Raw genomic sequence first — 56003 nt, forward strand, 5'->3', positions numbered from 1 at the left:
CGGCAACCGCGGCGACGGCGACGCATCCGTGACGCGCGGCGGACGGCTGGTGGCCACGCAGGTCGCTGCCAAGCCCGCCGACCGCAGCATTCTCGAAGTCTCGACAGTCGTGCGCGACGGCGACAAGGATGTGGTGCGCCGCCAGCCCTTTGCCCATGTGAAGATGCAGCTGGCCGCCACCCATGCCACCTCGGAGAGCTACCCGGCCTTCGATCCGCTGGCAATCTTTGCCACCGACGACAAGTTGCCGGCTGCCGTCAACCATACCGGCGCTCTTTATGGATCGGACGTCGAATCCGAAGTCAGCCTGAAGACGGTGCCCTTTCCGGTCAAGGGCACACCCTTTAACCTTGCGCCGGCGATGTCGCTGGACGAGGTCGAGGAAAACGTCCGCTCGAACGGCTCGATCCTGACAGACGCCAACACCCAGCTTTCGGCACTCTATTATGTCGACCCGCGCCGCTTTGCGACCGACGAAGGCGATGTCGACCTGACGGCGGGGCTTGCCGCCCGCATCGTCGAGGAGAACATGTCCGTTTCGGTGCCCGAACAGGTGACGCCGAATACGCCTGAATATGCCGACGACATCATCCCCGTGCGCCAGACGACCGCCATCGAGGCCGCCCTCACCGCTGCCGGCTATCCGCCGACCGATGCGAGCACGGTCGCCGGCAGCATCGAGCCGCTCTACGGCGCACCGGTCGTCAATGCCGGGGACGTCTTGCGGATCGGCATCCTGCAGACCGGCGAGCGCGCCAAGATTATCCGCGCCAGCCTTTATCATGGCACCAAGCACGCGCTGACCGTCGCCCTCGACGACAGCGGCCGTTTCGTCGCCGGCAGCGAACCGCCGCTGCTCGACGCAATCGCCTCCGCTTTCGACAACGACACGGCACCTGTGGCCGCCGGGCGCGACCTGCCGCGCGTCTATGACGGGATCTATCGGGCAGGTCTTGCCTATGGAATGACCCGCGAGATGCTGTCGCAGATCATCAAGCTGCTTGCTAGCAATGTCGACTTCCAGGCTCAGCTGAAACCGACGGACATGCTGGAGGCGTTCTTCTCTGTCGTCAACGGCAAGGGCCAGGCGACTTCGGATTCGGAACTTCTCTACGTCAACGCCCGGTTCGGCGACACCGTGACCCGTTTCTACCGCTTCGAGGACCCGGACGACCATTCGATCGACTATTTCAACGAGGACGGCAAAAGCATCCGCCAGTTCCTGCTGCGCAACCCGGTGCCGACAGGCGTCTTCACCTCGGGCTTCGGCATGCGCCGCCATCCGATCCTCGGCTTTGCCCGCATGCACACCGGCGTCGACTGGGCAGGCCCGCGCGGCACGCCGATCATCGCCGCCGGCAACGGTATTGTTGAGAAGGCCGGCTGGGATTCCGGCGGATTTGGCAACCAGACGCTGATCCGCCACGCCAACGGCTATGTCTCCTCCTACAATCACCAGAGCGCCATCGCCAAGAACGTCGTGCCCGGCGCAAAGGTGGTGCAGGGCCAGGTGATCGGTTTCATCGGCTCGACCGGCATGGCGACCGGCGCCCATCTGCACTACGAACTGATCGTCAACGGCACCAAGGTCGATCCGCTGCGCATCCGCCTGCCCGGCGGCAAATCGCTGGACGGCACCGCACTTGCAAAATTCGAGGACGAGCGCAAGCGCATCGACACCCTGCTGTCGGACGAAAAGGCCAAGCAGGTGGCAAGCCGCGGCTAGGTTGCCGATGTGTCAGGCCCGCTCCTCGGCCCGATAGGCGTGCGGAACGACGAAGACCTCGTCGGCACGACCATAGCCGCCATCCGGCACTGTCTCGATCAGCACCATGGTGTGCGGTCGCGCGGCTTCGCTGAAATAGGACACCAGCAGATCCGTTGTCCGATGAATGAGGTCTTCCTTCTGGGCTTTTGAGAGTGCGCCCTCGGGCAGCTTGAAATTGGCAAATGGCATGGGAATTTCCTTTTGGATGAAGACGCTTGGCGGCTGGCAGGGCCCTCGGCATGGCAAGCTCGCCGTTTCAATATTCAGATCGCTCCCCCATTGGCGCGGATGACCTGGCCGTTGACCCAGCCGCTATCGGGACCGGACAGGAACGAGACGAGGCTGGCGATATCGTCTGGCTGGCCGAGCCGGCCGAGAGGGATCGTGCCGGTGATGGCCTTCACCAGCGCGTCGCTTTTGCCCGTCATGAAGAGATCGGTTTCGACAGGTCCGGGCGCCACGGCGTTGACGGTAATGCCCTTCGGTCCGAGTTCCTTGGCAAGAATGTGCGTCATTGCCTCGACCGCGGCCTTGGTGGCGGCGTAGATTGCGTAGTTCGGCTGGTAGAGACCGACGACGCTAGACGAGAAGCTGATGATCCGGCCGCCTTCGCGCAGACGCCGAGCCGCCTCGCGCATACCGCGGAAAACACCTCCTATATTGACCGAGATCATGCGCTCGAACGCGGGATCGTCGACGTCGGCAAGCGGAGACAGCGTCATGATGCCGGCATTGTTGACGAGGATGTCGACCTTGCCGAATTCTTTTTCGGCGGCACCGAACAAGGTGCTCATGCCATCTGCTGCGCCAATATCGGCGCCGACCGCGATTGCCCGCCCGCCCGCGGCAGCGATGGTGGCGACGACCTCGTCCGCAGCCTGGCGGCCGCTGGCATAATTGACGACGACGGCGACACCATCGCGGGCAAGCCGTCGGGCAATGGCGGCGCCGATACCCTTGGAAGCACCGGTGATGATGGCGGTGCGGGAATGTTGATCTGTCATTGTTGGTCTCCTTCTGATGAGGAGACAATACGCCGGCGAGAAAATAGAACAATCACCGCTGATTTGACATCTCTATTCGGCTGTGATGAACAAGTTGGATGGATCGTCTGGATCGCCTGCAATTGTTCGTCCGCATTGTCGAGCGCCGCAGCTTCACCGCTGCTGCGGCCGATAGCGGTCTCGCACGCTCGACCGCGACCGAGGCGATCAAGCAGCTGGAAGCCGATATCGGCGCCAGACTGCTGGAACGCACCACACGCCATGTGATGCCGACGCTGGACGGCGAGGCCTTTTACCATCGCTGCCTGTCGATCCTGTCGGATGTCGAGGCGGCGGAAAACGCCTTCCGTGAAGACCGTCCGCGCGGCCTGTTGCGTATCGACGCCAATGCGCAGGTCACCCGCACCTTTCTTTTGCCGCACCTGCCGGAATTCCTGGAGCGCTACCCGCTGATCGACCTGCATCTGGGACAGGGAGACCGGATGGTCGATCTACTGCGCGACGGGGTCGATTGCGTCATTCGTGCCGGCGAACCTTCCGACAGCGGCATGATCATGCGCCGGCTTGCCCTCGTCGAGGAAGTGACTTGCGCCAGCCCCGCCTATCTCAAGGCGCACGGGGTGCCAACCTCGCCGGACGGGCTAGACGGCCACGTGATGATCGGTTTCCTTTCGTCCCGATCCGGGGAGGTCATGCCGCTGGAATTTACCGACGGCGGCAAGAAGCGCGAGATCCACCTGCCGACCCGCGTAACCACCAACAGTTCCGACACCATGCATGAACTTGCCCGCATGGGACTGGGACTGGTGCAGGCGCCGCGCTATCGCTTCCGGCAGGATTTCGAAGAGGGTGCGCTGGTTGAGGTGCTGAAGGACTTTTCTCCGAGTCCGACGCCCTATTTCGCGCTCTACCCGCAAAACCGCCAGCTGGCGCCAAGGCTGCGCGTCTTTCTCGCCTGGGCGACAGCAATTTTTGCGGAAGCAAAACTGTGACCGGAAAGCTGACTGGCGCATCCGCCCGCTCCTGTCGATGAACGGAGGGCAGGTCGTTGCCTTCAGCCGTAGAGTTTGCAAGATTGGTGCCATCATCACCCGGGGAAAACAAATGAGCCGATTCTGGAGCCCCATCGTCTCGACATTGACCCCTTATGTTGCCGGCGAACAATCGACGATCCCCGGTCTGGTAAAGCTGAACGCCAACGAAAGCGCCTATGGGCCTTCGCCTGACGTGGCGGTGGCAATTGCCGCGCAGCTGGACGGTTCGTTGCGGCTCTATCCCGACCCGACATCCCGCCGCCTGCGCACCGCGATTGCCGATAGCTACGGTTTCGAGCCCGACCGCGTGTTTGTCGGCAATGGCTCCGATGAGGTGCTGGCGCATATCTTCAAGGCGCTGCTGAAACACGATGCGCCGCTGCTCTTTCCGGATATCACCTATAGCTTCTACACCACCTATTGCCGGCTGTTCGACGTCACCTACCGCGAAATTCCGCTCGACGAGGCCATGTCGGTGCGGATCGACGACTTCCGGCAAGCCTGCGGCGCGATCATCCTGCCCAACCCGAACGCACCCACCGGTACTGCCCTGCCGCTGGGCGAAATCGAGAGGTTGCTGCTCGAACACCCCGATCAGGTCGTGGTAATCGACGAAGCCTACGTGGATTTTGGCGGAGACAGCGCGGTTCCGCTGGTCGATCGCTATCAAAACCTGCTGGTCGTGCAGACGTTTTCGAAATCCCGCAGCCTTGCCGGCCTTCGCGTCGGCTTTGCAATCGGCCAGAGGCCGCTGATCGACGCGCTGGAACGGGTGCGCGACAGCTTCAACTCCTACCCGCTCGACAGGCTGGCGGAGGCAGGCGCCATCGCAGCCTGGGAAGACCAGGCCTGGTTCGAAACGCACAGCAACATGATCGTCGCCAGCCGCGAACGTCTGGCAGCGGCGTTGCGCGCGCTTGACTTCGCGGTGCTCCCCTCCTCGGCAAACTTCCTGTTCGTCACGCATCCGGCGCGCACGGCCAGCGATCTTCTCGCCGAACTCAGGCAAAGATCCCTGCTCGTCCGGCACTTTGCAAAGCCCCGCATCGAAAACTATCTGCGCATCACGATCGGCACCGATGCCGAATGCGACCTTCTGGTGGATGTGCTCGACGAGATCCTGTCAGAACCGCCCATCGATCAATAGCGGCCGCCGTTGACGATCTCAGGATTTATGCCTAGCTTGGGCATCATGAAAGCTGCGACGTTTTTTCAGGTGGTGAGTGCGCGCATGGGCAGGATGGCATAGCCATTCGGCGGAAGCACCCATGCGCGACGAACAGGCTCCCGACGGGGCCTTTTTTTATGCCCGAAATCTGGCTGCGCCCCGTCGATCCCTTTCATCCCACCGACAGGACCGAACGATGACAGCCGCATCACCGGACAATACGCTCAGACACCCGTCTGCATCTGATACTGCCAGCCAGACGCCCGCCACGCCCCCGCTGCTCTCGCTGATCTTGCTGACGGCGCTCTCGGTCGTGCCCGTGAACATGATCCTGCCATCGCTGCCGCACATCGCCGCAGAGTTTCACGCCAGTTCCGCTGTCGTCAGCCTTTCCGTTGCCGGCTATGCTGTTGTCACGGCTTTGATCGAGATCGTTTCCGGTGCAATCTCGGATCGATACGGGCGGAGGCCCGTCGCCCTGACGGCAAATTTGGTCTTCATCGCGGCATCGATCGGTTGCGCTGTCGCCACGGATATCGTCGCCTTCATGATTTTCAGAGCTCTGCAGGCATCGATAGCCGCCTGCTTTTCGATAGCCCTCGTCATCATCAAGGAGACCTCGGGCGGACATGCGACGGCCAGCCGGTTTGGTTACCTCGCGATGGGATGGGCGCTTGCTCCGATGCTCGCACCCGTCGTCGGCGGATCGCTGGATGCGGCATTCGGGTGGCGGGCGATCTTCCTCACGCTGGCAACGGCCGGTTTCGCCGTCCTCGTCCTCAGCCTGATGACGCTGCCGGAAACGGCAGACCGAGCCCGCAGGTCGCACAGTAGCGCGGCCGGCTATCTCCGGCTCATCCGTTCGTCCGCATTCTGGTGCTATGCACTTTGCATGGCGGCATCCATGGGGACGCTCTATGTCTTTCTCGCAGGCGCCCCTGTTGCCCTCGGTCCCTTGCTTGGCGGCTCGACCGCGAAACTGGGCCTCTCCATGGGTATTGTCCCGGCCGGCTTTATGCTCGGCAGCTTGCTTGCCGGTCGTTACGCTTCGAGGATGTCGCTCGGCACCGTCCTCGTCACGGCGCGGACGCTAACCTGTGCCGGCCTGCTGCTCGGTCTCGGCCTTGCGCTCATCGACGCCGGCAACGCTCTTGCGCTTTTCGGACCCTGCATGTTCATCGGCATCGGCAACGGGCTGACCATGCCCGCCGCCAACAGCGGCGTGCTTTCCGCCCATCCCGACCATGCCGGTACCGCAGCAGGACTGGCGGCAGCCCTCAGCATCGGCGGTGGCGCCCTGATCGTCTCGCTCGGAGGACCGTTTATCGCAGGCTGCAATGCCATCCCTCTGTCCTTTGCCATCATGCTCGTGCCCGCAGGCATGGCGCTGCTGGCCGCAATCTGCGCCAAATTTCTCGGAGAACGGGGATAGAGTAATAGAAAATGAAGAACCGAAGGGAGAACCACCGAATGCAAATCTTGCGCCTCAGAGACAATCCAGCCTTCGCAGATGCGGTTGCCGATCGCAGCTGGAACGCCTGGTGGACGGAGACGGGGGTCACGCTGGCGCAATATCGCGCCCACCTGGACCCGATGATCGAGAACGACGGCATTCCCTTTTGCCTCATCGCCGAAGAGGGCGGCGTGTATATCGGCTCGGTGCTGGTGATTGAAAACGATCTGGATGCCCGCCCGGACTATACCCCGTGGATCGCAGCCTTATGGGTCGAGCCGCAGGCAAGAAAACGAGGAGCCGCCACTCGGCTGATCGCCGCCGCGCGTGCCAAAGCAGCAAAATGGGGAAAAGACAGCTGCTATCTCTGCGCAACGCCGGAGATGGACGGCTTTTACCTCGGGCTGGGCTTCGAGCCGATCGAGACGGATATCTCCGGACTGAATATCTTCCGGATCTAGCTTACAGACCGGCAGGCGAGACCGCCTCGCGGCCGCATCTCACCTCGGTGATCACAGCCGGTCGGCCCTTCGCGGGCTTTCCGGCTGTCGTCGTCTATCAGAACTCCTCCCAGCTTTCCTTGACGGCGGCATTGCTGGAGAAAGCCTTGGCTACCTGGCCTGCAAGACGCCGGGCGGGGGATGGTACCGGCCGATGTGCCGGGGCCGCCGCCATGGCACGGGGCCCATGACCGGACGTGCCACCGAGCTGGAACTGTGAAATAAGCTCCCGCAACTTGCCGCTTTCGCTGGCAAGCGTCGCGCCTGCAGCACTTGTTTCCTCGACCATTGCCGCGTTTTGCTGGGTCACCTGGTCCATCTGGTTGACGGCGGTGTTCACCTCGCCCAGGCCGACCGACTGTTCGCGCGCCGATGTGGCGATAGAATCCATGTGCTGGTTGACGGTGACGATATAGCCTTCGATTGTCCGCAGGGCGCTGCCGGTATCGCTCACAAGCTTGACGCCGCTCTGCACGTCTGTGCTCGAGTTACGGATCAGGTCCTTGATTTCCTTGGCAGCCTTGGCCGACCGCTGGGCGAGTTCGCGGACTTCCTGTGCGACGACGGCAAATCCCTTGCCTGCCTCGCCGGCACGGGCGGCTTCGACGCCAGCGTTCAGGGCAAGCAAGTTCGTCTGGAATGCGATTTCATCGATAACGCCGATGATGTTCGAGATCTCGTTCGACGATTGCTCGATCTTCTGCATCGCCTCCACGGCATTGGCGACGACCTTGCCGGACTGTGCAGCGCTTTCGTTCGCCAGCATGGCGATCTGGCGGGCTTCTTCGGCACGCTTGGAAGAATTGCTGACATTGACGGTAATCTGGTCGAGGGCAGCGGCCGTTTCTTCCAGGGAAGCTGCCTGTTGCTCGGTGCGCTTCGACAGGTCGTCGGCGCTGACGCTGACTTCGCGACTGCCGGTATCGATCCCGCTCGTTGCCTGGGCGACAGCCCGCAAGGTTTCGGCAAGCTGCTGTACGGCGGCGTTGAAGTCTTCCCGCAGGCTTTCGAACTCGGGTGCGAACTTGCTGGCAAGCTGGAAGGTCAAGTCGCCGCTGGCGAGGTGCTTAAGGCCTTCGCCAAGCCCGGATGTCGCCTCGGCCATGGATTCGGCCTTGATACGCTCGGCTTCACTGCTCTTGCGGCGTTCCTGTTCGGTCAGGCTGCGATTGGTATCGACATCCTGCGCAAGCCGGATGCGCTCTACGGCATTCTCCTGGAAGACACCGACGGCATCCGCCATCTGGCCGATTTCGTCCTTGCGACCAATACCGGGAACGACCACGCCAGTTTCGCCGGCGGCAATCCTCTTCATCGTCGCATTGATGCCGGAAACCGGCCGAACCAGGCCGATATTCAGAAGATACATGCCGAGTACAGCGACGAACAGCATTGAGCCGCCGCCCACATAGATAGCCATTTGCGCCGTGGCGGCAGCATTCTCCGAAAGCGACGCGCGCTTGACGAGGAGAGCCTGCTCGTCTGCCGCCATCTCTTTTACTTTTGCCCGGATACCATCCATGGTCTGCTTGCCTGCACCGGAAATCTCGATCTGGCGGGCCTGCTCATAGGTCGCAGGATCTTTCACGAGCAAGGTTTCGGGCTCGACCACCTTTTGCGTCCAGGTCTTCACCAATATGTCGAGATCGTCGAGACGACGTTGCTGGACAGGATTATCGGAAGTGAGAGCCCGGAGCTGTGCCAGGTTGTCTGCGTACGCTGTAGCACCGGCCTTCTGGGGTTCCAGGAAGTTGGGGTTAGAGGAGATGACATAGCCGCGCATGCCGGTTTCCTGATCCACCATGGCTGCGACGACACCCTCGAGCCGCGCCAGGACCTTGTAGGTATGCTCGGTCCAGCTCGACGCCTGCTGCTGTGTCGCTATCGAATTTCCGCTGATCGCACTCACGGCGACATTGATGGCCATCAGCACCACAAGGGTGACTGAGATTTTGTAGAGTATTTTGAGGTTGTTAAAGTACGTCAGCATCGGGTCGCTATCCTCTGGCGGCTTTGGTTGGCGTTTTCACGCATTCTATTGTTGGTGAACAATGGATCCATCCCCACAGAGATCGTCCAGCACGGTTTTGAAAGGATTTTCAGTCTGTTTTCATTCAGAAAATCCACCGGATTGCCGCCGAAACACAAATAATCTGCATCCTGGTCCCCGAGCGCACGACGGCGACGCTTGTCAAGGCGCGCAAGTAAAAATCAGGATGAAGAAGAAGAGATCGAGCTTTGCGGAGACGATATAGCGATGAAGAGGAGATTTATCCGATTACAGGGGATCATGCTGCAGATCAGCTTCATGACTCCCGGCAAGAGGCGACATCATGTCATCTCGACTGGCCTGTCCGGTAATTGTAGAAAATAGGAGGCATTGGTTAATTTACGCTAAACTGCAAGTTTAAAACAAATAGCCGATGATTTTGTATTTCGGGGCTCACCATGCCTCTAGCGGCGGGTGAAGCAAAAGGCCTTTGTGGTGAGTTCAGTCGTCCCTGCCACCACCACCCGGAGAACAAAAGGGGGAGCCTCGCGGCCCTCAGAGCCCGTCTTTAATCAACTCCACCTCGATCCTACGCTCGGAAAACCGCGTGCTCAACAACTTCAGCTGGCTGTCGACAGCGGTGGAAACGGCACGTCACGTGGTTGCTACGAAGTTGCAATCGAGTATCTTCCTGCCTCAGACCACTGAAGTGTCAGAATGGAGTCCGATGACAAACTCTCGTAAGGATCTGTTTTTTGCTCTGGCCATGATCGTTGCCGGCACAGCAGCATTTTTCCTTTTCCTCTACCTCGCCGGCATCGATCCCGATGAGCAATCACTGGGCGTGATGGAATGGGTCATCGCCGGAATTCTCATCGGACCCGGCTTTGGTTATCTCCTGAAGTGGAGTAGCAAGCGGGGTAAGAAGAATGACGGTTAGACCCAGGCTTCAACTAGCGGTGGGAGAGCGCCCGCTTGCCGCGAACTGGATCGCCAACAACTGATTTTCACGCCGAAAGATTGTCGCGCCGCAAAGTAAGGGGCCAGCCTTGCGGCCAGCCCCCAATATTCTTCTGCAATCCGCAAACCCTTACGCCGCCTGCGGGACCGCCTCACGGGGACGGAACTGGAGACGGTCGGTGCCGCTCGTGACCTTCACCAGCGAGTTGTCCGGCACCTGTCCCGACAGGATCTGCTCGGCGAGCGGATCCTGGACGTATTTCTGGATCGCCCGTTTCAGCGGACGCGCGCCGTAGACCGGGTCGTAGCCCTTGTCGGCCAGCCAGCTGCGTGCATCGTCGTCGAGCTCCAGCGTGATCTTGCGCTCGGAGAGCAGCGTGATCAGCCGCTTCAGCTGGATGTCGACGATCGCTCCCATTTCGTTCCGCTTCAGGCGGTGGAACAGGATGATCTCGTCGATCCGGTTGAGGAACTCCGGCCGGAAATGGCTGCGGACCTCGCCCATGACCAGTTCGCGCACCGCCTCGCTGTCATCGTTCTCGCCGAGCTTGGTCAGGTAATCCGACCCGAGGTTCGACGTCATGATGATCATCGTGTTACGGAAATCGACCGTCCGGCCCTGCCCGTCCGTCAGGCGCCCGTCATCCAGAACCTGGAGCAGGACGTTAAAGACGTCCGGATGGGCCTTCTCGATCTCGTCGAACAGCACGACCTGATAGGGCCGGCGACGAACGGCTTCGGTCAGCGACCCGCCTTCCTCGTAGCCCACATAGCCGGGAGGTGCGCCGATCAGCCTGGATACGGAGTGTTTCTCCATATATTCCGACATATCCATCCGCACCATGGCGCTGTCGTCGTCGAACAGGAAGCGGGCCAGCGCCTTGGTCAGCTCCGTCTTGCCGACGCCGGTCGGCCCGAGGAAGATGAACGAGCCGAGCGGCCGGTTCGGGTCCTGAAGACCGGCGCGGGCGCGACGGACGGCGCGCGATACGGCTTGCACCGCATCGCCCTGCCCGACTACCGATTTCGCCAGCTCGTCCTCCATGCGCAGAAGCTTGTCCTTGTCGCCTTCGAGCATCTTTTCGGTCGGGATGCCGGTCCAGCGCGAGACGATATGGGCGATGTTGTCGGCGGTCACCACCTCCTGCACCATCGCATTCTGCGTGTGATCCTGGGCTTCGGCCTCCGTCAGATCCTTTTCGAGACCCGGGATGACGCCATAGGCAAGCTCGCCAGCGCGCTGGAATTCACCCTTGCGCTGGGCAATCGCCAGTTCGTTGCGGGCTTCATCGAGCTGCTTCTTGAGGTCGGCCGCAAGGCCGAGCTTGGACTTTTCCGCCTGCCAGCGGGCAGTCAGCGCATCGGCCTGCTCCTCGAGGTTGGTGAGCTCCGTTTCAAGCCGCACCAGCCGGTCGGCCGAGGCCACGTCGGTTTCCTTCTTCAGCGCCTCGCGCTCGATCTTCAACTGGATGACGCGACGATCGAGTTCGTCGAGTTCCTCCGGCTTGGAATCCACCTGCATGCGCAGCCGCGCTGCCGCCTCGTCCATCAGGTCGATGGCCTTGTCGGGCAGGAAGCGGTCGGTGATGTAGCGGTTCGACAGGGTCGCTGCCGCCACCAGGGCCGCGTCGGCTATGCGCACCTTGTGATGCTGCTCGTATTTCTCCTTGAGCCCGCGCAGGATCGAGATGGTGTCCTCGACCGTCGGCTCGCTGACCATGACCGGCTGGAAACGACGGGCCAGCGCCGGGTCCTTCTCGACATGCTTGCGGTATTCGTCGAGCGTCGTGGCACCGACGCAATGCAGCTCTCCACGCGCCAGCGCCGGTTTCAGAAGGTTGGAAGCGTCCATCGCCCCGTCGCCCTTGCCAGCGCCGACCAGCGTGTGCATCTCGTCTATGAACAGGATGATCTCGCCGTTTTCCGACTGCACTTCGTTGAGCACGGCCTTCAGCCGCTCCTCGAATTCGCCCCTGAATTTCGCACCGGCAATCAGCGCGCCCATGTCGAGCGCCATCAGCTTCTTTTCCTTCAGCGATTCCGGCACATCGCCGTTGACGATGCGCAGCGCCAGGCCTTCGACGATCGCCGTCTTGCCGACGCCGGGCTCGCCGATCAGCACCGGATTGTTCTTGGTGCGACGCGAGAGAACCTGGATCGTGCGACGGATTTCGTCGTCACGGCCGATGACGGGATCGAGACGGCCTTCGCGGGCCTCGGCAGTCAGATCGCGGGCATATTTCTTCAGTGCCTCGTAGCTGTTTTCGGCATTCGAAGAATCGGCGGTGCGCCCCTTGCGGATCTCGTCAATAGCTTTGTTGAGGCCTATGGGCGTGACCCCGGCATTCTTCAGCGTCGTCGATGTGGAGGCGCTCGATTCCATCGCCAGCGCCTGCAGCAGACGCTCGACGGTGACGAAACTGTCGCCTGCCTTCTTGGCAAGATCTTCGGCTGTCGTGAAAACCTTGGCCAGCGGCTGCGCCAGGTAGACCTGGCCATTGCCGCCCGAAACCTTCGGAATTTTCGCGAGGGCCGCGTCATTAGCAAGTTTGGCCGCCTTCGGGTCGCCGCCGGCACGCTGGATCAGCGAGGCAGCCATGCCCTGGTCGTCGTCGAGCAGGACCTTGAGCACGTGCTCGGCAGTGAATTGCTGATGATCCTGGCCAAGTGCGTTGGTCTGGGCAGACTGCAGAAAACCGCGCAGCCGTTCTGAGTATTTTTCGATATCCATCTTAGAACCTCCATGGATCGCCCTGCCCGCTTTTCGGCACAGAACGAGAGTGAGAGAAGACCCCCTGAAAAGGCAGATCCCGGTGCCGCATCCGTCAGGGACGGTGCCGCAGCCGAAGAACATATGGGTGGGAAATTACGCTGTTTAAAGGGTGCTGAAAACGAAAATACCCCGGATGAACCGGGGTATCTTGATGTGTATCAATTCCATGCGCGAAGAGGCGAAAATGCCTATTCGGAGCCGACGTCCGCAAGGTTAGGGGCGTCGTTTCCGCCTTCGCCGGGAGCATCGCCATCGGTGAGGCGCGGGCGGCGCGGACGGCCGGCAGCGCGACGACGCGGCTGGCGCGGCTCCTCGGTGCCCTGGGCTTCCTCGATGGCCACTTCGGCTGGCGTGCCGACGATTTCTGGCTGAGGGCCGGTACCGTCGTTGGCGGCAGCGGGAGCTGCGGCCGGCGTGCGTGGCGTGTAGACGCGCGGCGTGCGTGGCTGGCGCGGCGCCCGCTGGACTTCGGCCTGCGGCTGCGGTTGATCGCCCTCGCCAGCCGTTGCATCCTGCTGAACCGGAGCCGGCTGCGGCGCAGGGCTCTGCTGCTGGCTGGCGACAGGACCGTGGGCCGGTTGCTGCGGCATCGACTGCTGCGGCGCATTGCGGCTCTGCATCGAAGGCGCGATCATTGGCTGATCGTCCATCTCGTTGCCGTCCATATCGTCCATGTCGCGCTCGTTGCCGTCGCGATCATTGAAATCCTGCCTGTCTTCGCGCTGGAAGCGTTCCTGCATCTGCGCCTGTGCGGCTGCGATGATGCGGTAGTAGTGCTCAGCGTGCTGAAGATAGTTTTCCGCCATGACGCGGTCGCCGGAAGAGTGGGAATCGCGAGCCAGTGTCGAATATTTCTCGGCGATGTGCTGGGCGGTACCACGGATCTTCACATCGGGACCGGAACTGTCGTAAGTCCGGGTCAGGGGGTTCGATCCCTTCCGATTGAAGTTGCTGTTCTGGCTGTTATTGCTGCTGCCGCTGCTGCTGGGGTTTCCGCCGCCGCTGCCGCCGCCGTTGTTGCCACGCCCTCGACCGCGCTTGTTCTGCTGTCCTGGCCTCATAGATCCTTCACCTGAATTCTCTTGTTGTGATAATTGCGCGCGGCACCCTGCCGCCATGGCCGGACAAACCGAGCCAGGGCCTGCGTGCCGCAAGCAGATCGGGTCTAACCCCCGTCTGCCGCTCGACTACGTCAGATTAACTGAATCACGCATCGGGTACGTTCAACCTTCAACACTCTTTCAAGAGAGCGGACCCCTGAGGCTGACCGGAACCCGAACGAATCTCCCATTCGTTTCCGGCTGCCCAACGCGTGAGCGCAACCTATATTGCTTCCCGGCTAAATCCAAGTCCTTTTCTTTAGCAGCATGATAAAGTAGGAAAGACTTGGTTTTTCAGCGTGTTATATACCTTTTGCGAAGATAAGGGCGCGGTCGTTGTGACCATAATCGCGCGCCGCTTCTATCAATCTGAACCCCGAGCCCTCGAACAAGCCGGTAACTGTCGGGCGCTGGTCATAACCGATTTCGAGACCGAGCACGCCGTCGTCGTGAAGAAATTGCGCAGCGTCCGCAGCGATTGCCCGGTAGGCATCGAGGCCATCCCGGCCGCCATCGAGCGCCGCCGTCGGATCGAAATCCCTGACCTCCGGAGCTAGCGTCTGCATAACGTCCGATACGATATAAGGGGGATTTGAGACGATTGCGTGAAACTGCCCCGAAATCGGCGTGAACCAGCTGCCCTCTGCAGTGCGGAACCGGTCGGCAAGGCCATTCCGTTCGGCATTCCCCCTGGCCGTCGCCAGTGCCTCGGCGGAGATATCACTGCCCAAACCCGTTGCATCGCGACATTCATGCAGCAGGGCGAGGCAGATGGCGCCGGTGCCCGTGCCCATGTCGAGAATATCGATGGTCCCGTGCACGTCGACCAGCCTGCGCAGATGCGGCAGGACGCTGTCCACCAGGATCTCGGTGTCCGCCCGGGGCTCCAGCGTCGCCGCCGACAGGCGCAGCGGCAGGCCGTAGAATTCCCGCTCGCCAAGAATGCGATACACCGGCTCATGGCGCAGGCGACGCGCGATGGCGTCCTCCAGACGCACGACCCCTTCGGCATCCACCGTTTGGTCGGAGCGAGTGACGATCTCGGTGAACGTCAGCCCGAACAGCCCGGATACCAGCACCTTGGCATCAGCAGCAGGATCGTCGAGACCCGCCTCGGCAAACCGGTTGCGGGTGGATACCTGCAATGCGCCGATTGTCTGGCCGGCGTCGCTCACATGCGATCCCCGAGCTGGGCAAGCTGGCTTGCCTGGTGATCGGCACGCAGTGCATCGACGACATCGTCGATCTCGCCTTCCATCATCCGGTCCAGCTTGTAGAGCGTCAGGTTGATGCGATGGTCAGTGATGCGCCCTTGCGGAAAATTATAGGTGCGGATGCGCTCCGAGCGGTCGCCGGAGCCGACCTGGCTCTTGCGGTCGGCCGAGCGCTCGTTGTCAACCCGCTGGCGCTCCATGTCGTAGAGCCTCGAGCGAAGCACCTGCATCGCCTTGGCGCGGTTCTGGTGCTGCGATTTTTCTGAACTGGTGACGACAATGCCAGACGGCATGTGGGTGATGCGAACCGCCGAGTCCGTCGTATTGACGTGCTGGCCACCGGCGCCCGACGAGCGCATCGTATCGATACGGATATCCTGCTCGCGCACTTCGATATCCACCTCTTCGGCCTCGGGCAGCACCGCGACGGTGGCTGCCGAGGTATGGATACGGCCGCCAGCCTCGGTGGCCGGCACACGCTGCACCCTGTGCACCCCGGATTCGAACTTGAGCTTGGAAAAAACGCCTTTGCCGGTGATCGTCGCGATCACTTCCTTGTAGCCGCCCGCTTCGCCATCGCTCGAGGAGAGAATTTCGACCTTCCAGCCGTTCACCGAGGCGAAACGCTCGTACATTCGGAACAGGTCGCCGGCAAACAGCGCCGCTTCGGAACCGCCGGTTCCTGCACGGATTTCGAGGATGGCGCTCTTCTCGTCGGCGGCATCCTTCGGCAGCAGCAGGATCTGGATCTCGGTCTCCAGCGTCTCGATACGCTCGCGCACGCCGGGCAGTTCCATGTCGGCCAGATCGCGCATCTCGCGGTCGACCGTCCTGTCGCCCAGCATCGCTTCGAGATCGGCCCGCTCGGCCGTCGCTTTTTCGTAGTCGCGGATCTTCATGACGACCGGCTGCAGCTCGGAATATTCGGACGCCAGCTTGACGTAGACATCCGCCGCCGGGCCTTCCGACATGCGCGCCTCGATCTCGCCGAACCGGCGCTCCAGCTCACGCATTTTTTCAACAGGAAGTGTAGCCACAGTCGAACTCCGAATTTTCCAGGACGCCCTGATGTCAGGCGCCGTTATCCATGGCGATTATCTGGCGGCCAGCCGTTGAACCGCACGTCTCGCCCCGATCCCCCCTCATTCCAGTGCTTGTCACAGGAATCCAGTGCGCCCAGTGCTAGGCGCGCAAGACCTCCCGATTACCGAGATAAGTCTTTTCACCACGCAAACGCGCCGTGGCTGGATTCCTGTGACAAGCACAGGAATGAGGGGAGAGCGTAGCGCCTTCCAAACACGCGCGAGAGCCAGACCGCGGGAACCAGGACCCTAGCTCCCCATGCCTGGCCCAGCCCTGAAAGGACGGGCAGAGCGCCTCTTACCTCTTTCCACCGCAGTCAGCAACAGAAGGCGCAAGAGCGGCTACAAGGGAATATTGTGGGTCAGGGCGAACTGCGCAAGGATGTCGCGCACCGAGAGCGTCGGGTTGCGGTCGTCCAATGCCTCTTCCATGACCGCCGCCAGCGCGCCGACATCGAGACCCAGCAGCATCGCCTTGACCGGCCCGATCGAGGCTGGCGACATCGACACCGAGCGGAAGCCGATGCCCATCAGCGCCATCGCCGAGATCGGCTTGCCGGCAAGCTCACCACACAGCGTCACCGGGGTCTTGTTGCGCTCGCCGGCGCGCACGATGTCCCGCAGGATGCGCAGGAAAGGCCGCCCCAGCGTGTCGAACCGGTCGGACACGCGGGCATTGCCGCGATCGACCGCCATGGAAAACTGGAAAAGGTCGTTGGAGCCGACCGAGACGAAATCGACGGCAGCCATGAGCTCGTCGAGTTGCCAGAGCAGCGCCGGCACTTCGAGCATGGCGCCGAACTGCAGCTTGCGAGGCAGCGCATGGCCGAAGCGCGACAGATGGTGGACTTCCTTCTGCAGCAGTTCGCGCACCGCCTTGATCTCGGAAACCTCCGTGACCATCGGCACCATCATCTTCAGTTCGCCGTCGGCGGCGGCCTTCAGCATGGCGCGCAGCTGGGTGCGCAACAGACCTGGCCTATCCAGCGAAAGCCGGATGGCGCGCCAGCCGAGTGCGGGGTTTTCTTCCTGATGCGCCCGGAAATAGGGCACGACCTTGTCGCCGCCGATATCCAGCGTGCGGAAGGTAACGACGTGGTCGCCCGCCTGCTTCAGGACATTGCGGTAGAACATTTCCTGCTCATCGGCCTTCGGCATCGTCGACGCGATCATGAACTGCAGCTCGGTGCGGAAAAGGCCGATGCCTTCGGCGCCGGATTCGGCCAATTGCGGAAGATCGACCAGCAGGCCGGCATTCATCAGCAGTGTGATGCGCTGGCCGTCCCGCGTGACCGGCTCGACGGCACGCAGCGCACGGAACTGCTCCTGGCGGCGGGCGCGGAACTTGACCTTCTCTTCATAGGACTTCAGGTGATCGGCCATCGGCCGCAGATGAACATGGCCCTCGTCGCCATCGATGATGACGGAATCGCCGTTTTCAGCCAGCGCCACGACGCCGGCCGCCTGTCCGACGACCGGAATGCCCATCGCCCGCGCGACGATGACGACATGGCTGGTGACGGCGCTGTCTTCCAGCACCAGGCCGCGAATGTTGTCGCGCGGATAGTCGAGCAGCTCGGCAGCCCCCATGGCGCGGGCGAAGATGACCGCGTCGTTGGGGAAACCATCCGTCGTGTTGCGGCCGGTATGGCCGGTCAGTTGCCGCAGCAGCCGGTTGGCCAGATCCTCGAAATCGTGCATGCGGTCGCGCAGGTACGGGTCGGTGAGCCGCATCATCCGCGCCTTCGTGTCGCTCTGCACTTTCTCGACCGCAGCCTCGGCCGTTAGGCCGTTGCGGATCGCCTCCTCGAGCTTGCGAACCCAGCCCTGGTCGTGGGCGAACATGCGGTAGGTTTCCAGCACCTCGCGGTGCTCCCCTTCCATCGACACGTCGCGACGCGACAGCATGTCGTCGATGGAAATGCGCAAGGAACCGAGGGCATCGGCCATGCGCGAAATTTCGTGGTCGGTGTCTTCGTTGAGCAGGTTTGTGACGACGACCCGCGGCTCGTGCAGCACGACATAGCCGAGGCCGATGCCTTCATTGTAGCTGTCGCCATCGATCGTGACCGAGCGTGTCAGGTCGAGTTCGAGGCCGGGCTTCGAGATCTTCTTGAGGTCGCCGGTGGCGATCATCTCGGCCAGCACCATGGCCGTCGTCTCGAGCGCTTCCAGCTCCTCGTCGCGGTAGGTGCGGCTGGCCTTGTTCTGCACGACGAGAACGCCGAGCGACCGGCCGGCCCGCAGGATCGGCACACCGAGGAAGGAGTGATAGATCTCTTCTCCGGTTTCCGGCAGATACCGGAAGGCCGGGTGGGACTGGGCGTCGGAGAGATTGAGAGATTGCGCCGAGGCAGCGATGGTGCCGACCAGGCCCTGGCCCATCTTCAACTGCGCAAGATGGACGGAATCCTTGTTGAGACCTTCGGTGGCATATAGCTCGAGCACGCCGTCTGCGCGCAGAACGTAGACCGAGCATACCTCCGCCACCATGTTGCTGGCGATCTGGCGAACGATCCGGTCTAGGCGATCCTGCGGTTCAAGCGGCTCCGCCATCAGCTCGCGCAGCCGCTTGAGCAGGACGCGCGGACCGCCGGAAAGGTCTCTCATTGCGTCACGCTCCCGAAAATCATGTCCACGCTGCAAAGGGTGTCACGAAGCATCTAGCGCTTCGCCCCGCCCCCTCTGCAGTTTCAAATCAACTCTTATCCAGACCGTAGCAGGAATGCAAAGTCCTGACTGCAAGTTCTGCATAGGGGCCGTCGATCAGGATCGAAATCTTGATTTCCGAGGTGGTGATTGCCTTGATGTTGATGCCTTTTTCAGCAAGTGCTCGGAAAGCGCTCGCTGCAACGCCTGCGTGCGAACGCATGCCGATGCCAATCACCGAAACCTTGACCAGACCCGATTCGTTCTGGATGACATCGTAGCCGATCTGGCTCTTGTGTTCGCCGAGAACGGCCAGGGCCTTGTCGACGTCGCCGGACGGCACGGTGAAGGTCATGTCCGTGGTCGAGCCGTCCTCGGAGATGTTCTGGACGATCATGTCGACATTGATATGGTTTTCAGCGAGCGGCCCGAAAATCGCAGCAGACACGCCGGGGCGGTCGGAAAGCCGCCGGAGCGAAATCTGCGCTTCATCCTTGGCATAGGCGATGCCGGTTACGACTTCCTGTTCCACGATCTCTTCCTCATCACAAATCAGCGTTCCGGGCGGGTTCAGAAGGTCGCCCATGCCCGGCGCATCGGGGTCTTCGAAAGACGAGCGCACGAAGGTGCGGACCTTGAATACCATGGCAAGTTCGACGGAGCGCACCTGCAGCACCTTGGCGCCGAGCGACGCCATCTCGAGCATTTCCTCGAAGGCGATCTTCTTCAGGCGGCGCGCCTTCGGCACGATGCGCGGGTCGGTCGTATAGACGCCGTCGACGTCTGTGTAGATGTCGCAGCGGTCGGCCTTGACGGCCGCAGCAATCGCCACAGCCGAGGTATCGGAGCCGCCACGCCCGAGCGTCGAGATGCGGTTGTCGGGACCAAGACCCTGGAAGCCGGCAACGACGGCCACCTGGCCCTCGCCCATGCGGCGGATGATCTCGTCGCCGTTGATCTCGAGGATGCGCGCCGCGCCATGGGCGTTGTCGGTCTTGATGGGGATCTGCCAGCCCTGCCAAGAGCGCGCATTGATGCCGAGGTGCTGCAGCGCGATGGCCACCAGCCCGGAGGTCACCTGCTCGCCGGAGGCCACGACGGCATCGTATTCACGCGCATCGTGCATCGGCGATGCGTCGCGGGTCCATGAGACCAGTTCGTTGGTCTTGCCAGACATCGCCGAGACGACGACGGCGACTTCGTGGCCGGCATCGACCTCGCGTTTCACATGCCGGGCGACGACGCGAATACGATCCATGTCCGCGACGGAGGTTCCGCCGAATTTCATCACGATGCGTGCCATAAGCCTCTACCCATAGTGGCGCGTCTCGTCACCGAGACCCACCATACGACAAGGCTCCGCCCGGGGCAGCCAAAGCCAGGGCTTTTCACACTGCCGGTGCACCGGAAACGGAGCGTCTATTTCGGCCGTCTCATACCGACTTTGATGGGTGCGTGCAATGGGCATGCGACATCGATATGACGGGCTGAAAAGGCCGGTGTCAGTGTCAAACGATGCGCTACATTAGACAACCCCGGCAATAAAGTCTTAAAGCTTATGCGCGAGTGTAGACGAGCCGCCTCATGCAAAGCCAGAAATCGACGATGACCAACCCGCCAGCTCCGCGTTTCCTCGACCGCCTGAAGGCGCTTGGCACATCGCTTGTCTCAGCTGGCAATCCGGCCGTTCGTCATCTGGAGCAGCAGCTGCGCGAAAAGGAAGCCACCATCGCGGAGCAGGTCGAGGCGCTGGCCCAGGGCCGCCGGATTTTCAATCGCGCCGCCGAAGCTGCCCGCATCGGCATATGGCAATGCAGCCTGCCCGACGAGACCCTGACCTGGACGGATGTGGTCTACGACATTTTCGACCTGCCGCGCGATCTTCAGGCCGGCAGAGCGGCAACTCTTGCCTGTTACACCCCGTCCTCCGCCAAGGAATTGCAGGAAAAGCGCCGTCTCGCCATCGAGACACGCAGCGGCTTCACGATGGATGCGGAGATCGTGACGCAGAAGGGCAACCACCGCTGGATCCGCATAACCGCCACGGTGGAAAGCGAGGGCGACAAGCCCATTCGCATCTTCGGCATCAAGCAGGACATCACGGACGCCAAGCTGCTATTCGATCGCACCCGCCACCTTGCCGATTTCGACATGATGACCGGGCTTGCCAACCGCGCCCAGTTCCAGCTGCGCCTTGCTGCTCTATGCGAGGAACACGACCGGTCGAAGGCGCCGGCAGCGCTGCTGCTGGTCGACCTCGACGGCTTCAAGGCGGTCAATGATACCTATGGCCATGCCACCGGCGACGCCTGCCTGATCGAGGCGGCCGACCGGCTTCGCGCCGTCTGCAATTGTGCGCATCTGATTGCCCGCATCGGTGGCGACGAGTTTGCGGTTCTGCTGGAGCAGGATGCCGAACGCGGGACGGTGACCGATATCGCAAGCGACATCGTCCAGATCGTCCGCCGGCCGATGATCCTCGGCGATCTTCTGCTGCACATCGGCGCCTCCGTCGGCGTTGCACTTGCCGACGGGTCCAGCCCGTCCGAATTGTTCCAGCGGGCCGACACGGCGCTCTATGCCGCCAAGGCCGCCGGGCGCAACACCTTCAGCATTTTCGAACCATCGGAGCGCCAGACGCTCTGCGCACCGCGCAGCGCCGCCTGAAAGCTCCGCACGGATTGGGCCAGCGAGCTAGGCGAGGAACCCGCCCTTGCGCAGCCATGCCTCATACCAGGCCGGCCAAGCGGCGGATGGCGTGCCGGCCTTGCCCATGCCGAAGCCGTGGCCGCCGGTCGCCAGCCGGTGCATCTCGACAGGCACACCGGCGCTCTTGCAGGCAGCGGCCATGATCAGGGTGTTGTGCGGATCGGAAACCGCATCGTCTTCCGCCTGGACGAGGAACATCGACGGGCAATGGGACCGCACATGCGGCTGCACCGACCATTCGGCGCTTTCCTCGTCGTTCGGATGCCGGCCGATCAGCACAGTCTTTGTCGAGGTGTGGTCGTAGGGCGGTTCGAGCGTGATGATCGGATAGATCAGCGCTGCAGCATTCGGCCGCGCCGATTGCTTGTCGGCCTCGTCGACGGCGCGATACGACCGGTAGGCCGAGCGCGCCGACGCCAGTCCCATCAGATGGCCGCCGGCCGAAAAACCGAGCACGCCGATGCGGTCGGGATGCACCTCATATTCGACGCTTCTTGCCCGGATCAGCCGCAGGGCGCGCTGTGCATCCTGAAGCGGGGCCCGGGGACCTTCCCGCCAGCCTTCCGACGGAAGTCGGTAGGCCAGCACGAAGGCGGTGATGCCGCGATCGTTCAGCCAAAGCGCTGCCGGATGCGCCTCGCTTTCCATCTCGATCCGCTTGTAGCCGCCGCCGCCCGCCACCAGCATAGCCGTGCCGTTCGGCTTGGCTGGCCGGAAGACCTCGATGGATGGCGTGGCGATATTGCTGACGGCACCCTTGGCGCTGGTCTCGACAGGCCCTTTCGGCCCGCGTCCGCCGGGGGCTCCTGCGGGCCAGAGCGGGATCACCGCATTGGCCGCGCTGGCTTGCCGCGATGCCGCGAGCAACAGGGCCGCGCCGCCGGCCATAAGCAATGTTCTGCGATCGATCATGACGGTATTTTCCCATTGGAGTGGCGTTCAGACAGGTGCGGCAAGGTGAGGGCAAAACTGAGGCAGAACAGCCTCAAGTGCCGCAGCAAAGCGCCCTCGCGATCGAAAACTGCAAATAATGATGATCATGTCATCATACCAGTTGACGAGATCAATCCAATTTGACAGGTTCCGGCGACTTGAACGGGAGGAAATGCGGAACCACGAAGCGAGGAAAAAGCCTGTTTGCAGCGCGCACGCAGGCAACGCACGCAGTCGCCCGCATCGGATGAGATCAACAGGAGCCTTTCCCGTCGGAAGGGCTTCGCGAGACAGGCGGCAGACCCATCGCGGTTACAGCCCCTGCACTCGTCTTGGGAGGAAGACATGGACGCCACGACACATTCACAGAGCGCCGAACAGCAGGTGGAGGCATCGACGATCCGAAAGATCTCGTTCCGCATCGTGCCGTTCATCGCGCTGATGTTCTTCATCAATTTCCTCGACCGGACGGCCATCTCGTTTGCCGGGCCGAACGGCATGACCCAGGATCTCGGCATGACGGCCGCCCAGTTCGGCTTTGCCGCCGGGATCTTTTTCTTCGGCTACATCGTGCTCGAGATTCCCAGCAACCTGGCGCTCCACCAGTACGGCGCCCGCCGCTGGCTGTCGCGCATCATGGTCACCTGGGGCATCGTCGCCATGCTGTTCACCTGGGTCAGCAGCATCAACGGCCTCTATGCCCTGCGCTTCTTCCTCGGCGTCGCCGAAGCCGGCTTCTTCCCGGGCGCGATCCTCTATCTCAGCACCTGGGTGCCCGGCCGCCACCGCGCCAAGATCCTGGCGCTGTTCTATCTGGCCCAGCCGCTGACCACCGTGATCGGTGCGCCGCTGGCCTCCGCCCTAATCCAGGCCCATGGGATCTTCGGCCTCGAGGGCTGGCGGGTGATGTTCCTCGGCGTGTCCATCCCGGCCATCGTCGTTGGCATCATCACCTGGTTCTACCTGCCGGACACCCCCGTGGGCGCCAAGTGGCTGACCCCGGCGGAAAAGTCCTGGCTCAACCGGGCGCTGGCAAAAGAAGAATCGGAGAAAGAGACAGGACGCCGTTACATGACGCTGCAGGCGCTGAAGGACGGCCGCGTCTGGCTCCTCTCGGCCATCTATTTCGGCCTGATCTACGGGCTTTACGCGCTTGCCTTCTTCCTGCCGACGATCATTGGCGGCTTCGAGGCCAAGTTCGGCACCAAATTCGATGTCTTCGAAAAGGGCGTGATCATAGCCATCCCCTATCTGCCTGCCGCCTTCGCGCTTTACTTCTGGAGCCGGGATGCGAGCAAGCGCGGCGTCCGTCTCTGGCACGTCGGCATTCCGGCGCTGGTCGGCGCACTCAGCATCCCGCTTGCACTGCTGATGTCTTCGCCCGAGACAACGGTCCTCGTCGTCACCGTCACCGCCTGTGCGATCTTTGCAGCCCTGCCGAATTTCTGGTCGCTGCCGACGAGGTTCCTGACCGGCGCCGGCGCTGCGGCGGGCATCGCGCTCATCAATACAGTCGGTAACATCGCCGGCTTTGCAGCGCCCTACATCACCGGCGCCGTCAAGGACGCGACAGGCCTTTACGAAATGCCGATGTTTATCGTCGGCGGCTTCATGCTGGTCTCGGCAATCCTCGCCTTCTCGCTTGGCAAGACCCTGAGGGACCCCGCCGCAGCCTGAAACTCGCCCTCCCCGGCGCAACGATTCGCTGCGCCGGGGAGGGCCGCGTTAACCCTTATTTAACTATACAGTTGCAACTGCCGCCCGGGCAGGCAACAACACGGGGCATGCCCCTCGTAGCTCAACGGTAGAGCAGCTGCCTCGTTTGCAGAAGACCCAGGTTCAAGTCCTCGGCAGGGGCTCCCGCCACAATCACCCGATAGTCCGGCGGCTGCACGACTAAATTTACCCCGATTTAACGAAATACAACTATAGGTCACTCCATGGCCTCGTGGCGGAGTGGAGACGCAAGGGGAGTGAATTCCCCACAGCTTGGTTCGAATCCAGGCGAGGCCTCCACATGAACGCAAGGCCGATCACCACCGTCTATGCTCTGCAGTGGGCGAGAATGACGTCGACAACGGCCGACAGCGGCGCGGTGGCATCTATCGGCGTCGCGTTCCGTGGAATGTCTTCCTTCGTCGCATGCAACTGCATGACCAGTCCCCGTTCCGCCGGCTTGCCACCGAACTCGTCCGCGGGTCTGCTCGCCAGCCGCCTTTCCAGCGTGGCACTATCGACATCGAGAACAAAGACCCCGTCGAACAGATCGATAAATTGATGGAAATTCCTCGAGCCGCCACAGAAGAAGGTGATGGGGTGGCTTAGATCGGCAATCAGATGTTTGACTTTGCCGACATCCCAGACATGGTGGCGGTGTCCGAAGGCGACATCCACTGGCCCTCCATACGTGGTCATATCGAGTGGCTCGCCGGTCTGCGGATCGCCTTTATAGGCCAATTCACGGTCGCCATGGACGGTGTGATAGCCGCGCCGCTCCAACTCCGTGGCAACCGAAGTCTTGCCGGTACCGGAAACGCCCTCGATCAAATAGTTTTTCGTACCCATCCGGTTCTCCTGCCGCAGCGCCCGCGCACCAGCTTGGCGCCTGGCTCAAACCGCCAGCGTGCCAGCAAGGCTCATACCCTTTTGCCAGTGGACGGCACTCCAACCAGCGGTACGCGCGGCACGCACATTTTCCACGGTGTCGTCGATCAGGACGATGCTTTCCGGAGCGACAGAAGTGGCTTGCGTGACGAGGGAGTAGAATTCGGTGCTCGGCTTTTGATACCCCAGCGATGCGGAGTAGAAAATGCCATCGACTTTCTCCCGGAGCCCCATGTCTTCCATCAGGTATGCCGCGCGCATATGCTCCTGGTTTGTCGCGAGGTAGACACGATCGCCGCGACGTCTGATCTCCAAAACAGCATCGAGCACCGCGCTGTCGATCCGCGAGTCGTTGACGAACCAGTAGTCGATAAATGCATCGACGCTGACATCGGGCGCGATCTCGGCCAGAACTTCGGCAAGCTCCGGCACCAGAGGCTTCCGCCCGCTGACGATATCCTGCCAGCGCGGGGCGAAAAAGGCGCTTCGCAGCATATCACGCGAAATCCCGAGGTCGGCGCCGAGGTCAGTCCACCACTGCGCGCCATCCCCCGGACGACCGCACACCAACACTCCATCGACATCCAGCATGATAGTGCGCATTGCGTGATGCCTTTCGCCAAGCCTGCGCAGGGTATTTTCCACAAGACTGTGACGTCTTCATAGCAGCATGGCTCGCGGAGAGGCCCCCTCAAAATCCCCCCTTTCGCCGAGTACCCACCGAGACCTCGGCCATGGCCATCTTCCGGAGGAAAACCGAGCAGGATAGTCAAAATATGCAAACGCAAGCAGATTGCGGCAACCTTCACATTGAAAGACCGATCACTTACTGCCACGCCCTTTAAAGTCAAACCTCGCCTGGGACGCCCCCAAAACCCTCATTCCTGTGCTCGTCACAGGAATCCAGTCACGGCGCGTCTGCGCCGTGGGAGGACTCTCTGTTGGTGGCGAAAGTATCTATCGCCCAAAGACTTGGGCGGCTGGATTCCTGTGACGGGCACAGGAATGAGGGAGGTCGGGGGTGGCTCTTTCCGGTTTTATGATCTTTCTGACCCACACGCACACACACTCTCTCTATCTCTCGCACTCTCTCCTCTCGCTTTACTCCCTCGCCCCTGCTCGCAGCACCTCATGGGGATAAACGGTTGGGATTTCCGTTTGGAAACAATGCCGGCATCATAATTTCATCCCCGTGCTTTCGACCCGATCTATAATCACCCCGTTCCACCATCGGATACACCGGTCTGCGTTGCCGGCGAGGTGGGACCGGGTCTTGGAGGGGTTGCCGTCTACGCAGGCGACGTCTTCGAGGGTCCGCAGAAAGTGGATCCCTTCGGGCCCCCCTGGGCTCGGCGTGCCTGTGTGGCATAACTCCGGCAGCTTTTCCCCGAAACGGGACCTGGGTCGGAAACAGAGGATCCGGAGTTGCGGATAAAAACTGTCGAACGGGGCACATCTGGTGTCACTTAACTAAAAATCATCAGGCACTCGGTGTGCCCCGGCCATCAGAATTTTCATGACACGGACCGGACAGGCCGCGTGAACGGGGAGATGTGACGGCGGGACAGGGCGAGCTTGCAGACCGGGGCAGAAAGACGATCCGGCTGCGGTCGAATGACGCGGGTGGGCGGCGTGATCGTCTCCCTCGTGCAAACGAAGACCTCTCGCCCTTGACTTCCAGAACCGATCGTCCGACTTCACTGAGACAGGACAAGGAACCCGACGATGACCGAAGCGGCTCAGAACACCACGGCAAAGACCACCATCGACCAGAGCGAAGTCGACCGCTTTTCGGCAATGGCGGCGGAATGGTGGAGCCCGACCGGCAAGTTCAAGCCGCTGCACAAATTCAATCCCGTCAGGCTCGCCTACATCCGCGACCGCGCCGCCGAGAATTTTGGCCGCGACCCACGCAGCCCCCGCCCGCTGGAAGGCCTGCGCGTGCTCGATATCGGCTGTGGCGGCGGGCTTCTTTCCGAACCCATGGCCCGCATGGGCGCCGAAGTGGTCGGCGCCGATCCCTCCGAAAAGAACATCGGCATCGCCTCCACCCATGCACGCCAGTCGGGCCTCGAGGTCGACTATCGCCCGGTGACTGCCGAACAGCTGGCTGAAGCCGGCGAGACTTTCGACATCATCCTCAACATGGAGGTCGTCGAGCACGTCTCCGACGTCGAGTTCTTTCTGTCGACCTGCGCGAAGATGGTGCGGCCCGGCGGCATGATGTTCGTCGCCACCATCAACCGCACGATGAAGGCCGCTGCTCTTGCCATCTTTGCCGCCGAAAACGTTCTGCGCTGGCTGCCGCGCGGCACCCATCAGTATGAAAAGCTGGTCCGACCGGAAGAAGTGGAAAAGCCGTTGATTGCCAATGGCCTGATCTTCACCGCCCGCACCGGCGTGTTCTTCTCGCCGCTGCAGAACCAGTGGAAACTCTCGAAGGACATGGACGTCAATTACATGATGGTGGCAAAACGGCCGGCCTGAGCCGCGGCGCGCCATCCTAGGCGCATTGTGCCTGCGCTGGAGGCGCAAAGTTATCTGACAAGTCGATGGATCGGCGCAAAGGACAGCGTCAGTTGGCGTCGTCAGGCAATGTCGGAAGCGGGGCGATCTCGATACCTTCCTCGATCAGCGAGCGCGCCTCGGCAGGCGTTGCCTGGCCGATGATGCCACGGACGTCGGCTTCTCCGTAGTGGATCTTGCGGGCCTCTTCCGGAAAATTGGACCCAACATCTTGCGAATTCGCCTTGATGGCGGCAACGGCATCCTTGAGCGTGGCGATTGCCTGCTTGCGGGCCTTGTCCATCGCCAGCGTCGTCAGTGCCTCCCGCGTCCGCGTCGTCGAAACGGACGGCGCCATCAGCATCTTGCCGATGGCCGAGGATCCGCAGGTCGGGCAGCTCAGCAACCCACTTTCGACCTGTCGCTCGAAATCGGCGCTTTGCGAAAACCAGCCCTCGAACTCATGGCCGTGGTCGCAGCTGAGCGAATAGCGGATCACGCCGCGACGCCCCCGGCCCTTGCGGCCTCGATCGTCTCCAGCGTAAACGCACGGCCGTTTTTCAGATTGGGGATCTTTTCGCGGGCAGCCTTGACTGCGGCAACGTCGATATCAGCCACCAGCACGGCCTCGCCGCTGCCGCCGGCAGAGGCGAGCACCTTGCCCCAGGGATCGACGATCATCGAGTGGCCATATGTCTCGCGGCCGTCCTGGTGAACGCCGGCCTGGGCTGCGGCGATAACGAACATGCCGTTCTCGATGGCCCGTGCCCTCAGGAGGATTTCCCAGTGCGCCTCGCCGGTCTGGCGGGTAAAGGCTGCCGGAATGCTCATCACTTCGGCGCCGGCAACGGCCTGGCTGCGGAAAAGCTCGGGAAAGCGGACATCGTAGCAAATCGAGAAGCCGAGTTTCGCAAACGGCAGCGACACCAACCGAGCCTCGGAGCCTGGACGATAGACGGCACTCTCGCGCCAGCTTTCGCCATTGTCGAGATCGACGTCGAACATGTGGATCTTGTCGTAACGCGTCACGAGGTCGCCATCCGGGCCAAACAGGAAACCGCGATTGGCGATCTTTCCATCGTCGAGCGAGATGGCGGTCGAGCCGATGTGCAGGTGGATGCCGAGTTCGGCCGCTGTCCGCGACGCTGCAGCAACGACGAGATCATCGGCCTCGTTGCGCAGGATCGCCCTCAGACCGGGCCGGTCGCGCTGGATGGCGCCGGTCATTTCAGGCGTCTGGACATAGACCGCACCCCTCGACGCGGCATCCCGCACCAGGCGCACCATATCGGCGACGTTCTTCTCCGGGTCGGTGCCCGAGCACATCTGGATAGCGGCGGCCTTGAAGCTCATGATTTTTCCTCAGGCGGTAAGAAGCGGATCGAGCTTGCCCGCCCTGTCGAGCGCATGCAGGTCGTCGCACCCTCCGACATGCAGGCCGTCGATGAAGATCTGCGGAAATGTCGTGCCGCCGTTCGATTTGGCGATCATCTCCTCGCGCATCTCGGGGGAATAGGTGGCATTGTGCTCGACATAGGCGACGCCCTTGGCCCCAAGCAGCGATTTTGCCTTGGCGCAATAGCCGCAGAACTCACGCGTATAGATAACGACGGATGCCATGGTCACTCCGGGTTTGAACAGCTTTCCTGTCATATAGGCATGGCGAGCGCCCGCGCAAAGGTCAAGACGGTGACATCCGCAGCGCCCGCCTTTTTCAGCACCCGCGTCGCTGCCGCGACGGTCGCTCCCGTCGTGTAGACGTCGTCTATGAGCACGATGCGCCGGCCGAAAACGTCGTTGTCGCGGTGGCGTGCGAGCGCAAAGGCGCCACGGACATTGTCCTGCCGGGCCCGGGCACCAAGGCCCACCTGCTGGCTGGTGCGCTTGATCCGGACAAGCGTCGCCGGCAGCAGCGGCTTGCCGGAAAGTACAGCCAGATGCCTGGCGAGCTCGGCTGCCTGGTTGAACTTGCGCGAAAACAGCCGGGTGCGGTGCAGCGGCACCGGGATCAGCGCATAGCAACCGGCAACCGCACCGTCGCTGGCGCGCAGCATCCATTCGGCCATCATCCGCGCAAGGTCGATACGGTCGCGATATTTGAGGCCGTGGACGAGATCGCGCACCACGCCGTCATGGATCGCCGCCGAGCGCAGCCGGTCGAACGGCGGCGGATCGGCAATCGCCTCGGCGCTGAGGATGCCGGCGCCGAGATCGTGGGTAAACGGGCTGCCCATCACCTCGCAATAGGGTCGCTCGACGAAACGGATCGTCGACCAGCAGCGCGGGCAAAGGCTGCGGTGGCTACCGGTCGAAGCGCCACAGGCAGCACAGCCGGGCGGATAGAGCAGATCGGCCAGCATAAACCACGGCCGCAGCAGCCCGCGTCCGATGAGCGCAGCGGTGATTTCCGGTCGGCTCGTCCCCATATGCCCCATATGATTGACAATAGCCCGTTCCTCGCGCCATTGCGAAAGGAAAGTGCGGCAGGCTCTGGTGCCGCAACCAGACACAGAGTGCAGGAAAAGCGCATGGAAATCGTATTCGACCAGGACGTTATCGCCGCCAACCGCCGCCGCGCGCTGGCGAGGGGCGACGCCAAGGCCGCCTTCCTGCTCGACATCGCCGCCAACGAACTGGCCGAGCGATTGTCGCTGGTGGAACGCCGTTTTGAGGAGGCGGTGGAGCTGCACGGCGCGACCGGCATCGCGGCACGGCTGGCGATGGCGTCCGGCAAGATCGGCCATATGACGCGCATCGAGACCGACGAACGGCCGGCCCTCGCCGGTGAGACCATCGTCGTCGCGCCGCTCGAACAGCTGCCGCTGGCTCCGGCCTCCGTCAATCTCGTGCTCTCGCCGCTGGGGCTGCACCTCACCAACGACACGCCGGGCGTTTTCATCCAGGTGCATCGCGCATTGCAGCCGGACGGGCTGTTCCTGGCAGCCATACCCGGCAACGGCACGCTGCAGGAACTGCGCGAGGTAATGCTGGCAACCGAGATAGAGATGTTTGGCGGCGCCAGTCCGCGCGTCATCCCCTTCCCCGACGTGCGCGATGTCGGCGGGCTGCTGCAGCGGGCGGGCTTCGCACTGCCGGTCGTCGATGCCGAAAGCTATACGGTGCGCTACGCCTCGCTGTTCCCGCTGATGGAGGACCTGCGCGCCATGGGCATGGCCAATCCGCTCGTCGACCGCAGCCGCCGGCCGGTCGGCCGCGGCTTCTTCCTTCGTGCTGCGGAATTGTATGCCGAGCGCTTCGCCGATGCCGACGGACGGATCCGGGCGACATTCTCGATCATCTATGCATCGGGCTGGAAGCCGCATGAAAGCCAGCAGAAGCCATTGCGTCCGGGCTCTGCCAAGACGCGGCTGGCCGACGCACTGAAGGTCGAGGAGAAGGCCCTGAAGCCGTGATCAGGGCGCGCTGACCTTGTTGGCAAAGAAGTTGAACATGTTGGAAATGTTGCTGCCGAGAAGCCCGAGGCTGACGATCAGGGCAACGGCGATAAGGCCGGCAATCAGGCCGTATTCGATCGCCGTCGCGCCGATCTTGTCGTCAATAAGTTTCCGCACCACATGCATCGAAAGTATCCTCTGATCTAAATCGAAATCAGCGAACCCGATGCCCCCGGCACAGATCGGCTGCAAGCTGTTCAGCAGTTGCTATCGCTGCCATACCCCTGCACGACACAGACCGAACCGGGCTCGTTCTGCAGCACGCTGCGGCGGATCGTAAAGCGCTTGCCATTTTCCGTCTTCGGAATGGAGCCCGTGGTGATGTTATCGAATTCAGGCGCGCTCGCAAGCACGCTCGATTTCGACTTGTCCGCCAGCATCGGCGTCAGGATCAGCGACAGCGCTACCGCTGCCGTGCCGAAAAGCAGGGCGATATTCAGTGCGCCGGTCTTGCGAGACTTTGAAGTTGCCTGTTCTTTTTCGCGAACGGCCTTCCAGAAATCGTCATCCATTGTGTCAAGCCTCGTTATGACCATGCCCATCGCTTGATTGAGGTCGATCTTTGCCAGAAGGTCTTAAACGATCTCTTAATATCCACAGGCAAAATGATCATAAAATCTTAAGTGAAGAAGTATTCACTAAATTAATGGCGTGTCACAGCAGGTCTTGCAGAAACGGGATCAGCGGTTCGTCTGCGGGTGGCATCGGATAATCGCGAAGTGCCTGGGGTCGAACCCATTTCAGTCCCTGGCCCTCGCGGCCCTCGGGCGTGCCTTCATAGCGGCGGCAGACGTAGAGCGGCATCAGCAGGTGAAAACTGTCGTAGGTGTGGCTGGCAAAGGTTAACGGCGCGAGGCAGGCGATGCGCGTGGTGACGCCGATCTCTTCCTCGAGTTCACGAATGAGACACTCTTCCGGCGTCTCGCCCGGCTCGACCTTGCCACCTGGAAATTCCCACAGCCCGGCAAGGCTCTTGCCCTCGGGACGCTGCGCGAGGAGAATTCGGCCATCGGCATCGATGAGCGCGCAGGCGGCGACCAGCAGGATCTTGCGCCCGGCCGCCACGCTCACGAGCCCGGCCTCCAGTAGCGGTAACGGTAGGCCTCGCGAAATCCGATGCCGGCATAGAGTGCCAGCGCGGGATCGTTGCTGGCGGCGACCTGCAGCCAGGCGGTTTTTGCGCTGCGGGTCCGGGCCCAGCGGAGCGCCGAGGCAACGATCTCGATACCGAAGCCCTTGCGGCGAAATTCCGGGGCTACCGATACCGACATCAGGCCGGCGAGATCGTTGTCCTGCACACAAAGCGTCGTCGCCACCGGCCCAAGCTCCGGATCTTCGATGACGAAGAGGCCCGATGGCGGTTTGATGGAACTGACGACTTCGGCCAGCGCCGGCTTCAGCGCGGAATCGGAACCGTCGACCGAAAGGCTGGCATCGACATAGCGGCCGACATCGTGGCTCGGCAGATGGTCGAGCGTGTCGGGGAGGACGACATCCGAAAGATCGCAGGTCATCACGATCGTCTCTTCGAAGGCCTGCCAGTTGGTCTCGCGCAGCAGCGTCATCAACACCGGCGGCGCCAGCGGCGTTTCACGCACCACCAGGGGACGACCATAGGCCTCGAACTTGCGCTGCGCCTTTTCCAGACGGATCTCGACGTCGCGATGGTCGGAGGGGTCGAGCGGCACGATCGAGTTCAGCCGCTTCGAGGGATGCCCGGCCGTCAGCCGCACCTGCCAGCTGCCGTCGTAGTGGATAGACGACGCCGGCCAGGCCCGAAAGCCAACGGCTTCGAGCCTGCGCACCAGCGGCAGGGGATTGGACAGGAATTGCAAGGGCATCAGACGCTATCAGCTCCGGTAGTCGCCGTTGATGGCAACATATTCCTTTGTGAGGTCGCAGGTCCAGACCGTGGCCTGGCCTTCGCCAAGACCAAGCTCGACTTTGACCGGAATGTCCTGACGCTTCATGACTGCCGTCGCCGCATCTTCCGAATAGCCGGCATCGCGCTCGCCGTTAACGGCAACCCGGACATCGCCGAACCAGATGGCGAGCTTGTCGCGATCGGCCATTTCGCCGGCCTTGCCGACGGCCATGACGATACGACCCCAGTTGGCGTCCTCGCCGGCCGCAGCGGTCTTGACCAGCGGCGAGTTGGCGATGGACAGCGCAATGGTCTTTGCAGCGGCATCGCTCTCGGCACCTGTGACGGTGATCTCGAGCATCTTGGTTGCACCCTCGCCGTCCCGCACGACTTGCAGCGCGAGGTCCTTGAGCAGCGCATTCAGTGCCGTGCGGAAAGAGGCGAGCCGCGGATCGCTGGCGGTCTCGACCCGCTTCTGGCCGTCGGCCGCAGTGGCGCCGGTCGCAAACAGCATCAGCGTATCGGAGGTTGACGTATCGCTGTCGACGGTCATCGAATTGAAGGTCGGGCCGACGCCATCTGACAGCAGTGCCTGCAGCGCCACCGGCGCGATATCGGCGTCGGTGACAACGAAGGACAGCATTGTCGCCATGTCGGGGGCGATCATCCCGGCGCCCTTGGCAATGCCGTTGATCGTCACGGAGACGCCGTCGATCTCGGCGCTCCGGGTGGCGACCTTCGGATAGGTGTCGGTGGTCATGATTGCCTTGGCGGCTTCGAACCAGAAATCGCCCGTGGCATCTGACTGCATCTGGTCGAGCACGCCGGCAAATTTCGTGGCGTCGAGCGGTTCGCCGATGACGCCGGTCGAGGCCAGGTAGACCTCGTTCTCGCTGCAGCCGACGGCGGATGCGGCGGACTTCGCGGTCAACTCCGTCGCCTGGCGGCCCTTGACGCCGGTAAAGGCATTGGCGTTGCCGGAATTGACCACAACCGCACGGGCTGTGCCGTGCGGGAGATTGTTGCGGCAGAAATCGACGGGAGCAGACGGGCACTTGGACTTGGTGAAGACGCCGGCAACAGCGGCCGGTGCATCGAACACCATCATCAGCACGTCGGTGCGGTTCTTGTACTTGATGCCGGCGGAAGCAGTCGCCATGCGAAGCCCGCGCACCGGCGGCAGCGTGGCAAAGGTTGTCGGGGCAAGCGGGGATACGGAACCGGACATGGTGCACCTTTTTAGAATGGAAGACCCTGTTTTAGGGTGCCGGATGGCTCACACGCTGCGCCGCTTCCCGTCCGAAGTACCCCTCATTCCTGTGCCTGTCACAGGAATCCAGCCACCGCGCGTCTGCGCGGTAAAAGGAGTCTTCTGCGTTCGCGTTCGCGGACGTGAACGCACCGGATCCCCCGCCACGAGGGCGAGGATGAGGGAAGGAGAATTCCCGTCACAATCACCCTTTGAACGAAGGATATCACGGCTTCGCTCTTCATCAAAAATCAGGGCCCGGATGAACCGAGCCCCGATCGTACTGTTGCTGCCTTACGGCTTCGGCGCGTCTGCGGCCGGCGCGTCAGCTGCGTCGGGAGTGGCAGGTGCCGCATCCGGCTGCTGCTGCTGCTTGTCCGCATCGGCATAGGCCTTGGCCAGAGCCGGATCGGAGATCTCGACCTTGGAAGCTGCCTTGGCAGTCTTCAGCAGTTCAAGATACTTGTCACGCATGACGAGCTGCTTGACCTGGTCCTTGACCTGGTCGAACGGCGGAGGAGGCGCATCGCGCTTGTCTTCGACCTTGATGACGTGATAGCCGAAATCGGTCTTCACAGGTGTCTTCGAATAGGTGCCGACCGGCATCGAGAAGGCTGCGTCGTCGAATTCCTTGACCATGCGGCCGCGCTGGAAATAGCCGAGATCGCCACCGTCGGACTTGTTTGGATCCGTCGACTTTTCCTTCGCCACTTCAGCGAAATCCTTGCCGGCATCAAGTTCCTTGATGACTTCCTTGGCTTCATCCTCGGTCTTCACCAGGATGTGGCGGGCGTGCACTTCTTCCTGTTTCGGGAGGGCTGCGACTTCCTTGTCGTAGCGTGCCTTGACTTCGGCGTCCGTCACGACGTCGACGACGTGCTTCTTGAAGTAGGCATTGTGCAGTTCGCGGTCCTGGAGATAGGCCATGCGGGTCTTGAAATCAGGGGTGTCCTGCAGCTTTTCGGCAAGCGCATCCTTGGCCAGAAGCTTGACGTCGATGGCGGCCGAAAGTGCAGCAACCTTCTTCTGGTCGTCTGGCAGCTGGGCCAGCTGCGGGTCGAGGTTGGAGATGGCGAGATCAAGCTCGGACTGGTGGATCTCGAGGTCGCCTACCTTGGCAACGACGGCGTCTGCAGCAAAGGCCGGGGCCTGGAAAGCAACGATCGCCGCAAAGGCGACAGCTGCAGCAAGTTTATGGTATCGCGACATGAAATTACCCTTTTGAAGTTCCCACCGGCTTCAGCATGCGCGAATCCGGCCTGAAAGTAGCCTTCACCATCAGAATGTGGCCTTTGTGTATCGGCCAATCCCGTTGACATCAATCGACCCCCCTCTTATCTGTCACACAACCTTGCGTCCAGAACAGTTTCCGGCCGTTTCGGGTCAATCGGCCGATTTTTTCGGGACGGCGATTGCAGAAACGGCGGGATGTAAATTCAGAAAGGGCCAGTCATATGGTCAGCTTTGGTGGAATTGCCCGAAAGTTGTTTGGCTCGTCCAACGAGCGGCGCGTGCGCGTATTCACGCCGAATGTTGCGGCAATCAACGCGCTCGAAGAGGATATGCGCAAGCTGTCCGACGAAGAGCTTGCCGGTAAGACGGTAGAGTTCCGCCAGCAGATCGCCGACGGGAAGAAGCTGGACGACCTTCTGGTCCCGGCATTCGCCGTCGCCCGCGAGGCATCGCGCCGCGTGCTCGGCATGCGCCCCTTCGACGTGCAGTTGATCGGCGGCATGATCCTGCATTCCAACGCCATCGCCGAGATGAAGACGGGCGAAGGCAAGACGCTCGTCGGCACGCTGCCTGTCTATCTGAATGCGCTGCTCGGCAAGGGCGTGCATGTCGTCACCGTCAACGACTACCTCGCCCAGCGCGATAGCGCGACCATGGCGCGGCTCTACAGCTTTCTCGGCCTCACCACCGGCGTGATTGTTCACGGCATGTCGGACGAGGAGCGCAAGGAGGCCTACGCCTGCGACATCACCTACGCCACCAACAATGAGCTCGGTTTCGACTATCTGCGCGACAACATGAAATACGAGCGCGCCCAGATGGTCCAGCGCGATCATTATTACGCCATCGTCGACGAGGTCGACTCGATCCTGGTCGATGAAGCCCGCACCCCGCTGATCATCTCCGGGCCGCTCGACGACCGCTCGGACCTCTACACCACCATCGACGCCTTCATTCCGCAGCTTTCCGAAGAAGACTACGAAATCGACGAGAAGCAGCGCTCGGCCAATTTCTCCGAAGTCGGCACAGAGAAGCTCGAAAATCTCCTGCGCGATGCCGGCCTACTGAAGGGCAATGCGCTTTACGACATCGAGAACGTGGCGATCGTCCACCACATCAACAACGCGCTGAAAGCCTACAAGCTGTTCAGCCGTGACAAGGACTACATCGTCCGCAACGACGAAGTCGTGATCATCGACGAATTCACCGGCCGCATGATGCCGGGCCGTCGTTATTCGGACGGTCAGCACCAGGCGCTTGAAGCCAAGGAGCGGGTCAAGATCCAGCCGGAAAACCAGACGCTGGCGCAGATCACCTTCCAGAACTATTTCCGCATGTACGACAAGCTCGCCGGCATGACCGGGACGGCGCAGACGGAAGCCGAGGAGTTCGGCAACATCTACAATCTTGAAGTCATCGAAGTGCCGACCAACCTGCCGATCAAGCGCATCGACCAGGACGACGAGGTCTACCGGACGTTCGAGGAAAAATTCAACGCCATCACCGCCGATATCATCGAGGCGCACAATCGCGGCCAACCGGTGCTGGTCGGCACCACCTCGATCGAGAAGTCGGAACTGCTTGCCGAACGGATGCGCAGCCAGGGCTTCACCAAGTTCCATATCCTGAACGCCCGCTACCACGAGCAGGAAGCCTATATCGTCGCCCAGGCCGGCGTTCCCGGTGGCGTCACCATCGCCACCAACATGGCCGGACGCGGCACCGACATCCAGCTCGGCGGCAACCTCGACATGCGCGTCGAGCGCGAGCTCGGCGAGATGGAGCCAGGCCCTGAAAAGGACGCCGCCATCCAGGCGATTGCAGCCGAGATCAAGGTGCTGAAGCAGCAGGCCATCGACGCCGGTGGCCTCTATGTCATCGCCACCGAGCGCCACGAAAGCCGCCGCATCGACAACCAGCTGCGCGGCCGTTCCGGACGCCAGGGCGACCCCGGCCGCTCGAAGTTCTACCTATCGCTCCAGGACGATCTGATGCGCATCTTCGGCTCCGACCGAATGGACGGCATGCTGCAGAAGCTCGGCCTGAAAGAGGGCGAGGCAATTGTCCACCCCTGGATCAACAAGGCCCTGGAACGCGCCCAGAAAAAAGTCGAAGCCCGCAACTTCGACATCCGCAAGAACCTCCTGAAGTATGACGACGTGCTCAACGATCAGCGCAAGGTGATCTTCGAACAGCGCGTCGAACTGATGGAAGCGACGAATATCTCCGAGACCATCGCCGACATGCGCCACGAGGCCATCGAGGAACTGGTTGCCAAGCACATCCCCGAGCGCGCCTATGCCGAGCAGTGGGACATGGCCGGCCTCAAGGTCGAGATCGCCAACCTGCTCGATCTGGACCTGCCCGTCGAGGAGTGGGCCAAGGAAGAAGGCATCGGCGAGGACGACATCCGCGAACGCCTGACCGAGATCGCCGACAAGGCTGCTGCAGAAAAGGCGGAGCGTTTCGGCCCCGAGATCATGCACTATGTAGAACGCTCGATCATCCTGCAGACGCTGGATGGCCTCTGGCGCGAGCACATCGTCAATCTCGACCACCTGCGCTCGGTCGTCGGTTTCCGTGGCTATGCCCAGCGAGACCCGCTGCAGGAATACAAGTCGGAATCGTTCGAGCTTTTCCAGTCGCTGCTCAACAACCTGCGCCAGGCCGTCACTGCACAGCTGTCGCGCGTCGAGCTTGTGCAGCAGCCACGCGAACCGGAACCGATGCTGATGGAAGCCCATCACATCGACGCGACGACGGGAGAAGACGAATTCGCCCGCCTTCAGCCTCCGACAGACGTTGTCGTGCCGCCTGAAAACCGCGATCCGGACAACCCCGCCACTTGGGGCCGTGTTGGCCGCAACGAGCTTTGCCCTTGCGGCTCTGGCCGTAAGTACAAGCATTGCCACGGCACCTTCGAATCCCAGCCGGACGAGGCGACGATCGTCTGACACCGGAATGCCGCCCACGGGCGGCATTTTCACATCGAGACAGTTGTTTTCGCCACAACCTTTCCTTGTTTTCGCCTCATGCTAACCAACGCAATTGGGGAAAAACGGCGGCACGCTGCACTGTTTCTTAACCCTGTCAGGGTGAGAATGATGATCGTCTAAAACGGTATCCCGAGTATTGCGTGTGATCATGCCTGTCGTTGAAACAGCAGAAAAAATGCTGCCTGTGGACGTGCGGACAAAACTGTCCTCGGCGCTGCGGCAGCTGGCTGCTGTTCTGTCCGGCCGTGGCGAAAAAGATGCTTCCCGCCGCATGGCGATGGTCGCCTTTATCATCCGCATTCTCAGTGCGGCCCTCGCCTTCGTCTCGCAGATCATCCTCGCCCGCACCATGGGCGAGTTCGAATACGGGATCTTCGTTTTCGTCTGGGTGCTGGTGGTGATCGTCGGCAACCTCTCCTGCATCGGCTTCCACACCGCTGTCATCCGCTTTCTCCCGCAATACAAAGTCTCCGGCGACGATGCGCTGATCCGCGGCCTCACCCGCACGTCGCGCCGCTTTGCGCTGGCATCGTCCGGGGGACTTGCGCTGGCCGGCATGATCGCGCTGCACTTCGGCGCCGGCTTGATTGCGCCCTATTACGCCATCCCGCTTTTCCTCGGATTGCTGATCATGCCGCTGATCGCGCTCGGCGACGTTCTCGACGGCACGTCGCGCGCCAATCACTGGCCCGTCATGGCGCTCAGCCCGACCTTCCTCGTCCGCCCGACGCTGATCCTCGTCTTCATGGTCGGCGCTGTCATCCTCGGTGCCCCCCACAGTGCTGTGACGGCCGCCGAGGCGGCGCTCGCGGCCACCTTCGTAACGACGCTCGGTCAATATCTGGCCGTCACCATCCGGCTGCGTCGCCATGTTCCGGCTGGCCCCGGAGAAATCCGCTTTTCGACCTGGATGGCGGTCGCCTTTCCGATCTTCCTGATCGAGGGCGTTGGCTATCTCCTCACCAATTCGGATGTGATCGTCGTCGGCCTGTTCCTTGATCCGGAACAGGTAGCGATCTACTTTGCTGCGGCAAAGACCATGGCGCTGGTGCATTTCGTCTACTTCTCCGTCAAGGCTGCGGCCGGCCCCCGGTTTTCGGCGATCATTGCGGAGGGCGACCGGGCGAAGCTTGCCGCCTTTGCCACGGAGGCGACCCGCTGGGCATTCTGGCCGGCGCTGGTCGTCGGTCTCTGCGTGCTGGCAGCCGGCAGCGAGTTGCTGTCGCTGTTCGGCGCGGCGTTTACGGCAGGCCAGGTCGTCATGGCGATCCTCCTTGCCGGCATCCTGGCCAAGGCGCTGGTCGGGCCCGGCGAGGTCCTCCTGATGATGGCAGGCCATCAACGCCTGTGTGCTGCGCTTTACGGCATTGCGCTGGCCGCAAATGTCTGTCTCAATGTGGGACTAATACCGCGCCTCGGAATCGAGGGCGCGGCCATCGCTACGGCCTCGGCCATGGGCGTCGAGGCTGTATTGCTGCATCTGGCGGTTCGCTGGAAGCTCGGTATCGTGCTGTTCGCCTTTGCCCGACCAACCAGAACAATGATTGTGAAGGCATTCCCCTGATGGCGCGTCCCCCGCTCAACGATGTCACCGACGGCAAGGTCAATCCGATGATGCACGAGCTCGCTTCGCTGCACTTCGACAACCTGCCGCGCCCGGACGCCCGCACCGATGTCGGCCGCCCCGGCCGCGAGCTATGTATTTACCCGGCTAAGCTTGGCTACGACCTGCAGGACGAACTCGATTTCCTTTCTAACCGCGCCATGGAGCCGAACGTCTTTTTCTCGGCCCGCTTCCTGGCGCCAGCCATGCCCCGCATCGATGAACGGCAAATCCGCATGGCGCTCATCCGCGACAACAAGAGCACGAGCAGCCGGATGCGCTTGCTCATGCCGTTTTCCGTCGACAAGCCGGGCTTTGCCGTCGGTCCGTCGATCATCCGAGTCTGGGCCAACAATTTCGGCCCGCTCGGCACGCCGCTGGTGGATGGCGAAGAGGCGGCGGAAACGCTCGACAACCTGTTCGAAGGCCTGCTCCAGCACGCGCTGCAGCTGCCGACGACGCTGGTGCTGCCGGACGTCAGGCTGAACGGCCCCTTTGTCCGCCTGGCGAAAGCGGTTGCCATCGGCCGCAACCTGCCGGTCACCGTTGCCAACGCCTACGAGCGGCCGATGCTGCAAAGCACCGAGGACGCGCTGGATTATCTGGCGGCGGCGATTTCACCCGCTCATCTGAGGGAAATGCGCCGTCAGTGGCGGCAGCTCGAGAGCCTCGGCGAACTCGTCTACAACGTCGCCCGCCAACCGTCCGATATCCACCGTCGGATGGAGGAATTCATGGCTCTGGAAGCCGGCGGCTGGAAGGGCAAGAAGCGCAGCGCCATGGTGCTCGACCGCCATCACGCGGCCTTTGCCCGCGAGGCGATCTCCAATCTCGCTAGCGTCGACGCCGTCCGTATCCATACCATCGACCTCGACGGCAAGGCCATTGCCTCGATGATCGTGCTGATGATGGGCGGCGAGGCCTACACATGGAAAACCGCGTTCAACGAGGACTACGCGCGCTATTCTCCCGGCAAGCTGCTGATGGGCGAGCTCACCGAATTCCAGCTGGACGACCCCAACACCGTCCGCTCCGACTCCTGCGCCGTTGCCGATCATCCGATCATGAGCCGTTTCTGGCGGGAACGCGAAGAGATGGGCACGCTGGTCATCGGCCTCACCCAGAACAGCGACCGCGACGTCCGCCAGGCCGCCGCACAACTGCACATGTATCGCAGCACCCGCAACATGGCCAAGGCCCTGCGCGATCGGATCTTGTCGCTGACAAGGCGGTAAGCAGCGGGCGCGACGACGTCATAAACCGCTCAAACATCGTCCTGAATATCGAAGCGGATTACCTTGCCGCTTTCGATCCGGAAAATGTGCATTACAGTCTTGTCCTTGAGACCATGCGTTTGCCCCTGGAGCGGCTGGCCGTCGAGATCGAACACCGACTGGATCACCTCGACTGCAACGGCACCATTTTCCTGCTCCGAAAATTTCAGGGGCTCGACATGCGGGCTGACGACGGCCCATTGGGCTGTCCAATAGGCGCGCAGCCCATCGTGACCGTGGACGTGACCCCCATTCATGCCGTTGGCCCAGGCAACGTCCCCGGCAAGCTTTCCAAGGACACCGTCGATATCCCGGGCGTTGAAACGATCGTAAAGGCCCCTGATCAGGTCGGCGTTGTTGTCTGACATCGTCATTTCCCCCGGAACGGTTTGAAGTGCTTGCCGGGCTCGTCAATCGATGTTGCCGGCAGCCCACTGAAGAGATATATACGTGCATATATATTTGGGTCAAGCAAGGTCGGGAAATGAACGACATGGATGAAAACGTACTGTCGACGCCGGGGCATCTCATCGGTCTTGCGGCGCGCGCCTTCGCGCGGCTGAGCGAAACGCGGCTGAAACCGCTCGGCTTCGGCGTCGGCCATTTGCCGGTGCTGGTGGCACTGCGTGATGGCAAGGCGCACACCCAGCGCGACCTCGCCCGCTTCGCCAGGATAGAACAACCGCCGATGGCGCAAATGCTGGCGCGCATGGAGCGCGACGGCTTGATCGAACGCACCCGCGACCCGGCGGACGGGCGAAGCAGCCAGATCGTGCTGACGAGCGACGCGCAAAAGCGGATGCCCGAGGCCATCGAGACGCTGCATCAGGGAAACCGCGAGGCTCTGGCAGGCTTCACCCCGGCAGAAACCGCACAATTCGTCCATCTGCTGACCCGGCTCATCGAAAACCTGAACCAAATCACCAACCGCGCCCCCCCGTCGGGGACGATGTAGGTTTGGGTTGAGCGTCATGCCTTCAGAGCGCAAAAGCTTTCGCTGTCAAAAAGCGACGTCCGTCGGGACGACGAACCGAGCGAGAGTGCGCGACGAGACTTGCCTATTTGGACTGTTGCTTGTCGATGCATGAGACGATTGCAGGCCCGGCAGTCGTTGATCCCCGGGCGGTAAGAAGCTGTGGCTTATCGCTTATCCCGTCGGAGATGGCGATCTGTTTCTTGGCTGCGGCAAAAGCCTTTACGAACTCCTTTGCCTGCTCACCTTTTATCTGCGTTTGGGAAATCGCTAGGTTGTCTCCTACCGCGCCAACCTCGCCTTCAGCATCGAACAGAAACTTGCCATCGAATGCGAATTTCAAAGTTGGCTTGAAGGCCTCAAGTCGAGCATCGTACGTGAAACCGGGAATGGATCGGATGGTCAGCCCTTCTTTCGCACTGTCACAGAGCAACATGACGCCGGATCGAAACGACGTCATGAATCCTACTGATACGCTGTCGCCACCGGAAAATGGATCGGCCTCCTTGTCCACCGACCACTCCCGGAAGCCGGCTTGGCTTACACCCGCCAAAGCCAAAAATACAACTCCAGCAATACAGCATAGCTTATACACTTTATTCCCCCGAATTATGCGTTCGTTCAGCGATGTTCGATCCAAGATAAAAAATCAATCTTTAATTTAAAAGAATTGCAGATGCTTCCAGGGAGAGAGTTTTTAGCGTCTTGACCGAACCTATTGATGCTGGCTTGGAGCTGGATCCATGTCGTCAATTCTGCGTGACCCCCCTATCCCCTGACAGCCTTGCGGCCTAGCTTCTGCAGCAACGGTGGGCGTTGCCAGATCATTGGGCCCATTCACGCACCGTAGGAGTAACTCCATGGACTATGTCAAATTCGGCCCGACGGGCCTCGAGGTATCGCGCATCTGTCTCGGCTGCATGACCTATGGCGAGCCGGACCGGGGCAACCATGCGTGGACCATGAGCGAGGAGGCCAGCCGCCCTCTGCTGCGCCAGGCGGTCGAACTCGGGATCAATTTCTGGGATACGGCCAACGCCTATTCGGACGGCAGTTCGGAAGAGATCGTCGGACGGGCCATCAAGGATTTCTCCCGGCGCGAGGATATCGTGCTGGCGACAAAGGTGTTCAACCGCATGCGGCCGGGTCCGAACGGCGCCGGCCTGTCGCGCAAGGCAATCTTCGACGAGATCGACAACAGCCTGCGCCGGCTTGGCACCGATTATGTCGATCTCTACCAGATCCACCGTTTCGACCATGTCACGCCCATCGAGGAAACGCTGGAGGCGCTGCACGATGTGGTGAAGGCCGGCAAGGCCCGCTATATCGGCGCCTCTTCGATGCACGCCTGGGAATTCGCCAAGGCCGTCTACATCTCGCGGCTGCACGGCTGGACCCAATTTGTCAGCATGCAGGATCACCTCAACCTGCTTTACCGCGAGGAGGAGCGCGAGATGCTGCCCTTCTGCGAGGACCAGAAGATCGCCGTTATCCCCTGGAGCCCGCTGGCCCGCGGTCGCCTCACCCGCGACTGGAACGAGAGCACCTCCCGCCAAGAGAGCGACCAGTTCGGCAAGACGCTCTATAACCAGGCGGTCGAGAGCGACAGGCAGATCATCGATGCCGTCGGCGCACTCGCCACGGCACGCGGCGTCTCCCGCGCCCAGATCGGCATCGCCTGGATCGCCCAGAAGAGCGCAGTCACCGCGCCCATCGTCGGCGCTTCCAAGCCGCACCACCTGACCGACGCCGTTGCAGCCCTTTCGGTGAAGCTGACGGCGGAAGAAATCGCCGCACTGGAAGCACCCTACGTGCCGCGCGGTATTGCCGGGTTCGAGTGATATATCTTCGGCATGACCGCGCTTGTTCCCGTGTCAGCTCCGCTGGGAATTCCAGCAAGGCGAGGGGGATAAGCGCGGTTTAGCAAAGAAATAATTGGCTTAGCCCGAGTCAAGGTCTCTCCGGCAAAGGCCACCTGCCCGCTCTAGGGCAAATGTGATGAGACGCCAGATGGCGATCGGCTATAGGATCGTGCGTCCTGTCCCGGCATCCGAGGATTCCCCCATGTCCACCGTCCCCTTCGAGGCCCGCCGCTTTCAGTCCACGGCCGAGTATTATCTGCGCTACCGCGTTCCCTATCCGGACACGCTGATTGCCCGCGTCGCCAACCGCTGCGGCCTGCAGATCGGCGATCCGCTGCTCGATCTCGGCTGTGGACCGGCCCAACTCGGCATCGCCTTTGCTCACCTGGGCGCCAGGGTGACAGCGATGGATCCGGAGCCGGAGATGCTGTCTGCCGCGACAGAAGGCGCCCGGAAAGCCGGCGTCGAGATGACCGTGCGGCAGGGTTCGTCCTACGACCTTGGCCCGGATATCGGTCCCCTCAAGCTGGCGGTGATGGGCCGCTCCTTCCACTGGATGGATCGGCCTGCGACGCTGGAAGCGCTCGACCGGCTGATCGTGCCGGGCGGCGCCGTCGTGCTGTTCCACGCCACCCATCTCGCCATGGTCCCGGACGGACGCAAGATCATCCAGCAGCTTGGCGAAAAATTCTCGCCGGAGCGCAGCGCCGACAGCGCCATCCGGCAGAGCAGCGAATGGCCGCGGCACGAAAGCATCCTGCTCCGCTCCGTCTTCAACAATCTCGAGAGCATCGGTATCATTCGCGAGCGCCACATCGGCATCGATGACCTCGTCGGCCGCGCTCTTTCCATGTCCACCACCTCGCCCCAGGCGCTCGGCGAAGAAGCTGCTGCCTTCGAGGCAGCCGCGCGTACCGCGCTGACGGAGGCTGCACCCGATGGCAAATTTACCGAGATCGTCGAATCGACCGCCCTGCTTGCCTTTCGCGATTGACCGGCAAGAGCAAAACTAGACCTGCTGGCGAGACAGTTGCCGGTGGGTCGCCGTCAGAAACTCGTCGGCCATCGCCCCGTCCTCCATGGTGCGCGCCAGGATAACCGCGCCCATCATCGCGGCAAGCGTGGCCAGCGCATTGGCGCGACGCGCCTCTGGCGTCTCTCCGGCAACAATCTCGGCCAGCACATCGACCAGATCCGTCAGCCCGCCTGAAAAGGTCGATTGCAAGCCTGCGCCCTGGCGGCTGACCTCCTGCGTCAGCGAGGCGAAGACGCAGGCGCGGCTCTGCAGATTACGGCGCGACAGGTAGTGCTGCAGCAAGGCCTCCAGCGGATCGCCCTCGGCTGTCTCGACGATCTGCCGCCAGCGATCCCGGGTCTTTTCGACCAGTACCCTGCTTGCCTCGAAGGCCAGCTTCTCCTTCGATTCGAAGTGCCCGTAGAAACCGCCATGGGTCAGCCCCGCAGCCTTCATGATGTCGGCCACGCCGATCCCGTCGAAACCCTTCTCGCGAAACAGGTCGCAGGCAGCTTCCAGGATCAGGGCCCGGTTTTCAGCGAATTTTTCGCGGCTCACGCGCATCGGCCTGCCTCATCGAAATCGTTGCTTGACAATTTACATGACGACCATCATCAATGCAAGATACATGATGCCCGTCATCTAAAGGCCAAGTTGCAGCCTTGCTGGACTTTGCCTCGGAGACGGGTGAAATTGTCGCAGACCCGGTCGCGACGCGAATGCTTCGACCACCGATCACTGGAACAGTCCCATGGTTTCCACTGCCCTAGCCTCGACGCTTGCCCGCCGCAACATCCACTACGGATGGGTGGTGGTGGGTGCCACTTTCCTCACTATGCTGGTCACCGCCGGCGCCATGGGCGCGCCGGGAGTCCTCATCAAGCCGCTGCAGGACGAGTTCGGCTGGAGCACATCGTCGATATCCTCGGCGCTGGCCATCCGCCTTCTGCTGTTCGGACTGATGGGGCCCTTTGCCGCCGCCTTCATGAACCGCTTCGGCGTGCGCAACGTCATAATTTTCGCGCTTGTCACCGTTGCCATCGGCTTCATCGGCTCGCTCTACATGACGCAGCTGTGGCAGCTGCTGCTCTTCTGGGGGATCATCGTCGGCTTCGGCACGGGGCTGACGGCGATGGTGCTGGCAGCAACGGTCTCGGCCCGCTGGTTCACCAAGAATCGCGGCCTCGTGGTTGGCATGCTGTCGGCGAGCTCGGCCACCGGCCAGCTGGTCTTCCTGCCGCTGATGGCGGAGCTGACCCAGCGCTACGGCTGGCGCAGCACCGTCGTCTTCGTCTGCGCCATGCTCGCTGTCGCGGCTCTGGTCGTCATGGCGCTGATGCGCGACCGCCCGGCCGACCTCGGCCTGCCGGTCTTCGGCGAGGAAACGGTGACGCCCGTACCGAAGATCGACAAGAGCCTCGCTGCCATGCTGATGTCGCCGCTGCTGGTGCTGAAGGAGGTCTCGCGGAGCTCGACCTTCTGGATCCTGTTCACCACCTTCTTCATCTGCGGGCTCAGCACAAACGGGCTGATCCAGACGCATTTCGTCACCCTCTGTGGCGACTACGGCATCCTGCCTGTCGCAGCCGCCAGCGTGCTCGCCGTCATGGGGATCTTCGATTTCTTCGGCACCATCGGCTCGGGCTGGCTGTCCGACCGCTTCGACAATCGCTGGCTGCTGTTCTGGTATTACGGCCTGCGCGGCCTCGCCCTGCTGTTCCTGCCATTCAGCCAGTTCGGTTTCTACGGCCTGTCGATCTTCGCGGTCTTCTACGGACTGGACTGGATTGCCACCGTGCCGCCGACGGTCAAGATCGCCGCCGACCGATTTGGCCCGGAAAAGGCCGGCATGGTGTTCGGCTGGGTCTTTACCGGCCATCAGCTGGGCGCTGCCACTGCCGCCTTCGGCGCCGGCCTTTCGCGCACCGAACTCGACAGCTACCTGCCCGCATTCTTCGTCGCCGGCGCCTTCTGCCTGCTGGCCGCTATCCTGGCGATCACGCTGAGCAAACCCGGCATCACGCTCCGCCGCGCAGCCGCTGCCCACTGACACCCACCGCCACCGGCGTTTGCCCGGGCCCGCAAGCCCTGCCGGCAAACGCCCACCGACGGAAATTGCCTATGAGCCCCCGCGCCGTCTTGCGCCTGCGCCCACTCGCATGTTAGACACCCGCCTCGTCGGTATCCGTTGCCCCATTGGCGGAATTGGTAGACGCGCTCGACTCAAAATCGAGTTTCGCAAGAAGTGCTGGTTCGACTCCGGCATGGGGCACCACGGACTACCCGAGACCTACTAGAAACACTGAAATCATTAAGCTAATTCGTCCTACGGGTACTTAGAGAGGTATGGAAGCGGCGCTTCTGAAGGATAAGCTTTCGGCGATGCGGGCATCCCTTGGGACATGACTGCCGTTGGGCTTTTCAATTCAACGCAAATCGCCATCAGCGGCCCAAATTCCTAAGAACGGTAACTCCAACGTGTAATGCTTAGGTGTTGCAGCGCTCGAAAGCGCATAATCAAAGTCCTGCTCTACTGTCCGAGCATGATACATCTGACCAGTTGCGCTGTAATTTCTTCGAGTACTTAGAAGCTTTCCTGTCTCGGTTGAAACCCAAAGTTCAATAGGCACCATAGCCCCTTCGCTAGTTGACCAAGCTGAATAGTGAATTTTTCCTCCAGTGGTGGACTGTCGCACACACACATGAAATGCTGAGAGGGAAGACAGCGGCAACGAAAGTTCATGGCGGCCCCACTCGCCGCTGGGTCGTTGCAAAAACAATACGTTGTCGACAATCCTAACTTCCTCTCTGATAACGTGGAATTTTTCGTCATTGGCAGCTTTTATCCTGTAACTAAAACGAGGCGTGCTGAAAGTTGCTAGAAACGCGTCACTGACCTCAGTGCAAATATCAGCTACAGGCTTTGGTTGAACTTGGGCGGACGACGAAGGCACGGCGTCCTCTGCATTTGCGCCGACAGTGGAGACAGGTTGCACTGCGACGAGGACAACTACCGCGAACAAGGTCGCTTTCAGTCTAGCGGTGCATCGTATTGCCATTGTCACTTCCTCAAATAAAAACGAGGATACACTCCATGCGCTTTTAACATGGAGCATAAGTGCCTCCGCGACGTCATTGGCGACTGCCTGCCAAGATGATATCTGGCGCGTTCATCTCGTCGAAGGGCGTACCAATGGACTGCCCTTAGAATCCGCAGGATCTAAAGGCAATATGAAATCTGAATCTTGTATGCCGGTGGGCTGGGTGGCGAGACGAAATAGTAGCCGTTGGCTTTTGTACCTATCTCATACGCGGCAACTGAATTTGCAAAAACTACCAAAGCAGCGAAACTCATAAGCAATTTGTGCATTGAAGCCCCCAACGCACGCTGCATAGCGCAGAAAAATCTGCTGAATTTCCGGCACTCCATGCCACGTCACCTGACAAACGTCATTTCCATATTGATGGAACTGCATGACCAACAGACATTTATTGTCGACGGTGGGCTGATCTTGCTGTAACGCCGCCGCATGCTCCGAACAGTCGTTATGTATTATTTGATCTCTTGTCTCAGTGCTGCGGCATTTGGAGGGCTGGCTTATTATCTGTACCTTAAGGGTGCCGATGATTATCGCACTTCGATCGACGAACCCGTCAATACGAAGCCTGTCGCGAAAAAAGGCGACCGCCTGAAGCCCTCGGATGTAGTGCATCAGGGCAGACCGGGTTTGTAAACGGCACTGATTGCTTGCTGCGCATATGCCGCGCGCCGTCTCCAAAGATCAGGTCTATCTGCCTGGGCCCTCTCAGCAGACAACCCGGTTGGCATATACAGAGTCCGAACCGCTCCACCCACCCTACAATTTTTGCCTTACGAAAACTTGCAGCATCGGCTTTCATATACCGTCAATCTTTTCGTCCGTTAGATCGAAGCCACGAACCCGGCTTCAGGATGCCCGTCTTGCAAAATCGAGAAAACGTTCGATCACGGTCTTTCCTAGGGGCGAAAATTGTCCTGGACGGCGGCTATTCCGTGTTTGATTGCATCGTCAGGGACATTTCGCCGGCCGGTGCGCGGCTGAAGGTGCAGAACGCCGTCTCCATACCGGATACCTTCAAACTGCTGCTGTCCGATGGACGCAGCTTCGATGCCACCGTCAAATGGCGTCGCATCGATTCCGTCGGCATCAGCTTTCCAGCGGCCGACATCGGATAACCACGCAGATTCAACCCGCCTCAGCCAAGCGGCCAGTAGACGTCCGAGCGAAAATCGTCGGGAATGCGCTCGAGCCGGGCCAGCGTTTCTGCGGCATAGGCGATCTGCATCTGGAGATAGCGCAGCGCCTTTGGCATTGCGGTGCCCGTGGCGAATTCGCGGATGCGCCACGTGTCGTAGCCGGCCAGTCCGATGCGCCGCCTGGCTTCGGCATGAACATCGGCGGCAGTCGGCCGCACCGTTGGCGCCATCAGCCGCGCTGCACTCCTGCCACCCTCGATCACCAGAAGCTTCATGGCCTGCTCCACAGAATCGCTTTGCAAAGAGTGTGCGCCGTAAAAGTGGATTTGCAATGCAGCAGACACGAAGCTGCCGCCCGCTGCAGCGCGATTAGGCCCGGCGTGACAAGTTTGCGACAGCGCCCGGCCTCGACGCCATCACGAAAATTTTGCACAGGGCAGGTAGAAGCCGGCGCCGGCGCCATTTACAGCCCCGGTCGAGCCCCCTAAAGCTCTTGCACTGCAACCGGGAAAGGGAAAGCATGCTGCGCAGACTGTACGACTGGACCATGTCGCTCGCCGGCCGGCCCTCAGCCGAAATCTGGCTCGCAGTGATCGCCTTTGTCGAAAGCTCGGTCTTCCTTGTGCCGGCCGACGTGATGCTGCTGCCGATGACGCTCGCCAAACCCAATCGCGCCTATCGTTATGCGCTGATCGCGACTGTCGCCTCCGTGCTCGGCGGGATCGCCGGCTGGGCCATCGGCTATTATGCCTTCGAGACCGTCGCCAAGCCGATCCTCGAATTCTACGGCAAGCTCGAAGCCTTCGACAAGCTGCGCAACGGCATCACCTACGAGACCGTCGTCCTCCTGCTGGTGACCTCGGGCCTCGCTCATCTGCCGCCGATCAAGGTGGTGACCATCCTGTCGGGCGTTGCCAACATCAATCTCGGCCTGTTCATCATTTCCGCCATCGTTGCCCGTGGCGCCCGGTTCTTCTTTCTCGCCTGGCTGCTGCAGCGCTACGGCGAGCCGATCCGCCATTTCATCGAAAAACGCCTGGGCCTGATTGCCGGCGCCGTCGCGGCTGTGCTGATCCTGCTTTATATCGCCCTGCATTTCCTGACGCACTGAACGACCCCGGAGCCATGCCATGACCGAGACGATCAACCCCGCCCGCCCCGCATTCGGTTACGCAGCACTTCTGGCACTCGGCATGGCGGCCACCGTCGGCTCGGCGCTCGGCTTCCAGTATATCGGCGGCTATACCCCTTGCGAACTCTGCCTGATGCAGCGCCTGCCCTACTACTATGGCATCCCCGTCGCCATTCTCGCAGCGCTGAGCGCACTGTTCGGCATGCCCGCCTGGCTCACCCGCGCGCTGCTTGCAGTGGCCGGCATCATGATGCTGGTGGGCGGCGGCATGGGCGTCTATCACGCCGGTGTCGAATGGAACTTCTGGGAAGGGCCGTCTTCCTGCACAGGACCGGCCTTCTCGTCCACGACGCCTGCCAGCGGTGGCGTGCTCGGCAGCCTCAACAAGGTGCATGGTCCGTCGTGCTCGGTGGCTGCGCTGCGCGTGCTCGGTCTTTCGATGGCCGGTTGGAATGTCATTGCCAGCCTCATCCTGGCCGCCATCGCCGTTGCCGGCTTCCGCAAGGCGGCGTGAGCAAACCGCAGCCGTCAGGGCTGCAGTTCGGTATCCCAGTAGAGATAGTCGAGCCAGCTTTCGTGCAGATAGTTCGGCGGAAACAGCCGGCCGTTATTGTGCAGGTCTTGCACGGTCGGCTGGTACGGCTTCTGCGCCGGGAACATCTGTGCCTGCTTCGGCAGCTTGCTTCCCTTGCGCAGATTGCAGGGCGAGCAGGCGGCAACGACATTCTGCCACGTCGTTTCGCCGCCATGGGCGCGCGGGATGACGTGGTCGAAGGTCAGATCGTCATGGGCGCCGCAATACTGGCATTCGAAGCGATCGCGCAGGAAAACGTTGAAGCGCGTAAAGGCCGGATTGCGGGACGGCTGGACATAGCTCTTCAGGCAAACGACGCTCGGCAGACGCATGGAGAAGCTCGGCGAAGAGACCGAGTGGTCGTATTCCGCGATGATATTCACGCGGTCTAGGAAAACGGCCTTGATCGCGTCCTGCCAGGACCACAACGACAAGGGATAATAACTCAGTGGCCGGTAGTCAGCGTTCAGGACGAGCGCCGGCAAGGCCTGGGGCGAAACTGCAATCGTCAAGGAAATCCTCCCGGTCGATTCATCTGCAGCACCATATTAGGCCTGTTGTTACAGGAATGTGAAGTCCAATAAATTCAGTGCAGAGCAGCATTTTTGGCATCCATTGGCCGATCACCCGACGGGCAGCGCGACACGCGCCGTGCGAACCGCGTAAAATGCCCAAAAAAGCCGTGCCGCCACTGACCGCCACGGCGCCCACGCCGTTGCCAGCACAACCACCTGCCTGGCCGACGGGCGCGTTTCCATCCCGAATGCCATGCCGACTGCCGCCTGCAGCGCCACGTCGCCCGCCGGAAACAGGTCGGCATGTCCGCAGCAGAACATCAGGTAGACCTCCGCCGTCCAAGGGCCGATACCCTTCACCGCCATCAGCCTGGAAAGCCCCTCTTCCGGGCTTTTCGCACCGAGATCCATGAGGTCTATCCGGCCCTCCACGACAGCTGCTGCCACTCTCGACAGCGTCTCCGCCTTGCCGCGCGACAGACCGAACTCGCGCCAGGCATCGGGCGCCAGTGACACATAGGCCTCGGCGCGCGGTGGCCCTCCGGCCGCACACATCCTGGCCCAGATCGCTTCGGCGCTCGCCCGCGACACCGCCTGCGAGACGATGACATAAGCCAGTCCGGCAAAACCGGGTTCACTCAGCCGCAACGGCAGAGTGCCGCACAGTGCGGCGATCGGGCGCAGGCGCGGGTCGATATCGAGCAACGCCTCCAGGCCCTCCGCAATGTCGCCGGCGTCGCGGATAATACGCATGTACTCACTCCTGTTGGCCGAAGCCCGAAAATCGTGGCAGAAGAAAGCATGATCGACCCGCCCCGTCAAAAGCCGACCTTCCGCTTTGCGCCAAGCCCGAATGGGCCGCTGCATCTCGGCCACGCGCTGTCGGCGATCCTCAACCACGATATGGCGAAGGATGTCGGCGGCCGTTTCCTGCTGCGGATCGAGGATATCGACCTCGCCCGATGCACGCCGGAGCTGGAAGCCGCAGTCCTCTCGGATCTCGACTGGCTGGGGCTCGACTGGGAGCGACCGGTGCGCCGGCAATCGGAGCATTTCGACAAGTACCAGAGCGCCCTCTCCACGCTGATCGGGCGCGGCCTCGTCTATCCCGCCTTCATGACGCGCGGCGAGGTCCGCCAGAGGGTCCGTGAGGCCCAGCAATCCGGCTTGCCCTGGCCCCGCGATCCCGATGGCGCGCCGCATTATCCGGCAGACGACCGCGACCGCAGCGACGCCGAACGTCGACGCCGGATCGACGCCGGCGAGAAACATGCCTGGCGGCTCGACATGGCGAAGGCACTTGCCGCCGTCCCGCAGACGCTGTCGTGGATGGAGAGCGGCGACGGCCGGCGCGGCGAGATCGCGGCCGAGCCAGGCGCCTGGGGCGATGTCGTCCTGTCGCGGTCGGATGCGCCGTCCAGCTATCACCTCTCGGTGGTAGTCGACGATGCCGCGCAGGGAATAACCCATGTGGTGCGCGGTCTCGACCTTTTCGCCGCGACCTCCACCCACCGCCTGCTGCAGGCCCTGCTCGACCTGCCGCAGCCGCTCTACCATCATCATCGGCTGATTACGGATCCCGATGGACGGAAGCTCTCAAAAAGCTTCGGCGCCGTCGGGCTGGCAGCCCTCAGGGAGGAAGGCCTGTCACCGGCGGATATCCGCCGACGGATCGGGCTTTGAGGCACCGCCGGCATCAAGCCCGTAGTAATTGCGCGCAATCATCCGGCGGACACGGAATTTCATCAACGCAGCATTGATCTCGGCACCGATGATGAAGATCACCCCGACCATATAGAGAAACACCAGGACGATCATGACAGACGCCAGGCCCGCATAGGTGGCGGTGTAGTTGGCGAAGGTCTGCAGATAATAGGCAAAGATCAGCGCACCCGCGAGCCACGACAGAAGGGTCAGCAGCACACCCGGAACGACATCCAGCACCTTGCGCCGCCCGGCCGGCAACCAGAGATGGACGATCAGCAACCCGGCGGTGAGCGCAAACAGCGTGCCGTAGATACGCCAGCTCGCAACGATATCCAGCGTATCGGCAAGCCAGGGCAGCTTGACCCGGATGTAGTCGAGCACCACAGGCACGGCCAGCAGCAGGATGCTGATCGCCGCAAAGATCAGCACCGCAATCAGCACATAGCCGAGGCTGGCGAGCCGGGTGAAATACCACGGCCGCGTTTCCGGCACGCGGTAGGCGCGATTGAGCGAGATGCGCAGCGCCTCGACGCCGTTCGAGGCGAAATAGGCGGCGGCCAGCACGGAGACGGTCAGCAGTCCGCCGCGCGGGATCGTCAGCACCTGCAGCAATTGGTCGGCAAGCGGCTTGGCAATGGTCTCTGGCCAGGTGTCGAAGATCAGGTGGATGGCCGTGCCGGAAAACTGGCTCGCACCGAGAAAGCTCGCCAGCGCGGTGCCGAAGATGAGAAAGGGAAAGACAGCAAGAAGCGTCGACAGGGCGACGTGGCTTGCCATCGCAAAGCCGTCGTCCTCGATGAAGTGAAAGATCGCGTCGTAGACCACCTTGTAGAGCGTACGAAGAACCGTCTGCATTCCATCTCCGCAGTGCCCGGTCGGCGACCGTGGGTGAGTTGATTGTATCGTCGCTGCGAATATGGGAAACGACACATGCTTTGTACAGGAATCATTGCATGATGGATCACCGCGTCATCATCATTACGGGCTGTTCGACCGGTATCGGCGCCCATTGCGCCCGGGCACTGAAGGCCGATGGCTGGCGGGTCTTTGCGACCGTCCGGAAAGATAGCGACCTTGCCCCGCTCGAGGCCGACGGCATCGAGGTGATGGTCATGGACTACACAAAGACCGCAACCATCACGGCGCTGGTCGAAACGGTCGCCGCGCGCACTGGCGGACGCATCGATGCGCTGTTCAACAATGGCGCCTATGGCCAGCCCGGCGCGGTCGAGGACCTGCCAACGGACATATTGCGGGAACAATTCGAGACCAACCTGTTCGGCTGGCATGAGCTGACGCGGCAGGTCATTCCGCTGATGCGCCGGCGCCGACAGGGTCGCATCGTCCAGTGCTCGTCGATCCTCGGCCTTATCCCCTACCGGTTTCGCGGCGCCTACGCGGCCTCCAAATTCGCGCTGGAGGGACTGAGCATCACCATGCGGATGGAACTGCAGGGATCGGGCATCCATGTCAGCCTGATCGAGCCCGGGCCGATTACCTCGCAGTTCACGGCGACGGCGCTGGCGCGCTTTGAAGCCAATATCGATATCGAGGGCTCGCCGCATGCAGCCGAATACCGCCGGCAGCTGGCGCGACTGAATGGCACAGGCCCCATCAATCGTCACAAACTCGGTCCCGAGGCCGTTTATTCTGTGCTAAAGCATGCGCTGGAGGCGAGGAGGCCTCACCCGCATTATCTGGTAACGACCCCTGCCAGGCAGGGAGCGTGGTTGAAGCGGCTTTTGCCGGCCGATCTCTTCTACCGCCTGATGCGTCGGTTCGATTGAGGAGGGAGGATCAGTTCGATGTCTACTTTTACCTATATTCTTGCGATCATCTTCATGGGCCTCGTCGCCATCGTTCTGGTGCGCGGCCTGTTCAACATGACGCGCGGCGACAATCCAAGCCTGTCCAACCGGTTGATGCAGATGCGCATCCTCCTGCAGGCAGTAGCGATCATCCTGATCATGCTGACCCTGTGGCTGACCGGCGGCGGGCGACCTACCTGAGGCGAAAACCATGGTCAAACTCAACAAGATCTACACCAGGACAGGCGATGACGGCACGACGGGACTGGTCTGCGGACCGCGCCGGCTGAAGCACGATTTGCGCGTCGAATCCTACGGCACCATTGACGAAGCCAATTCGGCGATCGGCATCGCAAGGCTGCACAGCCACACCATGCCTGTGCTCGACATGATGCTGATGGCGATCCAGAACGACCTGTTCGACCTCGGTGCCGACCTGTCGACGCCGGAAACCGACGAGCCTCCGGCATGGGAGCCGCTGCGTGTCATCGATACGCAGGTCGAGCGGCTAGAACGCGACATCGACTACCTCAACGTCGAGCTTCAGCCGCTGACCTCGTTCGTGCTGCCCGGCGGCAACGCGGCAGCGGCCCACCTGCATCTAGCCCGCACGATCGCACGCCGGGCGGAGCGGCTGATGGTGGAGTTGTCCCACACCGAGGGCGAGCGCGTCAGCGCCCCGGCGCTGCATTACATCAATCGCCTCTCCGATTTCCTGTTTGTCGCTGCAAGGCACGCCAACGACCACGGTCGTGCCGACGTGCTCTGGATACCGGGCAAGAACCGCTGACGACGGTTCCTGCATGTGCTCTGCCGCGACGATTTCGCAACCCCGGCAAAATCGACCTTTTGCGGCGGGCAAGCGTTGTATTTGGAGAAAAAACGCGTATCGATGTCGCCAATCGACAAATGGATTGGCGCTAAAAAGCGCATTTTCCGGGCGACCAGTTGAAGGAAGGATTGCATGAAAATTCTCGTAACCGTGAAGCGGGTTGTCGACTACAACGTCAAGATCCGCGTCAAGCCGGATGGCACAGGCGTCGAGCTTGCCAACGTCAAG

Annotated in this window: 55 protein-coding genes, 3 tRNA genes and 1 pseudogene (2 of these 59 cut by a window edge); 28 read left to right on the forward strand and 31 right to left on the reverse strand. The window is 61.7% G+C overall.

Annotated elements, in window-relative coordinates; translation table 11 throughout:
- Positions 1 to 1726, forward strand: partial view of a M23 family metallopeptidase gene (locus PR017_RS13565; protein WP_111220009.1) — the 3' portion only. It extends 224 nt beyond the left edge of the window; 1726 of the gene's 1950 nt are visible here — the last part of the coding sequence; the start codon falls outside the window, past its left edge; its stop codon occupies positions 1724 to 1726.
- A gap of 12 nt (positions 1727 to 1738) precedes the next feature.
- On the opposite strand, the gene PR017_RS13570 is transcribed toward PR017_RS13565, so the two are convergent.
- Positions 1739 to 1957, reverse strand: coding sequence for a tautomerase family protein (locus tag PR017_RS13570; protein ID WP_111220008.1), 219 nt, complete (start codon positions 1955 to 1957; stop codon positions 1739 to 1741).
- A 74-nt stretch (positions 1958 to 2031) separates the two neighbouring features.
- A complete protein-coding gene (locus tag PR017_RS13575; protein ID WP_111220007.1) occupies positions 2032 to 2772 on the reverse strand; it encodes an SDR family oxidoreductase in 741 nt (246 codons plus the stop codon).
- Positions 2773 to 2870: 98 nt separating this feature from the next.
- Between PR017_RS13575 and PR017_RS13580 the strand changes: the two genes are divergently transcribed.
- The 4 genes from PR017_RS13580 (at position 2871) to PR017_RS13595 (ending at position 6888) form a co-directional block, all read left to right on the forward strand.
- Positions 2871 to 3764, forward strand: a complete 894-nt coding sequence (locus tag PR017_RS13580) for a LysR family transcriptional regulator (protein WP_111220006.1) — start codon at positions 2871 to 2873, stop codon at positions 3762 to 3764.
- 112 nt (positions 3765 to 3876) lie between these two features.
- Positions 3877 to 4953, forward strand: a complete 1077-nt coding sequence (gene hisC / locus PR017_RS13585; protein WP_111220004.1) for a histidinol-phosphate transaminase — start codon at positions 3877 to 3879, stop codon at positions 4951 to 4953.
- A 217-nt stretch (positions 4954 to 5170) separates the two neighbouring features.
- Complete coding sequence (locus tag PR017_RS13590) at positions 5171 to 6406, forward strand: MFS transporter (RefSeq protein WP_240538976.1); 1236 nt, start codon at positions 5171 to 5173, stop codon at positions 6404 to 6406.
- A gap of 38 nt (positions 6407 to 6444) precedes the next feature.
- Positions 6445 to 6888 (forward strand): GNAT family N-acetyltransferase, encoded by a 444-nt coding sequence (locus PR017_RS13595; protein WP_161959324.1) that lies wholly within the window; start codon positions 6445 to 6447, stop codon positions 6886 to 6888.
- 97 nt (positions 6889 to 6985) lie between these two features.
- Here PR017_RS13595 and PR017_RS13600 read toward each other — a convergent pair whose 3' ends face one another.
- Positions 6986 to 8917, reverse strand: a complete 1932-nt coding sequence (locus tag PR017_RS13600) for a methyl-accepting chemotaxis protein (protein ID WP_111220000.1) — start codon at positions 8915 to 8917, stop codon at positions 6986 to 6988.
- Positions 8918 to 9524: 607 nt separating this feature from the next.
- Here PR017_RS13600 and PR017_RS13605 point away from each other — a divergent pair.
- Entirely contained in the window at positions 9525 to 9857 is a 333-nt protein-coding gene (locus PR017_RS13605; protein ID WP_111219998.1) for a hypothetical protein, read from the forward strand.
- A gap of 150 nt (positions 9858 to 10007) precedes the next feature.
- On the opposite strand, the gene clpB is transcribed toward PR017_RS13605, so the two are convergent.
- The 6 genes from clpB to PR017_RS13635 all read right to left on the reverse strand — a co-directional run bounded on the left by clpB (position 10008) and on the right by PR017_RS13635 (position 19998).
- Positions 10008 to 12608, reverse strand: a complete 2601-nt coding sequence (clpB, locus tag PR017_RS13610) for an ATP-dependent chaperone ClpB (protein ID WP_111219996.1) — start codon at positions 12606 to 12608, stop codon at positions 10008 to 10010.
- A 230-nt stretch (positions 12609 to 12838) separates the two neighbouring features.
- Positions 12839 to 13711 (reverse strand): DUF4167 domain-containing protein, encoded by an 873-nt coding sequence (locus PR017_RS13615; RefSeq protein WP_111219994.1) that lies wholly within the window; start codon positions 13709 to 13711, stop codon positions 12839 to 12841.
- Positions 13712 to 14052: 341 nt separating this feature from the next.
- A complete protein-coding gene (gene prmC / locus PR017_RS13620; protein WP_111219992.1) occupies positions 14053 to 14925 on the reverse strand; it encodes a peptide chain release factor N(5)-glutamine methyltransferase in 873 nt (290 codons plus the stop codon).
- Positions 14922 to 16001 carry a peptide chain release factor 1 gene (prfA, locus tag PR017_RS13625; protein WP_111219990.1) on the reverse strand — a complete coding sequence of 360 codons (1080 nt, stop codon included), beginning with the start codon at positions 15999 to 16001 and terminating at the stop codon, positions 14922 to 14924. Before prfA ends, prmC begins: the two co-directional genes overlap by 4 nt.
- Before the next feature lie 387 nt (positions 16002 to 16388).
- Positions 16389 to 18656, reverse strand: coding sequence for a phosphoenolpyruvate--protein phosphotransferase (gene ptsP, locus PR017_RS13630; protein ID WP_111219988.1), 2268 nt, complete (start codon positions 18654 to 18656; stop codon positions 16389 to 16391).
- Between the two features lie 88 nt (positions 18657 to 18744).
- On the reverse strand, positions 18745 to 19998 hold the full coding sequence (locus PR017_RS13635; RefSeq protein ID WP_111219986.1) for an aspartate kinase: 1254 nt from the start codon (positions 19996 to 19998) through the stop codon (positions 18745 to 18747).
- Positions 19999 to 20279: 281 nt separating this feature from the next.
- Here PR017_RS13635 and PR017_RS13640 point away from each other — a divergent pair, with 281 nt between their 5' ends.
- A complete protein-coding gene (locus PR017_RS13640; RefSeq protein ID WP_240538975.1) occupies positions 20280 to 21362 on the forward strand; it encodes a sensor domain-containing diguanylate cyclase in 1083 nt (360 codons plus the stop codon).
- Positions 21363 to 21389: 27 nt separating this feature from the next.
- On the opposite strand, the gene PR017_RS13645 is transcribed toward PR017_RS13640, so the two are convergent.
- Positions 21390 to 22316, reverse strand: a complete 927-nt coding sequence (locus tag PR017_RS13645) for an alpha/beta hydrolase (protein WP_111219984.1) — start codon at positions 22314 to 22316, stop codon at positions 21390 to 21392.
- A 366-nt stretch (positions 22317 to 22682) separates the two neighbouring features.
- Between PR017_RS13645 and PR017_RS13650 the strand changes: the two genes are divergently transcribed.
- The 3 genes from PR017_RS13650 (at position 22683) to PR017_RS13660 (ending at position 24353) form a co-directional block, all read left to right on the forward strand.
- Complete coding sequence (locus PR017_RS13650; RefSeq protein WP_111219982.1) at positions 22683 to 24014, forward strand: MFS transporter; 1332 nt, start codon at positions 22683 to 22685, stop codon at positions 24012 to 24014.
- Positions 24015 to 24123: 109 nt separating this feature from the next.
- Positions 24124 to 24196, forward strand: a tRNA-Thr gene (locus tag PR017_RS13655).
- Positions 24197 to 24279: 83 nt separating this feature from the next.
- Positions 24280 to 24353: transfer RNA gene (locus PR017_RS13660), tRNA-OTHER, on the forward strand.
- Between the two features lie 27 nt (positions 24354 to 24380).
- Here the strand turns inward: PR017_RS13660 and PR017_RS13665 are convergent.
- Both PR017_RS13665 and PR017_RS13670 read right to left on the reverse strand, forming a co-directional pair.
- A complete protein-coding gene (locus PR017_RS13665; RefSeq protein WP_111219980.1) occupies positions 24381 to 24902 on the reverse strand; it encodes a DEAD/DEAH box helicase family protein in 522 nt (173 codons plus the stop codon).
- Positions 24903 to 24947: 45 nt separating this feature from the next.
- Complete coding sequence (locus PR017_RS13670) at positions 24948 to 25532, reverse strand: HAD-IA family hydrolase (protein WP_240538974.1); 585 nt, start codon at positions 25530 to 25532, stop codon at positions 24948 to 24950.
- 1134 nt (positions 25533 to 26666) lie between these two features.
- On the opposite strand from PR017_RS13670, the gene ubiG reads away from it, so the two are divergent.
- Positions 26667 to 27428: a bifunctional 2-polyprenyl-6-hydroxyphenol methylase/3-demethylubiquinol 3-O-methyltransferase UbiG gene (gene ubiG / locus PR017_RS13675; RefSeq protein ID WP_111219976.1), complete on the forward strand. Its 762-nt coding sequence runs from the start codon at positions 26667 to 26669 to the stop codon at positions 27426 to 27428.
- An 88-nt stretch (positions 27429 to 27516) separates the two neighbouring features.
- Here the strand turns inward: ubiG and PR017_RS13680 are convergent, their stop codons facing one another.
- The 4 genes from PR017_RS13680 to PR017_RS13695 are packed head-to-tail and all read right to left on the reverse strand — an operon-like array spanning position 27517 to position 29872.
- Positions 27517 to 27945: a DUF1178 family protein gene (locus PR017_RS13680; RefSeq protein WP_111219974.1), complete on the reverse strand. Its 429-nt coding sequence runs from the start codon at positions 27943 to 27945 to the stop codon at positions 27517 to 27519.
- Complete coding sequence (locus PR017_RS13685; protein WP_111219972.1) at positions 27942 to 28799, reverse strand: carbon-nitrogen hydrolase family protein; 858 nt, start codon at positions 28797 to 28799, stop codon at positions 27942 to 27944. Before PR017_RS13685 ends, PR017_RS13680 begins: the two co-directional genes overlap by 4 nt.
- A gap of 9 nt (positions 28800 to 28808) precedes the next feature.
- On the reverse strand, positions 28809 to 29066 hold the full coding sequence (gene grxC / locus PR017_RS13690) for a glutaredoxin 3 (RefSeq protein ID WP_111219970.1): 258 nt from the start codon (positions 29064 to 29066) through the stop codon (positions 28809 to 28811).
- A gap of 29 nt (positions 29067 to 29095) precedes the next feature.
- Positions 29096 to 29872, reverse strand: a complete 777-nt coding sequence (locus PR017_RS13695; RefSeq protein ID WP_240538973.1) for a ComF family protein — start codon at positions 29870 to 29872, stop codon at positions 29096 to 29098.
- Between the two features lie 102 nt (positions 29873 to 29974).
- Between PR017_RS13695 and PR017_RS13700 the strand changes: the two genes are divergently transcribed.
- Positions 29975 to 30859, forward strand: a complete 885-nt coding sequence (locus PR017_RS13700) for a class I SAM-dependent methyltransferase (protein ID WP_111219966.1) — start codon at positions 29975 to 29977, stop codon at positions 30857 to 30859.
- Here PR017_RS13700 and PR017_RS13705 read toward each other — a convergent pair whose 3' ends face one another.
- The 6 genes and pseudogenes from PR017_RS13705 to PR017_RS13730 all read right to left on the reverse strand — a co-directional run bounded on the left by PR017_RS13705 (position 30860) and on the right by PR017_RS13730 (position 35223).
- Entirely contained in the window at positions 30860 to 31027 is a 168-nt protein-coding gene (locus PR017_RS13705; protein WP_206423166.1) for a Flp family type IVb pilin, read from the reverse strand. It lies immediately after the preceding gene.
- Between the two features lie 71 nt (positions 31028 to 31098).
- The gene (locus PR017_RS13710; protein WP_111220061.1) at positions 31099 to 31413 is read right to left on the reverse strand and encodes a hypothetical protein; all 315 of its coding nucleotides are present in this window, start codon (positions 31411 to 31413) and stop codon (positions 31099 to 31101) included.
- A 142-nt stretch (positions 31414 to 31555) separates the two neighbouring features.
- The gene (gene mutT, locus PR017_RS13715) at positions 31556 to 31966 is read right to left on the reverse strand and encodes an 8-oxo-dGTP diphosphatase MutT (RefSeq protein ID WP_111220059.1); all 411 of its coding nucleotides are present in this window, start codon (positions 31964 to 31966) and stop codon (positions 31556 to 31558) included.
- A gap of 2 nt (positions 31967 to 31968) precedes the next feature.
- Positions 31969 to 32783 (reverse strand): annotated as a pseudogene (locus PR017_RS13720) (GNAT family N-acetyltransferase).
- Positions 32752 to 33993 carry a bifunctional glutamate N-acetyltransferase/amino-acid acetyltransferase ArgJ gene (argJ, locus tag PR017_RS13725; protein ID WP_111219962.1) on the reverse strand — a complete coding sequence of 414 codons (1242 nt, stop codon included), beginning with the start codon at positions 33991 to 33993 and terminating at the stop codon, positions 32752 to 32754. The pseudogene PR017_RS13720 and the gene argJ overlap by 32 nt, the downstream one beginning before the upstream one ends.
- A 315-nt stretch (positions 33994 to 34308) precedes the next feature.
- Positions 34309 to 35223, reverse strand: coding sequence for a peptidylprolyl isomerase (locus PR017_RS13730; protein ID WP_111219960.1), 915 nt, complete (start codon positions 35221 to 35223; stop codon positions 34309 to 34311).
- Positions 35224 to 35468: 245 nt separating this feature from the next.
- Here PR017_RS13730 and secA point away from each other — a divergent pair, with 245 nt between their 5' ends.
- The 3 genes from secA (at position 35469) to PR017_RS13745 (ending at position 41081) form a co-directional block, all read left to right on the forward strand.
- On the forward strand, positions 35469 to 38201 hold the full coding sequence (gene secA, locus PR017_RS13735; protein WP_111219958.1) for a preprotein translocase subunit SecA: 2733 nt from the start codon (positions 35469 to 35471) through the stop codon (positions 38199 to 38201).
- Between the two features lie 190 nt (positions 38202 to 38391).
- Complete coding sequence (locus PR017_RS13740) at positions 38392 to 39807, forward strand: lipopolysaccharide biosynthesis protein (protein WP_111220057.1); 1416 nt, start codon at positions 38392 to 38394, stop codon at positions 39805 to 39807.
- A complete protein-coding gene (locus PR017_RS13745) occupies positions 39807 to 41081 on the forward strand; it encodes a GNAT family N-acetyltransferase (RefSeq protein ID WP_425069999.1) in 1275 nt (424 codons plus the stop codon). Before PR017_RS13740 ends, PR017_RS13745 begins: the two co-directional genes overlap by 1 nt.
- A 29-nt stretch (positions 41082 to 41110) precedes the next feature.
- On the opposite strand, the gene PR017_RS13750 is transcribed toward PR017_RS13745, so the two are convergent.
- The gene (locus PR017_RS13750) at positions 41111 to 41488 is read right to left on the reverse strand and encodes a nuclear transport factor 2 family protein (protein WP_111219956.1); all 378 of its coding nucleotides are present in this window, start codon (positions 41486 to 41488) and stop codon (positions 41111 to 41113) included.
- A 125-nt stretch (positions 41489 to 41613) separates the two neighbouring features.
- On the opposite strand from PR017_RS13750, the gene PR017_RS13755 reads away from it, so the two are divergent.
- A complete protein-coding gene (locus PR017_RS13755; RefSeq protein ID WP_111219954.1) occupies positions 41614 to 42075 on the forward strand; it encodes a MarR family winged helix-turn-helix transcriptional regulator in 462 nt (153 codons plus the stop codon).
- Between the two features lie 103 nt (positions 42076 to 42178).
- Here the strand turns inward: PR017_RS13755 and PR017_RS13760 are convergent, their stop codons facing one another.
- Positions 42179 to 42607 (reverse strand): hypothetical protein, encoded by a 429-nt coding sequence (locus PR017_RS13760; RefSeq protein ID WP_133255586.1) that lies wholly within the window; start codon positions 42605 to 42607, stop codon positions 42179 to 42181.
- A 346-nt stretch (positions 42608 to 42953) separates the two neighbouring features.
- Here PR017_RS13760 and PR017_RS13765 point away from each other — a divergent pair, with 346 nt between their 5' ends.
- Entirely contained in the window at positions 42954 to 43934 is a 981-nt protein-coding gene (locus PR017_RS13765; RefSeq protein ID WP_111219950.1) for an aldo/keto reductase, read from the forward strand.
- 223 nt (positions 43935 to 44157) lie between these two features.
- A complete protein-coding gene (locus PR017_RS13770; protein WP_111220053.1) occupies positions 44158 to 44949 on the forward strand; it encodes a class I SAM-dependent methyltransferase in 792 nt (263 codons plus the stop codon).
- 15 nt (positions 44950 to 44964) lie between these two features.
- On the opposite strand, the gene PR017_RS13775 is transcribed toward PR017_RS13770, so the two are convergent.
- A complete protein-coding gene (locus PR017_RS13775) occupies positions 44965 to 45534 on the reverse strand; it encodes a TetR/AcrR family transcriptional regulator (RefSeq protein WP_111219948.1) in 570 nt (189 codons plus the stop codon).
- A gap of 187 nt (positions 45535 to 45721) precedes the next feature.
- Here PR017_RS13775 and PR017_RS13780 point away from each other — a divergent pair, with 187 nt between their 5' ends.
- Together PR017_RS13780 and PR017_RS13785 are read left to right on the forward strand one after the other, a co-directional pair.
- Entirely contained in the window at positions 45722 to 47020 is a 1299-nt protein-coding gene (locus tag PR017_RS13780) for an MFS transporter (RefSeq protein WP_111219946.1), read from the forward strand.
- A gap of 140 nt (positions 47021 to 47160) precedes the next feature.
- Positions 47161 to 47245 (forward strand) — tRNA-Leu (locus PR017_RS13785).
- 151 nt (positions 47246 to 47396) lie between these two features.
- Here the strand turns inward: PR017_RS13785 and PR017_RS13790 are convergent.
- Both PR017_RS13790 and PR017_RS13795 read right to left on the reverse strand, forming a co-directional pair.
- A complete protein-coding gene (locus PR017_RS13790; RefSeq protein WP_133255585.1) occupies positions 47397 to 48086 on the reverse strand; it encodes a hypothetical protein in 690 nt (229 codons plus the stop codon).
- A 189-nt stretch (positions 48087 to 48275) separates the two neighbouring features.
- Entirely contained in the window at positions 48276 to 48683 is a 408-nt protein-coding gene (locus tag PR017_RS13795; protein WP_111219944.1) for a hypothetical protein, read from the reverse strand.
- 248 nt (positions 48684 to 48931) lie between these two features.
- Here PR017_RS13795 and PR017_RS13800 point away from each other — a divergent pair, with 248 nt between their 5' ends.
- Complete coding sequence (locus PR017_RS13800; protein WP_111220051.1) at positions 48932 to 49186, forward strand: PilZ domain-containing protein; 255 nt, start codon at positions 48932 to 48934, stop codon at positions 49184 to 49186.
- Between the two features lie 20 nt (positions 49187 to 49206).
- On the opposite strand, the gene PR017_RS13805 is transcribed toward PR017_RS13800, so the two are convergent.
- Entirely contained in the window at positions 49207 to 49482 is a 276-nt protein-coding gene (locus PR017_RS13805) for a hypothetical protein (protein ID WP_111219942.1), read from the reverse strand.
- 245 nt (positions 49483 to 49727) lie between these two features.
- On the opposite strand from PR017_RS13805, the gene PR017_RS13810 reads away from it, so the two are divergent.
- Complete coding sequence (locus PR017_RS13810; RefSeq protein WP_111219940.1) at positions 49728 to 50318, forward strand: YqaA family protein; 591 nt, start codon at positions 49728 to 49730, stop codon at positions 50316 to 50318.
- Between the two features lie 19 nt (positions 50319 to 50337).
- Entirely contained in the window at positions 50338 to 50853 is a 516-nt protein-coding gene (locus PR017_RS13815; RefSeq protein ID WP_111219938.1) for a disulfide bond formation protein B, read from the forward strand.
- A gap of 14 nt (positions 50854 to 50867) precedes the next feature.
- Here the strand turns inward: PR017_RS13815 and PR017_RS13820 are convergent, their stop codons facing one another.
- Together PR017_RS13820 and PR017_RS13825 are read right to left on the reverse strand one after the other, a co-directional pair.
- Entirely contained in the window at positions 50868 to 51425 is a 558-nt protein-coding gene (locus PR017_RS13820; RefSeq protein ID WP_111219936.1) for an HNH endonuclease, read from the reverse strand.
- A 111-nt stretch (positions 51426 to 51536) separates the two neighbouring features.
- Complete coding sequence (locus tag PR017_RS13825; RefSeq protein ID WP_111219934.1) at positions 51537 to 52181, reverse strand: DNA-3-methyladenine glycosylase family protein; 645 nt, start codon at positions 52179 to 52181, stop codon at positions 51537 to 51539.
- 48 nt (positions 52182 to 52229) lie between these two features.
- On the opposite strand from PR017_RS13825, the gene gluQRS reads away from it, so the two are divergent.
- The gene (gluQRS, locus tag PR017_RS13830; RefSeq protein WP_111219932.1) at positions 52230 to 53111 is read left to right on the forward strand and encodes a tRNA glutamyl-Q(34) synthetase GluQRS; all 882 of its coding nucleotides are present in this window, start codon (positions 52230 to 52232) and stop codon (positions 53109 to 53111) included.
- Here gluQRS and PR017_RS13835 read toward each other — a convergent pair.
- A complete protein-coding gene (locus PR017_RS13835) occupies positions 53076 to 53990 on the reverse strand; it encodes a YihY/virulence factor BrkB family protein (protein WP_111219930.1) in 915 nt (304 codons plus the stop codon). The genes gluQRS and PR017_RS13835 overlap by 36 nt on opposite strands.
- Before the next feature lie 98 nt (positions 53991 to 54088).
- On the opposite strand from PR017_RS13835, the gene PR017_RS13840 reads away from it, so the two are divergent.
- The 4 genes from PR017_RS13840 to PR017_RS13855 all read left to right on the forward strand — a co-directional run.
- On the forward strand, positions 54089 to 54922 hold the full coding sequence (locus PR017_RS13840; protein ID WP_111219928.1) for an SDR family oxidoreductase: 834 nt from the start codon (positions 54089 to 54091) through the stop codon (positions 54920 to 54922).
- Between the two features lie 18 nt (positions 54923 to 54940).
- Positions 54941 to 55144, forward strand: a complete 204-nt coding sequence (locus PR017_RS13845) for a twin transmembrane helix small protein (protein WP_111219926.1) — start codon at positions 54941 to 54943, stop codon at positions 55142 to 55144.
- A gap of 10 nt (positions 55145 to 55154) precedes the next feature.
- Positions 55155 to 55733, forward strand: a complete 579-nt coding sequence (locus PR017_RS13850; RefSeq protein ID WP_111219924.1) for a cob(I)yrinic acid a,c-diamide adenosyltransferase — start codon at positions 55155 to 55157, stop codon at positions 55731 to 55733.
- 174 nt (positions 55734 to 55907) lie between these two features.
- Positions 55908 to 56003, forward strand: partial view of an electron transfer flavoprotein subunit beta/FixA family protein gene (locus PR017_RS13855; RefSeq protein WP_111219922.1) — the 5' portion only. Its footprint extends 654 nt past the window's final position; the window shows 96 of its 750 coding nt (coding positions 1-96); its start codon is at positions 55908 to 55910; the stop codon falls past the right edge of the window.

Source organism: Rhizobium tumorigenes (assembly GCF_003240565.2).
Lineage (GTDB): Bacteria > Pseudomonadota > Alphaproteobacteria > Rhizobiales > Rhizobiaceae > Rhizobium > Rhizobium tumorigenes.

Bases quoted from the DNA above. Each gene is read 5' to 3' on its own strand.
- PR017_RS13780 (WP_111219946.1), top strand. From the start codon at position 45,722: ATGGTTTCCACTGCCCTAGCCTCGACGCTTGCCCGCCGCAACATCCAC.
- gluQRS (WP_111219932.1), top strand. From the start codon at position 52,230: ATGATCGACCCGCCCCGTCAAAAGCCGACCTTCCGCTTTGCGCCAAGC.
- clpB (WP_111219996.1), bottom strand. From the start codon at position 12,608: ATGGATATCGAAAAATACTCAGAACGGCTGCGCGGTTTTCTGCAGTCT.
- PR017_RS13710 (WP_111220061.1), bottom strand. From the start codon at position 31,413: ATGGATGACGATTTCTGGAAGGCCGTTCGCGAAAAAGAACAGGCAACT.
- PR017_RS13700 (WP_111219966.1), top strand. From the start codon at position 29,975: ATGGAAATCGTATTCGACCAGGACGTTATCGCCGCCAACCGCCGCCGC.
- PR017_RS13805 (WP_111219942.1), bottom strand. From the start codon at position 49,482: ATGAAGCTTCTGGTGATCGAGGGTGGCAGGAGTGCAGCGCGGCTGATG.
- PR017_RS13790 (WP_133255585.1), bottom strand. From the start codon at position 48,086: ATGCTCCATGTTAAAAGCGCATGGAGTGTATCCTCGTTTTTATTTGAG.
- PR017_RS13810 (WP_111219940.1), top strand. From the start codon at position 49,728: ATGCTGCGCAGACTGTACGACTGGACCATGTCGCTCGCCGGCCGGCCC.
- ptsP (WP_111219988.1), bottom strand. From the start codon at position 18,656: ATGAGAGACCTTTCCGGCGGTCCGCGCGTCCTGCTCAAGCGGCTGCGC.
- PR017_RS13650 (WP_111219982.1), top strand. From the start codon at position 22,683: ATGGACGCCACGACACATTCACAGAGCGCCGAACAGCAGGTGGAGGCA.
- PR017_RS13795 (WP_111219944.1), bottom strand. From the start codon at position 48,683: ATGCACTACATCCGAGGGCTTCAGGCGGTCGCCTTTTTTCGCGACAGG.
- PR017_RS13615 (WP_111219994.1), bottom strand. From the start codon at position 13,711: ATGAGGCCAGGACAGCAGAACAAGCGCGGTCGAGGGCGTGGCAACAAC.
- PR017_RS13640 (WP_240538975.1), top strand. From the start codon at position 20,280: ATGCAAAGCCAGAAATCGACGATGACCAACCCGCCAGCTCCGCGTTTC.
- PR017_RS13730 (WP_111219960.1), bottom strand. From the start codon at position 35,223: ATGTCGCGATACCATAAACTTGCTGCAGCTGTCGCCTTTGCGGCGATC.
- PR017_RS13815 (WP_111219938.1), top strand. From the start codon at position 50,338: ATGACCGAGACGATCAACCCCGCCCGCCCCGCATTCGGTTACGCAGCA.
- PR017_RS13575 (WP_111220007.1), bottom strand. From the start codon at position 2,772: ATGACAGATCAACATTCCCGCACCGCCATCATCACCGGTGCTTCCAAG.
- secA (WP_111219958.1), top strand. From the start codon at position 35,469: ATGGTCAGCTTTGGTGGAATTGCCCGAAAGTTGTTTGGCTCGTCCAAC.
- hisC (WP_111220004.1), top strand. From the start codon at position 3,877: ATGAGCCGATTCTGGAGCCCCATCGTCTCGACATTGACCCCTTATGTT.
- PR017_RS13705 (WP_206423166.1), bottom strand. From the start codon at position 31,027: ATGCATGTGGTGCGGAAACTTATTGACGACAAGATCGGCGCGACGGCG.
- PR017_RS13590 (WP_240538976.1), top strand. From the start codon at position 5,171: ATGACAGCCGCATCACCGGACAATACGCTCAGACACCCGTCTGCATCT.
- argJ (WP_111219962.1), bottom strand. From the start codon at position 33,993: ATGTCCGGTTCCGTATCCCCGCTTGCCCCGACAACCTTTGCCACGCTG.
- PR017_RS13770 (WP_111220053.1), top strand. From the start codon at position 44,158: ATGTCCACCGTCCCCTTCGAGGCCCGCCGCTTTCAGTCCACGGCCGAG.
- PR017_RS13755 (WP_111219954.1), top strand. From the start codon at position 41,614: ATGGATGAAAACGTACTGTCGACGCCGGGGCATCTCATCGGTCTTGCG.
- PR017_RS13845 (WP_111219926.1), top strand. From the start codon at position 54,941: ATGTCTACTTTTACCTATATTCTTGCGATCATCTTCATGGGCCTCGTC.
- PR017_RS13570 (WP_111220008.1), bottom strand. From the start codon at position 1,957: ATGCCATTTGCCAATTTCAAGCTGCCCGAGGGCGCACTCTCAAAAGCC.
- ubiG (WP_111219976.1), top strand. From the start codon at position 26,667: ATGACCGAAGCGGCTCAGAACACCACGGCAAAGACCACCATCGACCAG.
- PR017_RS13580 (WP_111220006.1), top strand. From the start codon at position 2,871: ATGGATCGTCTGGATCGCCTGCAATTGTTCGTCCGCATTGTCGAGCGC.
- PR017_RS13850 (WP_111219924.1), top strand. From the start codon at position 55,155: ATGGTCAAACTCAACAAGATCTACACCAGGACAGGCGATGACGGCACG.
- PR017_RS13835 (WP_111219930.1), bottom strand. From the start codon at position 53,990: ATGCAGACGGTTCTTCGTACGCTCTACAAGGTGGTCTACGACGCGATC.
- PR017_RS13750 (WP_111219956.1), bottom strand. From the start codon at position 41,488: ATGTCAGACAACAACGCCGACCTGATCAGGGGCCTTTACGATCGTTTC.
- PR017_RS13825 (WP_111219934.1), bottom strand. From the start codon at position 52,181: ATGCGTATTATCCGCGACGCCGGCGACATTGCGGAGGGCCTGGAGGCG.
- PR017_RS13665 (WP_111219980.1), bottom strand. From the start codon at position 24,902: ATGGGTACGAAAAACTATTTGATCGAGGGCGTTTCCGGTACCGGCAAG.
- PR017_RS13685 (WP_111219972.1), bottom strand. From the start codon at position 28,799: ATGAGCTTCAAGGCCGCCGCTATCCAGATGTGCTCGGGCACCGACCCG.
- grxC (WP_111219970.1), bottom strand. From the start codon at position 29,066: ATGGCATCCGTCGTTATCTATACGCGTGAGTTCTGCGGCTATTGCGCC.
- PR017_RS13695 (WP_240538973.1), bottom strand. From the start codon at position 29,872: ATGGGGACGAGCCGACCGGAAATCACCGCTGCGCTCATCGGACGCGGG.
- PR017_RS13635 (WP_111219986.1), bottom strand. From the start codon at position 19,998: ATGGCACGCATCGTGATGAAATTCGGCGGAACCTCCGTCGCGGACATG.
- PR017_RS13775 (WP_111219948.1), bottom strand. From the start codon at position 45,534: ATGCGCGTGAGCCGCGAAAAATTCGCTGAAAACCGGGCCCTGATCCTG.
- PR017_RS13600 (WP_111220000.1), bottom strand. From the start codon at position 8,917: ATGCTGACGTACTTTAACAACCTCAAAATACTCTACAAAATCTCAGTC.
- PR017_RS13765 (WP_111219950.1), top strand. From the start codon at position 42,954: ATGGACTATGTCAAATTCGGCCCGACGGGCCTCGAGGTATCGCGCATC.
- PR017_RS13645 (WP_111219984.1), bottom strand. From the start codon at position 22,316: ATGATCGATCGCAGAACATTGCTTATGGCCGGCGGCGCGGCCCTGTTG.
- PR017_RS13740 (WP_111220057.1), top strand. From the start codon at position 38,392: ATGCCTGTCGTTGAAACAGCAGAAAAAATGCTGCCTGTGGACGTGCGG.
- PR017_RS13745 (WP_425069999.1), top strand. From the start codon at position 39,807: ATGGCGCGTCCCCCGCTCAACGATGTCACCGACGGCAAGGTCAATCCG.
- PR017_RS13595 (WP_161959324.1), top strand. From the start codon at position 6,445: ATGCAAATCTTGCGCCTCAGAGACAATCCAGCCTTCGCAGATGCGGTT.
- PR017_RS13670 (WP_240538974.1), bottom strand. From the start codon at position 25,532: ATGCTGGATGTCGATGGAGTGTTGGTGTGCGGTCGTCCGGGGGATGGC.
- PR017_RS13840 (WP_111219928.1), top strand. From the start codon at position 54,089: ATGATGGATCACCGCGTCATCATCATTACGGGCTGTTCGACCGGTATC.